The 57,671-nt window shown below is 71.3% G+C and carries 45 protein-coding genes (2 of these 45 only partly in view); 11 read left to right on the top strand and 34 right to left on the bottom strand.

The window, feature by feature from the left end:
- The 3 genes from BM430_RS07450 to BM430_RS07460 form a co-directional block, all read right to left on the bottom strand.
- Positions 1 to 690 carry the beginning of a CoA-binding protein gene (locus tag BM430_RS07450; protein ID WP_093566607.1) on the bottom strand. 2,016 nt of this gene lie to the left of the window's left edge, so only the first 690 of its 2,706 coding nucleotides appear in the window; the start codon lies at positions 688 to 690; its stop codon lies beyond the left edge, outside the window.
- 15 nt (positions 691 to 705) lie between these two features.
- Positions 706 to 2,016, bottom strand: a complete 1,311-nt coding sequence (locus tag BM430_RS07455) for an ATP citrate lyase citrate-binding domain-containing protein (protein ID WP_093566608.1) — start codon at positions 2,014 to 2,016, stop codon at positions 706 to 708.
- Positions 2,017 to 2,113: 97 nt separating this feature from the next.
- Complete coding sequence (locus BM430_RS07460; RefSeq protein ID WP_093566609.1) at positions 2,114 to 3,199, bottom strand: ABC transporter substrate-binding protein; 1,086 nt, start codon at positions 3,197 to 3,199, stop codon at positions 2,114 to 2,116.
- Between the two features lie 206 nt (positions 3,200 to 3,405).
- On the opposite strand from BM430_RS07460, the gene BM430_RS07465 reads away from it, so the two are divergent.
- Both BM430_RS07465 and BM430_RS07470 read left to right on the top strand, forming a co-directional pair.
- Positions 3,406 to 4,068 (top strand): response regulator, encoded by a 663-nt coding sequence (locus tag BM430_RS07465; RefSeq protein WP_093566610.1) that lies wholly within the window; start codon positions 3,406 to 3,408, stop codon positions 4,066 to 4,068.
- Positions 4,069 to 4,100: 32 nt separating this feature from the next.
- Positions 4,101 to 5,510: a sensor histidine kinase gene (locus tag BM430_RS07470; RefSeq protein WP_244539365.1), complete on the top strand. Its 1,410-nt coding sequence runs from the start codon at positions 4,101 to 4,103 to the stop codon at positions 5,508 to 5,510.
- Between the two features lie 242 nt (positions 5,511 to 5,752).
- Here the strand turns inward: BM430_RS07470 and BM430_RS07475 are convergent, their stop codons facing one another.
- The 10 genes from BM430_RS07475 to coxB form a co-directional block, all read right to left on the bottom strand.
- Positions 5,753 to 6,745, bottom strand: coding sequence for a hypothetical protein (locus tag BM430_RS07475; protein WP_244539371.1), 993 nt, complete (start codon positions 6,743 to 6,745; stop codon positions 5,753 to 5,755).
- A 65-nt stretch (positions 6,746 to 6,810) separates the two neighbouring features.
- The gene (locus tag BM430_RS07480) at positions 6,811 to 9,807 is read right to left on the bottom strand and encodes a penicillin-binding protein 1A (RefSeq protein WP_093566613.1); all 2,997 of its coding nucleotides are present in this window, start codon (positions 9,805 to 9,807) and stop codon (positions 6,811 to 6,813) included.
- 93 nt (positions 9,808 to 9,900) lie between these two features.
- Complete coding sequence (locus BM430_RS07485) at positions 9,901 to 10,704, bottom strand: SURF1 family protein (protein WP_093566614.1); 804 nt, start codon at positions 10,702 to 10,704, stop codon at positions 9,901 to 9,903.
- On the bottom strand, positions 10,701 to 11,069 hold the full coding sequence (locus BM430_RS07490) for a DUF983 domain-containing protein (RefSeq protein ID WP_093566615.1): 369 nt from the start codon (positions 11,067 to 11,069) through the stop codon (positions 10,701 to 10,703). The genes BM430_RS07485 and BM430_RS07490 overlap by 4 nt, the downstream gene beginning before the upstream one ends.
- Positions 11,070 to 11,269: 200 nt before the next feature.
- Complete coding sequence (locus tag BM430_RS07495) at positions 11,270 to 12,130, bottom strand: cytochrome c oxidase subunit 3 (RefSeq protein ID WP_093566616.1); 861 nt, start codon at positions 12,128 to 12,130, stop codon at positions 11,270 to 11,272.
- Between the two features lie 174 nt (positions 12,131 to 12,304).
- Complete coding sequence (locus tag BM430_RS07500) at positions 12,305 to 12,898, bottom strand: cytochrome c oxidase assembly protein (RefSeq protein WP_093566617.1); 594 nt, start codon at positions 12,896 to 12,898, stop codon at positions 12,305 to 12,307.
- A 20-nt stretch (positions 12,899 to 12,918) separates the two neighbouring features.
- On the bottom strand, positions 12,919 to 13,074 hold the full coding sequence (locus tag BM430_RS34605; RefSeq protein ID WP_177302967.1) for a hypothetical protein: 156 nt from the start codon (positions 13,072 to 13,074) through the stop codon (positions 12,919 to 12,921).
- A 27-nt stretch (positions 13,075 to 13,101) separates the two neighbouring features.
- The gene (locus BM430_RS07505) at positions 13,102 to 14,052 is read right to left on the bottom strand and encodes a heme o synthase (RefSeq protein WP_093566618.1); all 951 of its coding nucleotides are present in this window, start codon (positions 14,050 to 14,052) and stop codon (positions 13,102 to 13,104) included.
- Positions 14,053 to 14,254: 202 nt separating this feature from the next.
- A complete protein-coding gene (gene ctaD / locus BM430_RS07510; RefSeq protein ID WP_093566619.1) occupies positions 14,255 to 15,883 on the bottom strand; it encodes a cytochrome c oxidase subunit I in 1,629 nt (542 codons plus the stop codon).
- Between the two features lie 106 nt (positions 15,884 to 15,989).
- The gene (gene coxB / locus BM430_RS07515; RefSeq protein WP_093566673.1) at positions 15,990 to 16,856 is read right to left on the bottom strand and encodes a cytochrome c oxidase subunit II; all 867 of its coding nucleotides are present in this window, start codon (positions 16,854 to 16,856) and stop codon (positions 15,990 to 15,992) included.
- Positions 16,857 to 17,162: 306 nt separating this feature from the next.
- Between coxB and BM430_RS07520 the strand changes: the two genes are divergently transcribed.
- From BM430_RS07520 to BM430_RS07535, 4 genes are all read left to right on the top strand, one after another.
- Entirely contained in the window at positions 17,163 to 18,071 is a 909-nt protein-coding gene (locus BM430_RS07520; protein WP_093566620.1) for a LysR family transcriptional regulator, read from the top strand.
- Positions 18,072 to 18,555: 484 nt separating this feature from the next.
- Positions 18,556 to 19,470: an NAD(+) diphosphatase gene (gene nudC / locus BM430_RS07525; RefSeq protein WP_093566674.1), complete on the top strand. Its 915-nt coding sequence runs from the start codon at positions 18,556 to 18,558 to the stop codon at positions 19,468 to 19,470.
- 2 nt (positions 19,471 to 19,472) lie between these two features.
- A complete protein-coding gene (locus BM430_RS07530; RefSeq protein WP_093566621.1) occupies positions 19,473 to 20,372 on the top strand; it encodes a dihydrodipicolinate synthase family protein in 900 nt (299 codons plus the stop codon).
- 54 nt (positions 20,373 to 20,426) lie between these two features.
- Positions 20,427 to 21,233 (top strand): inositol monophosphatase family protein, encoded by an 807-nt coding sequence (locus tag BM430_RS07535; RefSeq protein ID WP_093566622.1) that lies wholly within the window; start codon positions 20,427 to 20,429, stop codon positions 21,231 to 21,233.
- 247 nt (positions 21,234 to 21,480) lie between these two features.
- Here BM430_RS07535 and BM430_RS07540 read toward each other — a convergent pair whose 3' ends face one another.
- The 7 genes from BM430_RS07540 to BM430_RS07570 form a co-directional block, all read right to left on the bottom strand.
- Positions 21,481 to 21,816 (bottom strand): DUF3325 domain-containing protein, encoded by a 336-nt coding sequence (locus tag BM430_RS07540; RefSeq protein WP_093566623.1) that lies wholly within the window; start codon positions 21,814 to 21,816, stop codon positions 21,481 to 21,483.
- Entirely contained in the window at positions 21,813 to 23,372 is a 1,560-nt protein-coding gene (locus tag BM430_RS07545) for a PepSY-associated TM helix domain-containing protein (protein WP_093566624.1), read from the bottom strand. Before BM430_RS07545 ends, BM430_RS07540 begins: the two co-directional genes overlap by 4 nt.
- On the bottom strand, positions 23,369 to 23,656 hold the full coding sequence (locus BM430_RS07550) for an iron transporter (RefSeq protein ID WP_093566625.1): 288 nt from the start codon (positions 23,654 to 23,656) through the stop codon (positions 23,369 to 23,371). Before BM430_RS07550 ends, BM430_RS07545 begins: the two co-directional genes overlap by 4 nt.
- 4 nt (positions 23,657 to 23,660) lie before the next feature.
- The gene (locus BM430_RS07555; protein WP_093566626.1) at positions 23,661 to 26,009 is read right to left on the bottom strand and encodes a TonB-dependent siderophore receptor; all 2,349 of its coding nucleotides are present in this window, start codon (positions 26,007 to 26,009) and stop codon (positions 23,661 to 23,663) included.
- Between the two features lie 851 nt (positions 26,010 to 26,860).
- Positions 26,861 to 28,594: a ubiquinone-dependent pyruvate dehydrogenase gene (poxB, locus tag BM430_RS07560; RefSeq protein ID WP_093566627.1), complete on the bottom strand. Its 1,734-nt coding sequence runs from the start codon at positions 28,592 to 28,594 to the stop codon at positions 26,861 to 26,863.
- Positions 28,595 to 29,012: 418 nt separating this feature from the next.
- A complete protein-coding gene (locus BM430_RS07565; RefSeq protein ID WP_093566628.1) occupies positions 29,013 to 29,288 on the bottom strand; it encodes an adenylosuccinate synthase in 276 nt (91 codons plus the stop codon).
- A gap of 14 nt (positions 29,289 to 29,302) precedes the next feature.
- Positions 29,303 to 29,557 carry a hypothetical protein gene (locus BM430_RS07570; protein ID WP_093566629.1) on the bottom strand — a complete coding sequence of 85 codons (255 nt, stop codon included), beginning with the start codon at positions 29,555 to 29,557 and terminating at the stop codon, positions 29,303 to 29,305.
- A gap of 457 nt (positions 29,558 to 30,014) precedes the next feature.
- Here BM430_RS07570 and BM430_RS07575 point away from each other — a divergent pair, with 457 nt between their 5' ends.
- The 4 genes from BM430_RS07575 to BM430_RS07590 all read left to right on the top strand — a co-directional run bounded on the left by BM430_RS07575 (position 30,015) and on the right by BM430_RS07590 (position 39,588).
- The gene (locus tag BM430_RS07575; RefSeq protein WP_093566630.1) at positions 30,015 to 36,077 is read left to right on the top strand and encodes a hypothetical protein; all 6,063 of its coding nucleotides are present in this window, start codon (positions 30,015 to 30,017) and stop codon (positions 36,075 to 36,077) included.
- A gap of 11 nt (positions 36,078 to 36,088) precedes the next feature.
- Positions 36,089 to 36,748: an invasion associated locus B family protein gene (locus BM430_RS07580; protein WP_177302969.1), complete on the top strand. Its 660-nt coding sequence runs from the start codon at positions 36,089 to 36,091 to the stop codon at positions 36,746 to 36,748.
- A 116-nt stretch (positions 36,749 to 36,864) separates the two neighbouring features.
- Complete coding sequence (locus BM430_RS07585; protein WP_093566632.1) at positions 36,865 to 37,794, top strand: AEC family transporter; 930 nt, start codon at positions 36,865 to 36,867, stop codon at positions 37,792 to 37,794.
- Between the two features lie 405 nt (positions 37,795 to 38,199).
- Complete coding sequence (locus BM430_RS07590) at positions 38,200 to 39,588, top strand: GGDEF domain-containing protein (protein ID WP_093566633.1); 1,389 nt, start codon at positions 38,200 to 38,202, stop codon at positions 39,586 to 39,588.
- 264 nt (positions 39,589 to 39,852) lie between these two features.
- On the opposite strand, the gene BM430_RS07595 is transcribed toward BM430_RS07590, so the two are convergent.
- The 11 genes from BM430_RS07595 to BM430_RS34610 all read right to left on the bottom strand — a co-directional run bounded on the left by BM430_RS07595 (position 39,853) and on the right by BM430_RS34610 (position 52,277).
- A complete protein-coding gene (locus BM430_RS07595; protein ID WP_093566634.1) occupies positions 39,853 to 40,431 on the bottom strand; it encodes an amino acid synthesis family protein in 579 nt (192 codons plus the stop codon).
- Positions 40,428 to 41,318 carry a UPF0280 family protein gene (locus tag BM430_RS07600; RefSeq protein ID WP_093566635.1) on the bottom strand — a complete coding sequence of 297 codons (891 nt, stop codon included), beginning with the start codon at positions 41,316 to 41,318 and terminating at the stop codon, positions 40,428 to 40,430. Before BM430_RS07600 ends, BM430_RS07595 begins: the two co-directional genes overlap by 4 nt.
- A 5-nt stretch (positions 41,319 to 41,323) precedes the next feature.
- Positions 41,324 to 41,791 (bottom strand): MarR family winged helix-turn-helix transcriptional regulator, encoded by a 468-nt coding sequence (locus tag BM430_RS07605; protein WP_093566636.1) that lies wholly within the window; start codon positions 41,789 to 41,791, stop codon positions 41,324 to 41,326.
- On the bottom strand, positions 41,788 to 43,290 hold the full coding sequence (locus BM430_RS07610; protein WP_093566637.1) for a 6-hydroxynicotinate reductase: 1,503 nt from the start codon (positions 43,288 to 43,290) through the stop codon (positions 41,788 to 41,790). Before BM430_RS07610 ends, BM430_RS07605 begins: the two co-directional genes overlap by 4 nt.
- Entirely contained in the window at positions 43,287 to 44,978 is a 1,692-nt protein-coding gene (locus tag BM430_RS07615; RefSeq protein ID WP_093566638.1) for a hydantoinase B/oxoprolinase family protein, read from the bottom strand. The genes BM430_RS07610 and BM430_RS07615 overlap by 4 nt, the downstream gene beginning before the upstream one ends.
- Complete coding sequence (locus BM430_RS07620; protein WP_093566639.1) at positions 44,975 to 47,026, bottom strand: hydantoinase/oxoprolinase family protein; 2,052 nt, start codon at positions 47,024 to 47,026, stop codon at positions 44,975 to 44,977. Before BM430_RS07620 ends, BM430_RS07615 begins: the two co-directional genes overlap by 4 nt.
- Before the next feature lie 282 nt (positions 47,027 to 47,308).
- Positions 47,309 to 48,019, bottom strand: coding sequence for an ABC transporter ATP-binding protein (locus BM430_RS07625; protein ID WP_093566640.1), 711 nt, complete (start codon positions 48,017 to 48,019; stop codon positions 47,309 to 47,311).
- Positions 48,016 to 48,798: an ABC transporter ATP-binding protein gene (locus tag BM430_RS07630; RefSeq protein ID WP_093566641.1), complete on the bottom strand. Its 783-nt coding sequence runs from the start codon at positions 48,796 to 48,798 to the stop codon at positions 48,016 to 48,018. The genes BM430_RS07625 and BM430_RS07630 overlap by 4 nt, the downstream gene beginning before the upstream one ends.
- A complete protein-coding gene (locus BM430_RS07635; protein WP_093566642.1) occupies positions 48,795 to 50,681 on the bottom strand; it encodes an ABC transporter permease in 1,887 nt (628 codons plus the stop codon). Before BM430_RS07635 ends, BM430_RS07630 begins: the two co-directional genes overlap by 4 nt.
- 28 nt (positions 50,682 to 50,709) lie before the next feature.
- Complete coding sequence (locus BM430_RS07640; protein ID WP_093566643.1) at positions 50,710 to 51,966, bottom strand: ABC transporter substrate-binding protein; 1,257 nt, start codon at positions 51,964 to 51,966, stop codon at positions 50,710 to 50,712.
- Between the two features lie 173 nt (positions 51,967 to 52,139).
- Positions 52,140 to 52,277, bottom strand: a complete 138-nt coding sequence (locus tag BM430_RS34610) for a hypothetical protein (RefSeq protein ID WP_177302970.1) — start codon at positions 52,275 to 52,277, stop codon at positions 52,140 to 52,142.
- 147 nt (positions 52,278 to 52,424) lie between these two features.
- Between BM430_RS34610 and BM430_RS07645 the strand changes: the two genes are divergently transcribed.
- On the top strand, positions 52,425 to 52,685 hold the full coding sequence (locus BM430_RS07645; RefSeq protein ID WP_093566644.1) for a hypothetical protein: 261 nt from the start codon (positions 52,425 to 52,427) through the stop codon (positions 52,683 to 52,685).
- Positions 52,686 to 52,789: 104 nt separating this feature from the next.
- Here BM430_RS07645 and BM430_RS07650 read toward each other — a convergent pair whose 3' ends face one another.
- From BM430_RS07650 to BM430_RS07660, 3 genes are all read right to left on the bottom strand, one after another.
- Positions 52,790 to 53,830 (bottom strand): PAS domain-containing protein, encoded by a 1,041-nt coding sequence (locus tag BM430_RS07650; RefSeq protein WP_093566645.1) that lies wholly within the window; start codon positions 53,828 to 53,830, stop codon positions 52,790 to 52,792.
- 95 nt (positions 53,831 to 53,925) lie between these two features.
- Positions 53,926 to 57,285 carry an ATP-binding protein gene (locus BM430_RS07655; RefSeq protein WP_093566646.1) on the bottom strand — a complete coding sequence of 1,120 codons (3,360 nt, stop codon included), beginning with the start codon at positions 57,283 to 57,285 and terminating at the stop codon, positions 53,926 to 53,928.
- Positions 57,282 to 57,671: the 3' portion of a hypothetical protein gene (locus BM430_RS07660; protein ID WP_093566647.1), read on the bottom strand. The gene runs 318 nt beyond the window's last position; 390 of the gene's 708 nt are visible here — the last part of the coding sequence; the start codon falls outside the window, past its right edge; its stop codon occupies positions 57,282 to 57,284. Before BM430_RS07660 ends, BM430_RS07655 begins: the two co-directional genes overlap by 4 nt.

Raw genomic sequence — 57,671 nt, forward strand, 5'->3', positions numbered from 1 at the left:
CGCGTCGTTGGCGAGCGCGAAGGCGAATTCCGGCGCCGCGTACTGGATGTAGACGTCCTTGCCGCAGGAGATCAGCGTGGTGGTGCCCCAGCCGCTCATCCGCAGGTAGGTGGCGATGGTGGTGGTGAAGTTGCCGGAATTCGAGAAGATCGCGATCGAGCCGGCCTTCAGCGCCTCGCCCGGGCCGTCGCCGCCGAGCGCCCCGCCGATGCGGACCTGATGGTGGGCATCGGCCACGCCGAGGCTGTTGCCGCCGAAGATGTCGATGCCGTTCTGCTGGCCGAGCGCCCGGATCTCGCGGCTGTCATGGACCGACAGCTTCTCGGTGACGATGAAGATCTTGCGCAGCTCCGGGTTGACCCGGATCAGCTCGGCGACGCCGTCGCGGGCCCCCGACGGCGGCAGGTAGACGACGCCGCAATTGAAGCGGTGCCCGGCCTCCAGCCCCTCGCGGACGTTGTTGTAGACCGGGATGTTCCCCAGCGGCGTCTCCAGCACCTGGCCGCGGCGGCCGGGCGAGGTGCCGAACACCACGTTGCCGCCCGAATAGGCGTGGCCGACCGGCGTCACGTCGCTCGATTCGCCGCCCAGGATGTTGAGCACGCAGACCCGGTCCTCGCGCGTGGCGACCTGATCGAGCGAGCTGATGCCGACATAGTACTTGAAGCTGCCGATTCCTGGCTTGTGCATGGTGTCCTCCCCTTCTTATTCGGCCGCCTGGAGCGACGCTTTTTCGAGCGCCGGCTTCGCCAGCCCGATGGCGCGGGCCACCTGCTCGCGGCCGCCCTGGCGCATCCACTGGTCGGCCTGCCGGGCGTAGGCGACGACCTCGCTCATGTCGGAGTCGAAGCCGAACAGCCGGTAGGGCAGGCCGAGCGCCTCGGCGGTGTCGCGGAGCGCCCCCATGCCGCGGATGAGGTTCGGCCCGCCGCGCCCGGCGACGATGTAGAGCGGCGTCGGCCCGTGCCGGCCGACATGCTCGCGCAGGGCATCGGCCATCGCCCGGAAGGTCTCGAAGATGTCGGTGTTGTTCGACTTGCCGCCGATGATGAACAGGACGTTCGACTGCTTGAGCCAGTGCTTGAAGCAGATGCGCGCCACCTCCTTCATCTTCTCGTAGGGCGGGTTGCCGCCGAAATCCGAGGAGATGATCGCGTCGTCGCCGAGCATCTCGGTGACCAGCGAGTTGGCGCCGCCGCCGAAGGTCGGCGCCAGGATGGTACCGCTGGAATTGATGATGCAGACGTCGCTCTGGCCCTGGTAGGTCCGGAGCTGGTTGATCTCGGCCTCGAAGTCCGAGTAATCGACCGAGAACAGGTGGCCGGGCAGGCCCAGGCGCTGCCAGCGCGGGTCGTCGCGGTCGAAGCCGCACTTGAAGTCGCAGGCCACGGGGGTGAGGCGGCCGTTGCGGTCGGGGCGCATCCGGATCGGGTTCAGCTCGACCGTGGTCATGCCGAAGCCGTGATAGAGCTCCCAGAGCTTCGGTAGCTGCTGCACCAGGGGCGAGATCAGCGCCTTCGGGGCGTTCAGCTCGGAGAGGGCGTTCGCCACCACGAAGGCCTTGAGGCCGGTCAGCGGATCGAACGGGACCTGGACGACCTCGCCCTTGTCGAGTTCCTCGATGTCGACGCCGCCCTTGTGGGTGAGGGTCATGGTCGGCGCACGGTAGCGGGTGCTGTCGGAGATCGAGAAATAGACCTCGTGCTCGGCCGGGACCGCGCCCTCGAAGGTGACGCCGTTGGCCTTGGCGACGACGTTGCCGTGGCGGTGCTCGACGAAGTAGAGCCGCTCCTTCTCGCGCAGGGCCGTCTTCAGGTCGTGGGCGCGGCCGAGGAGGCCCGCCTTGCCTTTCTTGCCGACGCCGCCCTTGAACACCGGCTTGATGAAGACCGAGCCGTGGCGATCGATCAGGCCCTTGATCTCTTCTTCGCTCGCGTCCGGCCCCAGCACCTCGGCCGTGGGAAATCCTGCGAATTGCAGGAGCTTTGCGCCGTGCAGCATGCCCGTGACTTGCATCGCTTCCTCCGTGCTTGTTGAGTTGCACGGTAGGGAGCGAAACTGTCAGTAACCTGTCGCGGGGTGGGAGAGCCTTCGGGAACGCGCCGGTCCCGTCTCACCGCCCCTCGATCGCCCGCCGCCACTGCCGCAGCGTGCGGCTGCGCTTGATCTGGTCGAGGGAGGTCAAAAGCTCCGGCCCGACCGGGATCGGCCGCAGGGCGGTCGCGTGTGTCACGGGATCGTCGGGCGCGCGGGCCTCCGCGCGGGCGGGCGTGACCGAGCGGGCGGCGAGCAGCGCCTGGCCCTCCCGGGAGAGCAGGTAATCGAGGAAGAGCCGGGCCGCCGCCTTGTGCCGGGCCTGCTTCGGGATGAGCGCGATGCGCGAGGTGACGAGCGTGTAGTCGCTCGGCAGCACCACGCCCACGGCCGGATCCTGCTTCGCCCGCTCGCGGGCGTAGGAGCCGAGCACGTCGTAGGCCAGCAGCGCCTCGCCGGACGAGACCCGGTCGAGCATCGTGGCGGTGGCGGTGTAGAGCTTCACCCCGACCTGGCCGAGCGCCCGGACCGTGTCCCAGGTCCGCGGCGTCACCTCCAGGTTCTGGGTCAGGAACAGGAAGCCGACGCCGCTGCGCTCGGGATCGTAGGTCGCGACCTTGCCCTGCCATTCCTCGGGATGCCGGGTCAGGCTCTGGACGAACTCGGCGTGGCTGCGCGACACCCGCGCCTCGGGCAGGAGCCTGCGATTATACGCAATGGCGACCGGCTCGGCGGTGATGCCGTAGGCCTCGTTGCGCCACACCGCCCAGGCCGGCCACCCGTCGGTCTCGCCCGAGACGTGGCGCTCGGCGTAGCCGTCGTTGACGAGCTTGATCTGGAGGTCCATCGCCGAGCTCCAGAGGATGTCGGCCGTGCCCCCGCCCGATCCGGCCTCGGCCAGGAACTCGTCGTAGAGGCGCGACGAGGTCATCTTGGCATAGGACACCGCGACGCCCGGAAAGCGCTGCCGGAAGCCGGCGAGGAGGGCCGAGGCCTCCGCCTCGTCAGTCGTCGCGCGCACCACGACCGTACCCTCCCGCACGGCCTCGGCGCGGCCTGCGGCCTGCGCGTCGACGGGCGGATCGACCTGGGCGCGAGCAACCGGGATCCAGGCGGGGCCGAGGAGGAGGGCGAGGCTCACCCATGCGGCCGTCAGGGTCCTCACTCTCAAAAACCTCTTCCTGCCCCAAGGTTTCCGGTTGCCCGCGGCGGTCGCCGCGGCGAGGATCGCACCGTACAGGCTCGCGCGGCGATCTCCTAACCTGGGCGGCGATCCCCCGTCGCCGGGGCGAGGGCGCGCGACGAGCCCAAGGGCACGAGCCTAAGGGCAGGAGCCCAAGGGAACGAGGCCAAGCGGGAGGGGACGGCGGGATGCGGGTGCTCGTCGTGGAGGATGACGCGGCCCTGGCGCGCGGCCTCGTGGCGGCGCTCCGGGCGGCCGGGCACGCGGCCGATCACGAGCCGGACGGCGCGGCGGCGGCGGGCATCGCCCTGTCGGAGCCCTACAGTCTGATCGTCCTCGATATCGGCCTGCCGGGCCTGTCCGGGTTCGAGGTGCTGCGGCGCATCCGGGCGGCGAGCGCCGTCCCGGTGCTGATCCTCACCGCCCGCGACGGCATGACCGACCGGGTGCGCGGGCTCGATCTCGGGGCCGACGACTACCTGGCGAAGCCCTTCGCACTGCCTGAGTTCGAGGCGCGGGTGCGCGCCCTGATCCGGCGCGGACAAGGGCAGCGCAGCCCGGTGCTGCAATGCGGGGGCCTCGTCCTCGACCGCTCGTCGGGAACCGTCACCCTCGCCGGCGAGGTCTTGGGCTTACGGCGCCGGGAGCTCGCGGTGCTGGAGGTGCTGATGGCGAAGGCCGGCCAAGTGGTGCCGAAGGAGCGGCTCGCCGGCGAGGTGTTCGGCTTCGATGACGAGGTGGCGCCCAACGCCCTCGAGCTCTACGTCGCGCGCCTGCGCAAGAAGCTGCAGCCGAACGGACCGGAGATCCGCACGATCCGCGGCCTCGGCTACCTCCTCGATGCCCGATGAGCCGGCGCCCGCCTTCCCTCCGGCGCGGGCTGATGCTCAGGATGCTCCTGCCGGCCTCGGCGCTGGCGGGGGTTCTGGGCTTGGGCGGCGCCCTCGTCATCCGGGACGTGGTCGAAACCACGCATGACCGCCTGCTCGACGGCTCGGTGCTGGCCATCGCCGAGCGCCTGGCCCTCGACGAGGACAACGAGGTGACGGTGGACCTGCCGCGGGTGGCCCTCGGCATGCTGGAGAGCCAGTCGCAGGACCGGGTCTATTACAGCGTCAGCTATCGCGGGCAGCTCGTCACCGGCTACCGCGACCTGCCCCGCCCCGACGAGGAGGTGGAGCCCGGCCCCACCCGGCACCGGGACGCGGTGATGCGCGGCGCCGCCGTCCGGATCGCCGCCCGGGCGCGGAGGGTCTACGGCAAGCCCGGCGCGGTGCTGGTGCAGGTGGCCGAGACGCGGGACGCGCGCAGCAGCCTCGAACTCCGGCTCCTCGGCGGCCTCGTCCTGCTCGAAGGCGTCCTCCTGGCGCTCGTCGGAGTCCTGACCTGGTACGGGATCGGCCGCGGCCTCGCGCCCCTCGACCGGCTGAGCGCCGAGATCGCCGGGCGCGCCGCCCCCGGCGCGGTGAGCCTCCAGCCCCTCGACGTCTCGGCGGTGCCGGTGGAGGCGAGGGCGCCGGTCCTCGCCTTCAACACCCTGCTGGGGCGGCTCGACGAGGTGATGGGGGCGGTGCGCCGCTTCACCGGCGACGCCTCGCACCAGATGCGTACGCCGCTTGCCGTCCTGCGCATGCATGTCGACCTCGCCCGCCGGCACGGGGCCGGCACGGCGCCGGAGGGCCGCGCCGCCCTCGACGACATCGAGGGCGCGGCACGCCGCCTGGAGCACCTGCTGGCGCAGCTCCTGGCGCTCGCCCGCGCCGACGAGGATCCGGGCGCGATCGCCCTGACGGAGATGGACCTCGCGACGGTCGCCGCGACGGTGCTCGCCGACCACGTGCCGCGGGCGCTGCGCGCCGGCATCGAGGTCGAGTACGAGAGGCCGGACGGGCCCGTGATGGTGACGGGCCACCCGACCCTGGTGGGCGAGATCCTCGGCAACGTCATCGACAACGCGGTCCGGTACGCCGGGGCCGGCGCCCGGGTGGTGGTGCGGGTGGCGGGCTCGGACGAGGGTGCCTTCGCCGAGATCGAGGATGACGGGCCGGGCATTCCGCCGGAGCACCGCGAGACGGTGTTTTCGCGGTTCTACCGCATCGCCCGGAGCGACGGGCCGGAGGGCAGCGGCCTCGGCCTCGCCGTGGTCAGGGCACTCGCCGACCGGATCGGCGCGGCGGTGACGCTGCATGACGGGGCGGGTGGCGGGCCGGGCCTGCGGGTGAGGATCGTGTTTCCGCCGGTTCCGGCGCGGTCGGTCGCTGCGAGCCTGCCGGAAGTCTCACGACAATCCTGACAGACACAGGGTCATTCCGGGGCCGCGAAAGCGGAGCCCGGAGTGCCGCAGGCACGCCCAGAACCGCTGATGGTTCAGGATAGGGCGGAGTGCTCCGCGCTTCTTTTCGGACGGCCTGCGCGTCTGGATTCCGGGCTCCGCTTTCGCGGCCCCGGAATGACGCGGAGGGTTCGACAGTGTCCAGAGAGATGCGAACAGGCCCTGATCGCTTCTCTCTCGCAAGAGTTCAGCGGCTTCGCCGCTCACTTCTTCGCCAGCGCATCCGCGAAGGCTGCGATGCGGTTGCGGGCGTAGGTCGGCAGGCCGGCGCTGATCGAGGTGCCGGTGTTGAACGAGGAATTGCCCATCAGCACCTGGGCCGGCAGCAGGTTGCGCAGAACCGGCACGCGCTCGTACTCCTTCTTGCGGTCGAGCACGTCGCCCTTGATGCCGAGCGTCATGTAGGCGGTCACCACCGTCTTGTTCGGGTCGGCCGCCACCGGCTGCATCACCGCCAGGAACTTGCCGAAGCGCAGGATCTGGTTCACCCAGAAGATGTTCTGCTCCATCGCGCCGGCCACCGGCGCCTCGATCTTCGTCAGCTGCACGAGCTTTCCCGCCTCGTCGGGCGGCAGCACCCGCAGCTCGCTCTGGAACGAGACGAACTCGGCGATCTTCTTAGCGCCGTCCTCGAGCTTGTTCGCCAGCTTGACCCCGAGCGGCAGCTTGCCCTCGAGGTCGTAGCGCGACTCGATGCAGGTGGTGTCGGGCGCCTCGCACCACGGCCGGTCGGGGCGGCGGGCGAAGGCCGCGGCCGGGTCCTTGGTCGGGGTGGCGTCCGCGGGGCTCAAGGGCTTGTGCTTGATCGCCGGGTCCATGCGCGACAGGAACGGGATCGTGGCGAAGCGCTTCAGGTCGATGCGGTCGGCGCTGCGGGGCACGATGAACCGCGCCTCGGCGACGTAGACCTTGAGCGCCTCGTGCCGGGGCTTGGCGACGCCATTGACCGTCTGGACGTAGTCCGGCTCGACGTAGGCCGGATGGGGGGCGAGCAGCGCCTTCTGGGCCGGGCTGCGCTTGCCCCACTCCGTGAAGGGCACGAGGCCGCTCTCCGGGCTCGCCGGGTTGTCGCGGTGATCGGTGAACGCGATCGTGTTGGGGGCGATGCCGGCCGGATCGAGGCCGGTCACCGCCGGCACGTCCTTGGTGCGGTACTCGGCGAGCGCGGGGGAAGCCGCGAGGAGGGCGGCGAGCACGAGCGGGAAGAGGCGCGGGCGCGCCGTCAGGCTGTCACGCACGGAAAATCGTCCTGTCTGGAGGTTCAGTAGGTCGGGTCGTCGCCGAAGAAGTAGTCGGGATCGCGCCGGCGCGGCCGGCGGACGCCCTCGTCCTCGTCGCCGAAGGGCGAGCGGTTTCGGGCGCCCGGCCAGTACGGCTCGGGCGCGGGCACCGGCTGGGCCCGGCGGGCATAGGGGCGCGGCTCGGGCCGGCCGAACAGGGCGCCGAACGGGTCGTAGCGGTCGGCGTCCGGCGCCTCGTCGGGCATCCGCCCCGGGTTCTCGCCCGGGAGGCCGCCCTCCAGCGCGTCGCCGTCCTGCTCGCTGTCCGGCCGCATCGCGTAGATCTGCTCCTGCGGCACCAGCTTGAAGCGGGTCTCGGCGAGGCGCCCGTCCACCGAGAGGCGGAAATGCTCCATGAAGCCGCCGCCGGCGACCCGGCTGCCGGAGCGCAGGTCAATCGGCTCGTCGGCGATCAGGCGCTTGGCCTCGGGGCTCGGGCCGGAGAGCGGGGACTTCGCCACCCCGTTGGCCCAGGCGGCCTGGAGCACCTGGGAGAAGATCGGCACCGAGAGGTGACCGCCGGTCTGGCCGCGACCGAGCGTGCGGCGCCTGCCGTCGGCGTTGTCGTAGCCGACCCAGGCCACGATGGTGATTTCGTTGGTGAAGCCGGAGAACCAGGCGTCGTTCTCGTCCTCCGAGGTGCCGGTCTTGCCCGCCACGTACGGCGAGAACCGGGCGAGCGCGGCGGCGGTGCCGCGCTGGGTCACGCCCTGGAGCAGGCTCTTCAACTGGTAGAACGCCACCCGGTCGGCCGAGCCGATGCGGGCGAGCGGCCGGTCGGGATGCTGGTAGAGCACCTTGTCGCCCTGCGACACGCTCTCCAGCCCGTAGGGCGAGGGCCGCTCGCCCTCGTTGGCGACCGCCGCGTAGAAGGTCGCGAGATCGATCATCCGCACCGGCTGGGCGCCGAGCACGAAGGGGTAGTAGCGCTCGCATTCGGCGTAGAGCTGCGCTTCGAGCGCGATGTCGCAGACCTTCGAGAGGCTCGCCGGCGCCTTCTCGGCGATGCCGCCGCGCAGGAGCTGCGCGGTGACGAGGTTCTTCGAGTGCTCCAGGCCGCGGCGCAGGGTGACTGGGCCGGAGCCGCCCCCGCCCTCGTAGTTCTTCGGCGACCAGGAATCACCCACCCCGCCGATCGGCGGCAGGGTCACGCGGGCATCCATCACCAGGGTGTTGGGCTGGAGACCCGCATTGAGAGCGGCGAGGTAGGTCAGGGGTTTGAGGGTCGAGCCGGGCTGGCGCACGCTCTGCGTCACCCGGTTGAGCTGGCTCAACGGATAGGAGAAGCCGCCCGCCATGGCGAGGATCCGCCCGGTGCGGTTCTCCAGCACCAGGACCGCGCCCTGGACCTGCGGGCGGATGCGCAGATCCGCCCGGGGGGCGCCCTTGCCCTCCCACACCTTCACCCGCACCACGTCGTAAGCGCTGAGCCGCCCGCGGGCCGCACCCGGGTTCAGGCTCGCGACCCGCCCGTCGGCGAGGCCCACCCGCACGCCGCCCTGGCCGCCGGTCGAGAGCACCACGGCCGCCGGCCAATGCACGTCGTAGAGCGGCAGGCGCGCGGTCTCGAGCGCCCGCTGCCAGGCGGGTTTCGGCCCGGTGGGTTTCACGGCCTTGGCCTGCTTCGATCCCTTCTTCCCCTTCGGCTCGGGGGTCGGGGCGGGAGAGGGCTCGGGAGCCGGCGGGGCTCCGGCAGCCTCGATGCGGCGCACGGCGTCGGCGAGGTTCGCCTCCGGTCCTTCGTACCGCGCGCGGCCGGTCGAAGCCTCGTAGCGCGACAGGCTCTCCTGCAGGATGCCCTCGGTCGCCTCCTGGAGGCCGGCATTGAGGGTCGAGCGCACCGTGTAGGCGCCGGCCGTCAGCGAATCGAGGCCGGCGAGCGTGCGCGCCTCGCGGGTGAGGTGGTCGACGAAGTGGAAGCCGGCATCCTGGCGCAGGCGCTCCAGCGGCGCGAGGCCGAGGGGGGCTGCGAGCGCCGCGTTCATCTCGGCTTCCGTGATCGCGCCCTCCTCCTTCATGCGGGTGAGCACGTAGGCGCGGCGCTCCCGCGCCCGGTCGGGGTAGCGGTCGGGATTGTAGAAGTTCGGGCCCTTCGGCATGCCGCCGAGCAAAGCCGCCTCGGCGACGGTCAGGTCCTTGACGGACTTCCCGAAATAGCTGCGCGACGCCATCTCGATGCCGTAGGCGCCGCGGCCGAGATAGATCCCGTTGAGGTAGAGGCCGAGGATCTCGGGCTTCGTCATCACCCGCTCGGCCCGGGCCGCGACGATCATCTCGCGGATCTTGCGCTCGTAGGTGACGTCGTCGCCGACGGACAGATTCTTCACCACCTGCTGGGTGATGGTCGAGCCGCCCTGCGGCCGGCCCGGCGAGGCGAGGTTGCCGATGAAGGCGCGGATCACCCCGCGCTCGTCGATGCCGCGATGGCTGAGGAAGCGCTTGTCCTCCGCCGCGATGAACGCCTTCTGGACGAGCGGCGGGACCTCGCCGATCGGCACCGCGACGCGCCGGCCGTTGGGCTCGAAGGTCTCGGAGAAGCGGTTGCCCCGCCCGTCGAGGATCGTGGTCGCGCCGGGCAGCCGCAGGGTCTTGAGGGCGTTGGCGTCCGGCAGGTCGGTGACCGCCTTGTTGTAGAACTCGATCACGTCCCGCGCCACGAAGGGCGAGTTCGCCGGGTTCTCGCCCTTGCAGAACTGCTTGTAGCTCGTGTTGAGCTCGGCGATGTCGAGGCCGTGCAGCAGCTTCGACTCGCCCGCGACCGCCTTCGGATCCTCCATCGCGGTCGAGATCAGGTCGTCGAGGTTGATGTCCTCGATGTCGAAGGCCTTGCGCATGTGGGCGCAGCCGTCGCGCAGGAGCTGCACTACCGCCGGGCCGTCCTTGCCCGGATCGAACTGGGTCCGGATCGCGTCGGGACGGGTGGTGACCTGGCTCAGCGTCAGGGCCGTGGCAAACAGCTTGATGAGGATCGCGTTCATCGATGACCAGGGGCCGGGACGAGGCCTGCGGCAGGAGGCGCCCGGCGGCCTGAACCGGACATGGACGGACCCGACATCGACAACGCGGCTGTTTTAAGGACGCGGCGGGGTGGCCGGTGACGGGGCGGCAGGGTCGACAGCCTCGCCCCTCAGGCGGCGCAGGGCGAAGGCCGTGAACACTCCGATCAGGCAGAGCGCGAGGCCGAACCACGTGAAGGCGTATTGCAGGTGGTTGTTCGGCAGATCGACCCGCAGCTGCCCGCCCCTCGGCCAGCCGCCGGGAACGGGCGTGGCGTCGGCCTCGATCAGGTAGGGGGCGACGGTGCCGAGGCCCTTCGCCGCCGCGATGCCGGGGACGTCGCGGTTGAACCACTCGCCGGTCTGCGGGTTCGGCGCCGGCACGAACATCGCCCGCGCCTCGCTCTGGCGCAGCATCCCGGTGACGGTGGTCTCCCCCTCGACCTGTCCGGCGGCGCGGCGGGCCGGATCCTTGAGCTCGGTCGGCACGAAGCCGCGATTGACGAGCACGGTCCGGCCGTCGTCGAGGCGCAGCGGCGTCACGACGTAGTAGCCCTGGAGCGCCCGGCCCGGCGTGTCGCCGGGCGCCAAGCCGTGGACCAGCGTCTCCTTGTCCTGGAGGAAGCGGCCGGTGGCGCGCACCCGCTCGAACTCGTCGCGGGCGGGATCGAAGCCGTCGAAGGCCGGCAGCGGCGCCGGCGGCTCGATGCGCGAGCGGGCGACGATCCGGTCGATCAGAGCCTCCTTCCAGGCCTTGCGCTCGAGCTGCCAGACCCCGAGGCCGACCAGGATCCCCAAGCAGACGAGGGTCGCGAGGGCCGGGGCGACGAGGTCGCGCAGGGCCGCGCGCCGCTCCGCGGGGCCGGCCGGCGCCGTCACCGGAAGCGCCCCTGCGCCGCCTTGTTGGAATATTGCAGCGCCGCCATCATGCCCTTGAGCGGCCGGACCAGGAGCAGGCTCAAGACGATCGAGAGCGGCGCCCAGAGCGCGGCATGCACCCACATCGGCGGCTCGTAGGCGAACTCGACCCACATCGCCAGCGCCACCACCACGATGCCGACGATCGACATCACGAAGAAGGCCGGGCCGTCGGCGGAATCGATGAAGCGGAAATCGAGCCCGCAGACCTCGCAGGAGGGGCGGAAGCTGAGATAGCCCTTGAACAGGTGCCCTTCGCCGCAGCGCGGGCAGCGGCCGCGCAGGCCGACGGTCGCCGGGGAGTCGACGGTGCGGTTCTCGTCCATGGGCTCAACTCCTGAACGCGGGGGTGCCAGCGCGATCTGGGGGGTTTCTTGGCATAAGAAAAGGGCGGCTTTCGCCGCCCTCTCATGATCCCTGCGCGTGAGGCGCTGGCTCAAGCAGAGCTGCATGGCGCACCTCTGCTTGATTCCTTGTCTCTGCATCATTTTATCGCCGAACCGGTGACCACTTCGGCGAATGATGCCTAATGCGCGGCGGCGTGGCCGACGCCCGAACCCCAGACGTAGATGGCGGCGAACAGGAACAGCCACACCACGTCGACGAAGTGCCAGTACCAGGCGGCGAACTCGAAGCCGAGGTGCTGCTTGGGGGTGAACTGGCCGAGATAGATCCGGTACAGGCAGACCGCCAGGAAGATCGTCCCGATCAGCACGTGGGCGCCGTGGAAGCCGGTCGCCATGAAGAAGGTGGCCGAGTAGATGCTGCCCGAGAAGCCGAAATGGGCGTGGCCGTACTCGTAGGCCTGGACGCAGGAGAACAGCGCGCCCAGCGCGATGGTCAGCCACAGGCCGTACTTCACGCCCTTGCGGTCGCCGTGCAGCAGGGCGTGGTGGGCCCAGGTGATCGTCGTGCCCGAGGTGAGCAGGATCAGGGTGTTGAGCAGCGGCAGGTGCCAGGGGTCGAACGCCTCGACGCCCTTCGGCGGCCACAGGCCCCCGGTGAAATCCACCCGCGAGGCCTGGATCGGGTCGGCGGTGTAGAGCGCGGCCTCGAAATAGGCCCAGAACCACGCGACGAAGAACATCACCTCGGAGGCGATGAACATGATCATGCCGTAGCGGTGCGACAGCTGCACCACGCGGGTGTGGTCGCCGGTATTGGCCTCGTGCGTGACGTCCCGCCACCAGCTCAGCATGGTGTAGAGCACGCCGATCAGGCCCGCGAAGAACACGTAGGGACCGACCGCGAGATTCGCGATGGTCAGGCTCTTCATCCACAGGACGGCGCCCGTCGTCATCGTGAAGCCGCTCATCGAGCCGACGAGCGGCCACGGGCTCGGATTGACGAGGTGGTAGTCGTGGTGCTTCCCGTGCGCCTCGGCCATCGTGTCGGGTCTCCTGCCTGCTCTTGCGACCGGTCGCGCCCCGCGCCGGCCGTGGATCTCGTTTGACGCGGGGCGGCTCGCTCCCGGCGCCCCGGCTGGTCCGCCGTCGGCGCTCACGGTCACGCTTTAATGCCGCCCCGGCGCGGTTGTCACCTCGTCAATTCGCCCATCCCGTCAATTGGCCTTGGTCCCGACCGGCGTCGCGAGGGCGGCCTGCGGCTGGCCGTTCTTCGACGCGAAGTAGGTGTAGGACAGGGTCATCTCGGTGAGGTCGCGGGTGTTCGCATCGGCCTTGATGCCGGGCTCGAGGTAGAACACCACGGGGAAGTCCATGGTCTCGCCGGGCTGCAGCGTCTGCTCGTTGAAGCAGAAGCACTGCACCTTGACGAAGTAGCCGCCGGTCAGCCCGGGCTGGACGTTGAACGTCGCGATCCCGGTGCTCGGCACGCTGCCGGTGTTGGTGACGCGGAAGAACACCGTCTTGGTGGCCCCGAGCTGCGCCTCGACCTGCGGGGTCTCCGCCGCGAAGCGCCAGGGGAGACCGGGCGCGACGTTGGTGTCGAAATGCACCAGCATGCTGTCCTGGCTCACCGGGCCTGCGGCGGCCGCGCCCCGCAGGGGCGTACCGTCGTAGCCGGTCGCCTTGCAGAACAGGTCGTAGAGCGGGACGAAGGCGAAGGCGAGCGCCGTCATCCCGACCACGATGCCGAGGCAGGCGAGCGCCGTGGTTCGGGCCCGCTTCTGCTGGTGGTTGCGCGCATCGGTCATGGCGGCATCGCCCCTTCGCGTCACAGCGGCCGGTTGAGGACCTGGGGCCCGAGCTTGGCGATCGTCAGCACGTAGAAGATCAGGACCAGGGCGGCGAGCACCATCGCGATCGCGATGGAGCGCTTGCGCCGGCGCTGGATCTCGTCGGGGGTCAGTTGCTGGGGCACCGCACTCATCGCTGCATCGGCCGAAAGGGGAGGGGTTCAGCCGAAGACCGGCCGGAACAGCCCGAGGCCCTGTTCCGCCAGCAGGGCGGAGAAGAGCAGGAACAGGTAGAGGATCGAGAAGCCGAACAGGCTCATCGCCGCCTTGTTGGCCGCCTCGCCCTCGCGCCGGCGCAGCACCTGGACGCTGAGCGCCACCATGGCGAGGCCGCCGATCAGGCCGACGACGCCGTAGATCATCCCGCCGAAGCCGAGGAAGACCGGGGCGAGGCCGAGCGGGGCCAGCAGCACCGAGTAGGCGAGGATCTGGCGGCGGGTCGAATCGGGACCGGCGGTGTTCGGCATCATCGGGATGCCGGCCCGGGCGTACTCGCCGGCCTTGACCAGCGCCAGCGCCCAGAAATGCGGCGGGGTCCAGATGAAGATGATCAGGAACAGGATCGTGCCCTCGATCCCGATCGAGCCGGTGACCACCGCCTGGCCGATCATCGGCGGCAGGGCGCCGGCGGCACCGCCGATCACGATGTTCTGCGCCGTCGAGCGCTTCAGCCACATCGAGTAAATCACGGCGTAGAATACGATGGTGAAGGCGAGGAGACCCGCCGACAGCCAGTTCGCCGCGAGCCCGAGCACCAGCACCGAGCCGACCGACAGGGTGAGCCCGAAGGACAGGGCCTCGCCCGGCTGGATCCGCCCCGCCGGGATCGGCCGGGTGCGGGTGCGGGTCATCACCGCGTCGACGTCGGCGTCCCACCACATGTTGAGGCAGCCCGAGGCGCCGGCCCCGACCGCGATCATCAGGAGCGAGATCGCCCCGATCACCGGGTTCACGTGCGACGGCGTCACCGTCATCCCGACGAGGGCGGTGAAGATCACCAGCGCCATCACCCGGGGCTTCAGGAGCGCGAAGTAATCCGCGACCTCGCCGCCGGAGCTGCTCGCCTCGGCGAAGGGACGGTCGGAGATCGCGCTGTTCGACAAGGTGGTCATGCTGGGTGTCGCGGCCATCGTGGGAAGGGATGTGAAGGTGTCGCGCTCCTCGCCGGAACGCCCCTTCGGGCGCTCGGGGGAAGAGCCGGGACCGCGTCGGTCCCAGGATCTTCCGCGGGAGACTTGCGCCGGCCGGGCCGGGAAGTCTCCGCGCTATGTTGGTCCGCCGCGGCTTTTCCGCGGCGGACCGTCGTCCTTCGTGTCAGTGGGCGTGGGACGGCTCGTCCACGATCACCGGCAGGGTCTCGTACTGGTGGAAGGGCGGGGGCGAGGACAGGGTCCACTCGAGGGTGGTGGCACCCTCGCCCCACGGGTTGTCCGCGGCGCGCTCCTTGGAGCGGAAGGCGAGCACCACGCCGATCACGAACACGACCATGCCCAGCGCGAAGATGTGTCCGCCCATCGTGGCCACCCAGTGCCAGCCCGCGAAGGCCTCCGGATAGTCGGCATAGCGACGCGGCATGCCGGCGAGGCCGAGGAAGTGCATCGGGAAGAACAGCACGTTGGCGCCGATGAAGGCGAGCCAGAAGTGCAGCTTGCCGGCCCATTCCGGGATGATGCGGCCGGTCATCTTCGGGAACCAGTAGTAGACGCCGGCGAAGATGATGAACACCGCGCCGAGCGATAGCACATAGTGGAAGTGCGCGACGACGTAGTAGGTGTCGTGCAGGTAGCGGTCGACGGCGGCGTTGGCCAGGATCACGCCGGTGACGCCGCCGACGGTGAACAGGAACACGAAGCCGACGGCCCAGTGCATGGCGGCGGTGAAGCGGATCGAGCCGCCCCACATCGTGGCGATCCAGGAGAAGATCTTCACGCCGGTGGGGACCGCGATCACCATGGTGGCGAACACGAAGTAGGACTGGGTCTGGAGCGTGAGACCCACGGTGTACATGTGGTGGGCCCACACCACGAAGCCGACGACGCCGATCGCCACCATCGCGTAGGCCATCGCCAGGTAGCCGAAGACCGGCTTGCGGGAGAAGGTCGCGATGATGTGCGAGACGATGCCGAAGGCCGGCAGGATCATGATGTAGACTTCGGGGTGGCCGAAGAACCAGAACAGGTGCTGGTACAGGATCGGGTCACCGCCGCCGGCCGGATCGAAGAAGGTCGTGCCGAAGTTGCGGTCGGTGAGCAGCATGGTGATCGCGCCGGCCAGCACCGGGAGCGACAGCAGCAGCAGGAACGCGGTCACCAGCATCGACCAGGCGAACAGCGGCATCTTGTGCAGGGTCATGCCCGGCGCGCGCATGTTCAGGATGGTGGTGATGAAGTTGATGGCGCCGAGGATCGAGCCCGCGCCCGACAGGTGCAGGGCGAAGATCGCGAAGTCGACGGCCGGGCCGGGATGGCCGGCGGTGGAGAGCGGCGGGTAGACGGTCCAGCCGGTGCCGGCGCCGACCGCGCCGGGGGCGCCCTCGACGAACAGCGAGCAGACGAGGCTCATGAAGCCCGCGACCGTCAGCCAGAACGAGATGTTGTTCATGCGCGGGAACGCCATGTCCGGCGCGCCGATCATCAGCGGCACGAACCAGTTGCCGAACCCGCCGATGAGGGCCGGCATCACCATGAAGAACACCATGATGAGGCCGTGCCCGGTCACGAACACGTTGTAGGTCTGCGGATTGGAGAAGTACTGCAGGCCGGGGGCCTCCATCTCCATCCGGATGCCGAAGGACAGGAAGGCGCCGACGATGCCCGCCGAGAAGGCGAACAGCAGGTAGAGGGTGCCGATGTCCTTGTGGTTGGTCGAGTTGAACCAGCGCGTGAAGAAAGGTGGGGTGTGGTCGTGGGCGTGGTCGTGCCCTGCCGTGACGGCTTGAGCCATGGGGTCAGCCTCTTCGAGGAATGTCTCGGTCGGTCTGTCGAAAGGGGCGGGGGGCGCCTGCCGCGCCGCCCCGCGTCATGAAATCAGTCGGCGTCCGCGAACGGCCTTATTGCGCTTCCGCGAACTTGGCGCCGCCGTCGATGCGGGCGAACTTGGTCTTGGCCTCGGCGGTCCAGGCCTGGAAGGCCTGCTCGCTCACCACCTTCACGGTGATCGGCATGTAGGCGTGGCGCTGGCCGCACAGCTCGGAGCACTGGCCGTGATAGGTGCCCTCGCGCTCGGCCTTGAACCAGAACTGGTTGAGGCGGCCCGGGATCGCGTCGATCTTGAAGCCGAAGGACGGCATCGCCCAGGAATGCATCACGTCGGCGGCGGTGACCTGGATCTTCACGATCTTGTTCACCGGCACGACCATCTCGTTGTCGGTGGCCAGCAGCTTGGGCTGGCCGGACTTCACCTGGTCGTCGCCCTCGAGCAGGTTGGCGTCGAACTTGAAGCCGCCGACATCCTGCGGGTACTCGTAGGACCAGTACCAGGCGTGGCCGATGACCTTGACCATCAGGTCGGCCTTCGGGTCCGACAGCTGCGTGCGCAGCACCCGGAACGACGGAATCGCGATCGCCACCAGGATCAGCACCGGAACGATCGTCCAGGCGACCTCCAGCATCGTGTTGTGGGTGGTGCGCGACGGGTTCGGGTTGGTCTTCTCGTTGAACTTGAAGATCACCGCGATCAGCAGGCCGAGCACGAACAGGACAACGGCCAGCATGATCCAGTTCAGGAGGTGGTGGAAATTGTAGATTTCCGTCGCCACCTCGGTCACCGGCCGCTGCAGGTCCATCTGCCACGGCACCGGCTGGCCCACGCCCGCCGCCGACACGGCCGTGGCGGTGCCGAGGATCCCGGTCGCTGCCAGCGCCGCGGCGCGTCCCCAGAATCCGCGGCCCCTCGGCCGTCCTTGCGCCCTCGCCATCCCCATGATGCCCTCGATGCTCCCCAACAGGCTGTCTGCCGGTAACGGCTGCCCGCGCGGCGGGAGCGCCGTCACTCTCGGCCTCACGGTGTCGGCCCGCCGCCCTGCGGCCGTGAAGCCGGCCGAGACCCGGTCGGCGTCTCTCACCACAATGGCGCCGCAAGCGCAACGGCGTTGGCGTCGCATCGGCGTTCCGAATTCGCCTGTGGGCACTGGACATTCGTCGTGAGGCTCGAATGATTCCGCAAAAGCGTGCGCGACCGCTCGGGGCTTTCGCGACGCGCCGGACCTGGCCTCCACCCTTCGATGATCGACCGTCTCGAGTTCATCCTGGCGCTCGCCCAGGAGCAGCATTTCGGCCGCGCCGCCCAGGCCTGCGGGGTGTCGCAGCAGACCCTCTCGGCCGGCGTCAAGCAGCTCGAGGAGCGCCTGGGTGTGCTCCTGGTGCAACGCGGCTCGCGTTTCCAGGGCTTCACCCCGGAGGGCGAGCGGGTGCTCGACTGGGCGCGGCGGATCGTCGGCGACGCCCGGGCCATGCGCCAGGAGGTGGCGGCCCTGCGCCGCGGCCTGTCGGGCATGCTCCGGATGGCGGCGGTGCCGACCGCGACCCCGATGGTCGCCGCACTCACCACCCCGTTCCGCGCCCGCCACCCGGCGGTGCGCTTCTCGGTGCATTCGGCGACCTCGCACGAGATCATCCGGCAGATCGCCAATCTCGAGCTCGATGCCGGGCTGACCTACATCGAGGACGAGCCTCTCGGCCGCGTGATCGCCCTGCCGCTCTACCGCGAGCATTACCGCCTGCTCACCGCCGCCGACGGGATCTACGGCGCACGCCAGAGCGTGACCTGGGCCGAGGTCGGCCGCATCCCGCTCTGCCTCCTGACCCCGGCGATGCAGAATCGCCGCATCATCGACCGGCACCTGCGCGCCGCCGGGGCCGAGCCGGCGCCGCTGCTCGAATCGAACTCGATGATCGTGCTGGTGACGCATGTGCGCACCGCCAAATGGGCGAGCATCATGCCGGCGGCGCTCGCCGAGACCTTCCGCCTCACCGAGCGGGTGCGGGCGGTGCCGATCACCGAGCCCGACGTCAGCCACACGATCGGCCTCGTGGTGCCCGAGCGCGATCCCATGACCCCCCTCGTCGCCGCCTTCCTGGCCGAGGCGCGGGCGATCGCGCCGGGCCTCGCGGCGGAAGTTGCGGCGCTGTGATACGATTTCCGGACGATCAGTTCGGACATCGGATCACCAGCCCGCGCGGTGGAGCCTCCGGCTCCACACACGTGAGCGAGGCCGATTTCCGCATCGCGAAAGCGATCCGACAGGATCGCCTGGAGCGATCAATCGGAAATCGGATGAGACGATTTCCGGAGCAAATCCTCCGTTGCCGGAGGACCGGCTTTTTCCGTCAGCGGAACGGATCGGCCGGTACTGGGAGACCGTCGTCGGATCCTCGCATCCGCGTGCGGGCATAGCCGGGCAGCCGGACGCTCCCGGACCGAGCCCATTTCCCACCCGGCTCCTCACGGCGCGATCGGGCCGGGCCCGCGGGATCCGGCTGCGCCGGGAGCATGGCGCCCGCCTCGCCCGGCGCCTTGCTTTTGCATCATTTTGCCTGCCCATGCTGGCGACGACGCGAGGGGCCGCGCCGGGCTCCGCACGATGATGCATGAGGTCGCGAGCCTTGACCGTCTCCTTGCCCTATTCCCTGGATCGCCTCGGCTATGCCCGGAGCCTGCTCGAGCGCCACTCGGCCGAGCGCAGCGGCCCGACCCCGACGCTCGCGGAGACGCCCGACGCGAGCCTGCTCCTGTTCTGCGGCGACGTGCCGGTGCTGCGGGTGACCGAGGGCGGCGCCACCTGCCTCCTGTCGCGCGAGGACGCGGCGCGCGCCGGTGCGCCCTCGCCCGAACTGTTTCTCGGCCGGGTCGGCGGCCGGCCGGCCTTCGCCGGTGCGCTGCCGGCGGATGCGGCGGCGCACTTCTCCGGCGATCCGGCCTACCGGGTGCTCGATGCCCGCGCCGTCGCGACCGAGGGGGCGGTGCCGGCGCCCGAGATGGGGGTGATGGCCACCGCGAAGTCCCTGCTCGGCTGGCACGCCCGGCACGGCTACTGCGCCAATTGCGGCACCGCCACCACGCTCTCCTGCGGCGGCTTCCGGCGCGACTGCGCGTCGTGCGGCACCGAGCACTTCCCGCGCACCGATCCGGTGGTGATCATGCTGGTGACGCACGGCGACCGCTGCCTGCTCGGGCGCCAGGCCCGGTTCGCGCCCGGCGTCTATTCCTGCCTCGCCGGCTTCCTCGAGCCCGGCGAGACCATCGAGGACGCCGTGCGGCGCGAGACCTTCGAGGAGGCCGGCGTGCGGGTCGGCGCGGTGCGCTACCACCTCTCGCAGCCCTGGCCGTTCCCGTCCTCGCTGATGATCGGCTGCGAGGGCGAGGCCCAAGGAGACGCCCTGGTGCTCGACCGGACCGAACTGGAGGATGCGCGCTGGTTCACCCGCGCCGAGGTGCGCCAGATGCTGGAGCGCCACCACCCCGACGGCCTGATGACCCCGCCGCCGATGGCGATCGCCCACGCCCTGGTGCGAACCTTCGCGGAACGCTGACGATGGCGCGGTTTACAGGCATCATCCCCTACCTCGTCACCCCGCTCGACGCCGAGGGGCGGATCGAGGCCGGGGTGATGGCGGCGCTCTGCGACGACCTGATCGTGGCCGGCGTGCACGGCCTGACGCCGCTCGGTTCCACCGGCGAGTTCGCCTATCTCGACGAGGCGCAGAAGCGCGAGACCGTGGCGGCGGTGGTCGCCGCCGCGGCGGGCCGGGTGCCGGTCCTGCCGGGCGTCGCCTCGACGGCGATCCGCGGCGCGGTCGCGCAGGCGAAGGCCTGCCGGGCGGCGGGGGCGGACGGGATCGTGCTGATCCTCGACGCCTACTTCCCGCTGACGGAAGGGGAGGTCGAGCGCTACTTCCTGTCCGTGGCGGATGCCACCGACCTGCCGATCATCCTCTACACCAACCCGAACTTCCAGCGCGCCGACCTCTCGGTCGCCTCGATCGCGCGGCTCGCCAAGCATCCCAACATCGTCGGGATCAAGGACGCCTCGACCAATACCGGGCGCCTGCTCTCGATCATCAACCGCGTCGGCGACGACCTCGACGTCTTCGCCGCCTCCTCGCACATCGCCGCGAGCGTGATGATGCTCGGCGGCAAGGGCTGGTTCGCGGGTCCGGCCTGCGTCATCCCGCGGGACTGCCTCGCGCTCTACCGGTTGTGCCGGGAGGAGCGCTGGCCCGAGGCGGTGGCGCTGCAGAAGCGGGTCTGGGCCTTCAACGAGGTTTTTGCCCGCTACAACCTCGCGGCCTGCGTCAAGGCGGCGCTCCAGATGCAGGGCTACGCCGTCGGCGATCCGGTGCCGCCCCAGAGCTCGGCCTCGCCGGAAGCCCGCGCGGCCATCGCGGCGGCGCTCGCCGCGGTCACCGGCCCAGCGGTCACGTCGCACACCTGAGACACCCGGCCGTGTAGGACGGCCGCACCCATCCGATCGAGGAAGCGTTTCGCCATGACCATCGAGACCACCCAGGCCGCCCGCGCGCGCCGCGACGCCGCCCTCGCGATCGCCCGCGCCGCCGGCGAGACCGCGCTCGGCTTCTTCAACGCCCGCGACGAGCTGGTGATCGAGCAGAAGAGCGGCGCCCAGGACCTCGTCTCGCAGGCCGACCGCGAGGTCGAGCTCCTGATCCGCGCCCGCATCAAGGAGGCGTTTCCGGAGGACGGGGTGATCGGCGAGGAGCACGCTCCGGTCCCGAGCCGTTCGGGCTACACCTGGGTGGTCGATCCGATCGACGGCACCAGCCCGTTCCTCAACGGCCAGCCGAACTGGTGCGTGTCGATCGGCGTGCGCGGTCCCGAGGGGCTGGTCGCCGGCGTGATCGAGGCGCCGGTCCTGCGCGAGACCTATGCGGGCCTGGTGGGCGAGGGCGCGACCGTGAACGGCCGCCCCCTGCGCGTCGACCCCGAGACGGTGCTCACCTCGGCCAATATCGGCTTCGGCGCGACCCAGAAGAACCCGGCCGCGGAAGCCGCCGCCTTCGTGCACGGCCTCTACCAGGAGGGCGGGGTGCTGTTTCGCAACGGCTCGGGCGCCCTGATGCTCGCCTACGTCGCCGCCGGGCGGCTCGCCGGCTACTACGATCCCGGCCTGAATTCCTGGGATTGCTATGCCGGCCTGGTGCTGGTCCGCGAGGCCGGCGGCGTCGCCGAGTATCTCGGCTCCGACGACATGCTCACCGGCGGGCCGCTCTATGCCGGCACGCCGGCGGTGGTGGCGGACCTGCGCCGGCTGGCCGAGGCGTCGCGGCGGGGGTGAGGAGCGGGTCCTGTCGGCGGGTGCAGGGTTTCCGTCAACGGGAATGCCATCCTCCATGTCATTCCGGGGCCGCGCAGCGGAGCCCGGAATCCATAACCGCGGACCGCATAGGATAAAGCGGATACCTATCCGCCTCGTTCTGTACGACCTGAGCGTCTGGATTCCGGGCTCCGCTTCGCGGCCCCGGAATGACAGGAGGGGGTGGAATCGAACGGAGCACACTCGTCGCGTGCCAAGGCACGGGGGGTCAGCCCACCCCGGCGATCACCCCCGCCACCGCGACCACCCCCGCGAGCGGAGCCAGCCACAGCAGCGCCCGCGGCCGGTAGGACTGCACGACGATCAGCACGAGGCCGGCCCCGATCAGCGATCCGAGCCAGTCGACCGGACCGAAATTCCAGCCGTCACTCCCAATCGCGGCGGCGAGCGACAGGGCGATCAGACCCCAGCCGGCGGCGCGGAGCGCGCGCGCGCGAGACCGGTCCGGCGGGCGCGACCAGACCGCCTGATGATGCCGGGCCATGGAGAGGCACAGGGCGGCGAGCCCGAGGAAGCTGAGCCCGGAGCCGACGAGGAGCGTCATGCCCGCCCCATCTGCGGCGCGGCCGCGGATTCCTCGACCATCCGGCGCGCCCGGCGCGGGGCGGCGAAGCGGTCGACCTTGTGGGCGACGAGGGCGAAGCCGGCCGCGACGGCCAGGAGCACGGCGTCGAAGCCGAGGAACCAGAGGGGATCGTCCCACGAGGCCCGGGCGGTCGCGAGATCGGCGAGCACCACCGCCACGAACAGGGCGGCCACGAGGCCGAGCGCCCCGCGCCAGGCCCGGCGCGGCGCCGGCCACGCGCCGGCGAGGGCCACGGCGATCCAGGCGCCAAAGAACACCCCGACCTCCCACTCCGCCCGGGCCGCGAGGCCGAGGGGCAGCAGCCGGTTCGCCAGGAAATAGGCGGCGATGCCCGCCGGCAGGCCCGTGATCGTGCCGAGATTGAGGGCGTGGACGAGGCGCCAGCCCCATCCCGGCGCGATTCCGGCCCGCGGCAGCCGCGCCACGGTCCAGAGCACCAGCCCGCTCGCCACCATGGCGCAGCCGAGCAGCCCGCACACGAAGAACAGCAGCCGCAGGGCGCCCCCGGCGAAATGCGCCTCGTGCAGGCCGACCATCGTGGTGAAGGTCTTGGCCGCCGGCCGCAATCCCCCCGACAGCACCTCGACGACCGCGCCGCTGGTGCCCGCGAAGGCGACCTGCGGGTGCTCGTGCGAGAGGCCGTGCGGCTCCTCGAACACCGCCACGACGGTCGAGTTCGCGTCGCGCGGGTTGGCGATGGTGAGCCGCTCCAGCGGCTCGGGGATCGTCGCAAGCGCCTTCGCCACCATCGGCCCCACCGGGGCGAGGGTGCCGGGCTGCCCGTGAGCCGGGCGGGTCTTCGTGATCTGCCCGGTCTCGGCGAAATAGGCGAACTGGTCGCCGTTGTAGGCCGCCGTGACGCCCCAGGGCATGTACATCAGCGCGAGCGTCACCACGCCCGTATAGGTGATCATCAGGTGGAACGGCAGCGCCAGCACGCCGCTGACGTTGTGGGCGTCGAGCCAGCCGCGCTGCGCCGCCTTGTCCCGCCGCAGGGTGAAGAAATCCGAGAAGATGCGCCGGTGGGTGACGATGCCGCTCACCAGCGCCACCAGCATCACCATGGCGCAGATGCCGACGATCCAGCGGCCCCAGAGCGGCGGCAGATTCAGCTCGAAGTGGAAGCGGTAGAAGAAGTCGCCGCCCCGCGTCGCCCGTAGCGCGGCGGGCGCGCCGGTCCCCGGATCGAGGAGGACGTGGCCTGGCGGCGTGCCGGGCCTGTTGCGCCAGAACAGCTCGACGAGGGGCCGCTCCGGGGTCGGCAGGCCGACGAACCAGGTCCGCGCGTGTCCCGCATGGGCCTCGAGATGGGCCACCGCGCGCTCGGCCGCCGCCGCCAGGGCCTCGGGGGCGATGGTGGCCTCGCGCCGCAGCTCCGGCTGCATCCAGCGCGAGATCTCGGCCCGGTAATAGGTCGCGGTGCCGGTGACGAAGACGGCGAACAGCACCCAGCCGACGACGAGGCCGGACCAGGTGTGCAGCCAGGCCATGGACTGGCGAAAGCCCTGCTTCATGACGATGATCCGGTGACGAGCCAGAGGGCGGCCCCGAGCACCAGGGCGAGGACCCCGACGATGACGGCGGCCCGCCCGAGCGAGCGGGCCGCGAAGACCGCGACCACGATTCCCACCACGACGGCGAAGCTGAGGAGCGTCGCCGTCGTGACGGCCTCCGCCCGGGGCATCGGCAGGACCAGCGACAGGAGGGCGGTGGCGAGGGCCGCGGTCGCGTAGCCCCCGCCCGCGGCGAGGACGACGCGGCCGGCCACCGCCGCGCGGGTCGAGAGGGGGAGGCTCACGGTCTCACCAGCGGTAGCGCAGGGTCGCGTAGACCGTGCGCGGCAGGCCGACATAGCAGCCGGCGTAGGACAGGCAACCGGTCACGACCCGCTCGTCGAGGAGGTTCTGGGCGTTGACCTGGAGGTCGAAGCCGGTGAGCTTCGGGTCGAGATGCTTGAGGTCGTAGCGCGCCACCGCGTCGACGAGCACGTTCTCGGGCACCCGCAGGCTGTTGGCCGCGTCGCCCCAGGAGCCGCCGAGGTAGCGGACCCCCCCGCCGAAGCTCAGGCCAAGCAGCGGGCCGGACTGGACCGTGTAGTCGACGAACAGCGAGGCGGTGCGGTCCGGGATCTGGACGGGGCGCAGGCCCACGATCGGCACGGTCTGGCCGGTGGCCTGGTTGAAGGTCGTGGTGGTGTCGCGGGTGTTGCGCACGTCGAGGAAGGAGACGCCGCCGACCAGGTTCAGCCCCTCGGCGAGCGTCGCGCGGGCCTCGAACTCGACGCCCTGCACGCCGATCTCGCCGGTCTGCAGGTTGAAGCCCGGATTGGCCGGGTCCGGCGTCAGGGTGTTCGAGCGCTTGATGTCGAAGGCCGCCGCGGTGAGCAGGATGTCGGTGCCGGGCGGCTGGTACTTGATGCCGGCCTCGTACTGGCGGCTCGAGATCGGGTCGGGGATGCGGCCGGTCGAGCCGAAGGCCTGATCGAAGATGCGCCCGCCGGTGATCGGCTCGAACGCCTCGCTGTAGGAGACGTAGGGCGCGATGCCCTCGTCGAAGCGGTAGAGCAGGCTCGCCCGGTAGGTCATCGCGTCGGAGGGCACGTCCTGGAACGCCACGGCGCCGGTGGCGAGCGTCCGGGTCGGCCCGCTCTGGCGCGCGACGTCGTAGCGTCCGCCGAGCGTCAGGACCAGGCGGTCGAACTTGATCTGGTCCTGGAGGTAGACGCCGGTCTGCTGCGCGGTGAGGCGCGCATTGGTGGTGTAGGGCGGCACCGGGATCGTCATGTCGTAGTTCGGCGCCAGCAGGTTCAGGTCCGGCGCGGCCGGGAAGGCCGAGGACAGCGTGCGGGTCTTGATCGTCTGGTGGTCGACGCCGAGGAGCGCGGTATGGGCGAAGGGGCCGGTGTCGAACTTCGCCTCGAAGTAGTTGTCGATCGTGTAGGCGTCGATCGCCACGTCGGTGGCGATGCGCGAGCGGTTGAGCAAGGGACCGGTGGTGAGCGGGCTCGGCGTGGCGATCCCGTTGGTGAGGAACGTCGAGTAGACGCTGCGGTACTGCCCTTCGGTGCGCAGGAAGCGGCCCGAGGAGTGGAAGCGGAAGGTGTCGTCGAAGCGGTGATCGAGGATGTAGGTCACCGCGGCTTGCGTGCGGTCCGACTTCTCGAAGTTGCGGTCGCCGTCGTAGAAATCGACCGGCAGGCGCCCGACGATGCCGTTGCCGAAATTGCGCGGAAACAGCGTGCCGTAGGCCGGGAAGCCGCCGTAGAAGCCGGAGAACGGGTCGCGCTGGTAGAGGCCGAGCACGGTGAGCGAGGTGTCGGCCGACGGCCGCCAGGTCACGCTCGGCTGGATGAAGGCGCGCTCGACCCGGGTCGTCACCGCCGGCCCGTCGCCGTTCCAGCCCGAGGCCGTCACCCGGTAGGCGAATTGCTCGGTGCCCGGCACGGTGGTCTCGGAGGTGATCGGCCCGCCGACGTCGACGCCGCCCCGGACCTCGCTGAAGCCGCCGCCCTGGAGGAAGACCTCGCCGTGGCGGACGAATTGCGGCATCTTCGACGTCAGGTTGACGATGCCGCCGGGGCCCGACTGGCCGTAGAGCACCGAGGCCGGGCCCTTGACGATGTCGATGCGCTCGATCCGGTAGGGATCGACTGACGGGAAGGCGTCGCGGGAGGTCGGCAGGCGCATCCCGTCGAGGAAGAGCGGCGCGGTGAAGCCGCGGATCAGGAATTGCTCCAGCCGGGTCTGGCCGGCGCCGCCGCGCTGCTCGGTCGTCACGCTCGGGCTGTAGCGCAGGGCCTGGTTGATGGTGAGCGCGTTCTGGTCCTCGATCTGCTCGCGGCCGATCACGGTGATCGATTGCGCGGTCTCGAGGACCGGCGTGTCGGTCTTGGTCGCCACCACGCTGCGCGACGCGACGTAGCCCGGCACCGCCCCGCGGGCGCCGCCCGGTTGCGTTCCGGCGGCGGTCGCGGCGATGGGGCGGGGCGCGCCCTCGATGTTGATCGTGTCGAGGGCGATCTCGGCCCCGTCCTGGGCCCGCGCCCCCGCGGCGAGGCCGGCCGACAGCACCACGCCCGACAGGAGCGACCGGGTCAGCCGACGCCCCGCGAGCGAGAGGGGACGGGCGGGACGCGACGACGGGACGGGCATGACGAAGATCCAGGGCGAGCGGGAACGCTGACCGCGGTCGACGACATCATGGATAGGACGTGGGCGGCCGGGGCTGGAAACCGAATGGCAAAATCGCGTTGCGCTAACAAGGACTATGTTTTTTAGCTATTACAATGAGAGTGTCGGGGGAATTCTATGACGGTACGATGCGTTGATCTATGGAGATCATGGCTCGGTCCGGTCGCGCTTGTGCGAAGCACTCGAGAGGAGAGATGGCGATTGTGGTGCCGGCCGGGTGGCAGAGGCGGATTGCCGACGCAGGGTCAGGCGTGGTCCGGGTCGGTAAGGCTAACCCGAAAGACATAGGCTTCGCCGTGGCGAAGCTCGGATGATCCTTCGTAGCGGCATAGGGCGTGCGATGTAGCGAGGGCTTGCGCGCGATCCGAGCCTGTGGAGAAGCGGGCTCAATGCGACGTGCCTCGCAGGATTTCCGTTCGATTCCTGTCGATGGCAGCGAAGCGCAGGCTTCCCTGCTGATATGGACAGGGTCGAGAAGGCGCGTGTCTTTCCTGTCCTCCTGCCCGCGGCAGGGCTATCCGGGGAAAGGAATGGCGCGAGGCTATCCCTCCCCCCTCTGCGGGGGAGGGTGGCGAGCGGAGCGAGCCGGGAGAGGGGACGCCGCTTCCGGAGAGGTCGCGAGCGTGGTGAAGGGCGCCATATCCTTCGGCGTCGCGCCGCCCCTCTCCCGCCCGGCCCCGCCGGGCACCCTCCCCCGCAGAGGGGGGAGGGAAGAAGCCCGCGCCTTACTTTCCCCAGACAGTCCTGCCGCCCGCAAGGAGAGGAGAGACCTTCGCCTCTTCCTGCGCCGAGCTGCCCTGCGATAAACTCGCTCACCGGATCAGGTTGCTCTTCGCCAGATCGATGATCTCGTCCCCGCGGCCATTCATCACCGCGCGCATCACGTAGAGGCTGAAGCCCTTCACCTGCTCGGCCTGGATCCGGGGCGGCATGGCGAGTTCCTGGCGGTTCGTCACCACGTCGAGGAGGGCGGGGCCGTCATGGGCCAGCATCTCGGCGAGCGCTCCCTCCAGGTCGCCCGGATCCTCGACCCGGCGTCCGTGCAGGCCGGCGGCGCGGGCGATGGCCGAGAAGTCGGGGTTCTGGAGCGCGACGCCGGTCTCGAGGTAGCCGGCGGCCTTCATCTCCATCTCGACGAAGCCGAGCGTGCCGTTGTTGAACACCACCACCTTCACCGGCAGCTTCTCCTGCACCAGGGTGAGGAGGTCGCCCATCAGCATGGTGAAGCCGCCGTCGCCCGCGAGCGCGATCACCTGCCGGCCCGGCAAGGCGGCCTGGAGCCCGATCGCGTGCGCCATGGCGTTCGCCATCGAGCCGTGCGCCCAGGAGCCGACGAGCCGCCGGCCCGGCGTCATCGTCAGGTAGCGCGCCGCCCAGATCGTCGGCGTGCCGACATCGGCGGTGAACACGGCGTCGGGCGCCGCCGCCTCGCTGACCCGCTTGGTCAGGTATTGCGGGTGGACCGGCTTGCGGCCGGGCTTCCCGGTGGCGAGGTCGTCGAGCCCCTCGCGGGCCTTGGCGTAGTGCTTCAGGCAGCTTTCCAGGTGCCTTGAATCCCGGCCGCCCTTCAGCCGCGGCAGCAGGCCGGCGATCGTCACCGCGACGTCGCCGACGAGGCCGAGATCGAGCCGGCAGCGGCGGCCGAGATTCTCCGGCCGGATGTCGACCTGCGCGATCTTCGCCTTCTCAGGATAGAACTGGCGGTAGGGAAAGTCGGTGCCGAGCATGAGCAGGGCGTCGCAGGCCTCCATCGCGGCGTAGCCGGAGGAGAAGCCGATCAGCCCGGTCATGCCGACGTCGTAGGGGTTGTCGCTCTCGACGTGCTCCTTGCCGCCGAGCGCGTGCACCACCGGCGCCTGCAGCGCCTCGGCGAGCTGGATCACCTGGTCGCGCGCGCCAGCGCAGCCGCGGCCGCAGAACAGCGTCACCTTCCGCGACCCGTTGAGGAGGTCGGCGAGCGCGTCGAGCTCACCTGCCGGCGGCAGGACGATCGGCGGCTTCGGGGCCAGCGTCGCGGGCGCGGCGAGCGCCCGCTCCGGCGCCTCCTTCAGGGCGACGTCGCCCGGGATCACCACCACCGACACGCCGCCCTTTCCGATCGCGGTGCGGATCGCGATCTCGAGGACGAACGGCAGCTGGGCCGGATCGGAGACCAGCTCGCAATAATGGCTGCACTCCCGGAACAAAGCCTCCGGATGGGTGGCCTGGAAGTAGTTGGTGCCGATCTCGGCCGAGGGGATGTGGGCGGCGATCGCCAGCACCGGCGTGCGCGAGCGGTGGGCGTCGTAGAGGCCGTTGATGAGGTGGAGGTGGCCGGGACCGCAGGAGCCGGCGCAGACCGCGAGCCCGCCCGTCCCCTGCGAATCGGCCGACGCCGCGAAGGCCGCCACCTCCTCGTGGCGCACATGCACCCAGCGGATGTTTCCCCGGGCCCGGATCGCCTCGGTGAGGCCGTTCAGGCTGTCGCCGACGACGCCGTAGACGCGCTCCACGCCGGCATGTTCCAGGGTCTCGATGCAGAGATCGGCGATGGTACGGCCCGTCATGACAAGCTCCTGCGCGCTGCGCCGCCGCGGCTCGGCCGCCGGCGGGCAAGAAAAAGTCTCTCGTCGAGGCGCCCCAACCCGAACCCGGATCTAGGGCGTGTTCGCCGAAAGGGGACGCGCGGCGATGGGAGCGGGTCCGGGGCGGGGCGGACTCTCGGCCGCTCGGCCTAAGCCATGTCACTGAGGCAAAGGCGGGCGCCTCGCCCGGCGCCGTCAAGAGACAACAAGAAACAATGCGCTGAAAAGAAAAAAGGCCACCCTTGCGAGTGGCCCGAAGTCTAGGGAGGAAACGCCCAAGAGGGCTGGCAAGTCCGCGACGCCATCGCGTCCTTGCGTGAGATGTGTATCCCATGCTTTTCCGCACTGCACAATCCGGTATCTCGCGCGGGGTGCCATGCATCTGGCGCATGAGGATCGGTCAGGCCGGGCCGATCTCGAACTCCATCCCGCGCCCGGGCCCCTGATCGGCGTAGTCGACGAGCGTATAGCCGCGCTCCGACAGGGCCGCCTCCAGGTCGTCGCGGTGGCGGCGGAACATCTGTCCGATCGCCAGCGGCGTCAGGCGCGGGCTCGCGCGCCGGAGTTCATCGACGCCGACCTGAACCGGCGCGCCCTCCCGGTCCGCGATCCGGATCAGGATCGCGGCCAGTTCTGCCGCCTTGGTCTCGGCCGCGGATTTCGCCTTGAAGGCCATGGTTCTCTCCCCGATTACCCGCCGCTGATCTGCTCGGCGAAATCCTCCGGGATCTCGCCGAACTGGCCCAGGATCGTCACGCTCTCGAGCTCGCCGGTCTCGTCGTCCGCCACGATGCGCAGGGCCGCCGCGCCCGGCATCCGGCCGGCGATCGCCTCGGCGCGCTTGAGCGCCCCGCTCTCCGTCGGCGCGACGTCCCGCGCGCCCGGCCGCAACCGCTTCCGGTGCACCTCGAACGTCTGCACCATGAAGGTCGTCCGCATCGCCATCCCATCTCTCCCGTCGCCGTCCCGCCCGTCGCCGTCCCGCGACCCCGGACCCGGCCTCAAGCGGGGCCGTAAACCGCCGGCCCGCCTGTTCTTTTTTCGTTCTAGACCATTGCCCGGCCCGGCTCCACCGCGCTCTCGTCGCGGGCCGACACGTCGTGGATCACGTCGCCCGAGCGTGGCGATCCCTGCCCGCCGACCCGGCCGTGCCCAATCCGATTGCCGACGAAAAGTTAGCCTTAACAGATTGTTCAACGCCTCTGCGCTAACTAGAGCCGTCGCGCGGCCGAGTGGATCCCGGACGCCAGCGGGGCCGGGGATCCAGGGTCGCAGACAAGCAGCGTTGATGTGCAAGTGCTCGTGGCGGCTCTGCTTCGCTCCTCTGAATGCGAAGTTTGATCACCGCACGTTCTGGAGGCTATCTGTCGCCATGTTCAGTGCGTATCGTCGTCCGAGCCCGTTGCTGCGCCGTGAACTTCTGGCGACGACGGCCCTGACTGTCGGACTCGGCGTCGCCTGCGCGACCGGAGCTCAGGCGCAATCCTATGCGGCCGGTACCAATGCGACGGCGGCCGGTACCAATGCGACGGCGGCCGGCACGAACGCCACGGCGGTCGGCCCGAACGCGTCGGGTGGCGGCGCCGAATCCTTCGCCGGCGGCTACAACGCCAATGCGCCCGGCGCCGGCGCGGTGGCGATCGGCTCGGGTGCCGGCGCGCAATCCGCGACCAACGCCCAGGGCATCATCAACTACCGGAACGGACTCGGCATCGCCGACCCCAGCACCGGGACCGACCCGAACAACATCCGGGCCGGGATGAACGGCAACTCGACGCCGGTCAACGAGAGTTCGAACCCCGCCAACGCCAATCCGAACGACGGCGCCTCCCCGTCCGGCACGGCGGTCGGCAAGGCATCGACGGTCGGTGGCGCCGGCGGCGTCGCGATCGGCTACCGGAACACGGCCGGAACCGGGACCTACAACTCGACCGCGATCGGCGCGAACAACGCCGCCAGCGGCAGCTACGGCATCGCGATCGGCTACAGCAACCTGGCGGACAACCGGTCGAGCATCTCGATCGGGACGAACAACTGGGCGAGCGGCGACATCGCCACCGCGATCGGCCGGCAATCCTACGCCATCGGCAACTATTCCTTCGCCCAGGGCTTCGTCGCCAGCGCCTACGGCACCGACGGGATCGCGATCGGTCGCCTCTCGATCGCGGGCGAGGCCGGGAGCGGCGGCACGGGCGCCGGGTCGTCCGCGGGCAACGTCGCGATCGGCGACACCTCCGCCGCCTCCGGCGGCGCGGCTTTGGCGCTCGGCAGCAAGGCGAAGGCGACGAGCGCCAGCGCCGTCGCGGTCGGCAGCGGCGCCTCGGCGGCCAATGCCCGCTCCGTCGCGATCGGCGCCGGCTCCTCGGCCCTGCGCGGGGCGATCTCGGCGAACGAGGTCTTCTCCGGCGTCGCGCTGGGCGCGGGCAACGCCGAGTTCTCGGTGGGCGCGACCGGCGCCGAGCGCCAGGTCACCAACGTCGCCGGCGCCACGCGGGCGACCGACGCGGTGAACCTGCGCCAGCTGCGCATGGTCGGCGACAGCCTCGCGGGCTCGCTCGGGGGCGGCTTCGACCCCGCGACCGGCGCCTACGCCGCGCCGAGCTTCAGCTATGGCGGCGTTCCCTACGCCAAGGCGACGGACGCCGTCCAGGCGATCGACACCTTCGCGCTCCGCTACGACCGGGACGGGAGCGGCACCCGGCTGCCCGGCGTCGACCTGACCCGCGGCGGCGCGGTCGGCTCCGCCGTGTCGATCACCGGGCTCGCCCCGGCTACCGTCGACAGCGGCGCCGTCGCCCTGTCGCAGATGCCGTTGCGCTATTCCACCGCCGCGAGCCCCACCACCGCCAACCCGGCCGTGCCCTCGAACGACGTCACCCTCGTCGGCGCGACGGGGGGCCGCCCGGTCGGACTGCACAACGTCGCGCCCGGCGACATCACCGCCGCGACCTCGACCGATGCGGTCAATGGCGGCCAGCTCTACGCGACGAACCAGCAGGTGGCGGGCAACACCGCCGGCCTGTCCGGCCTGAATACCGGCCTTGCCAACGGCACGATCGGCTTGGTGCAGCAGGACGCGACGAGCCGCACCCTCACGGTCGGAAAAACCACCGACGGCACGCTGGTCGATTTCACCGGTACGCAAGGCGACCGCCGCCTCACGGGGCTCGCCTCCGGCCTCCGCGACAACGATGCGGTGGCCTTCCGGCAACTGCGCGCCACCGGCAACGCCCTCGGCGGGGGGGCGTCCTACGATTCCGTCACCGGCGCCTTCACGGCCCCGAGCTACGGCGTCGGCGGGCGCAGCTACGGCGATGTGGGTTCGGCCCTCGCGGCGTCCAACAACCTCGCGGTGCAGTACGTGCCGGATGCCGCGGGCAGCCCGACCGGCACCGTCGATCTCGCCAAGGGCGGATCGAGCCCGGTGGCGCTCCGCGGCGTCGGCGCCGGGCGGCTCGCCGCGGGCTCGACCGACGCGGTCAACGGCGGCCAGCTCTATGCCACCGACCAGCAGGTGGCGGGCAACACCGCCGGCCTGTCCGGCCTGACGACCGGCCTGACCAACGGCACGGTCGGCCTCGTCCAGCAGGACGCGACGAGCCGCACCCTCACGGTCGGCAAGAGCACCGACGGCACGCTCGTCGACCTCGCCGGCACGCAAGGCACACGCCGCCTCGCCGGCCTCTCGGCGGGCCTCCTCGACAGCGACGCCGCGACGGTCGGGCAACTGCGCCTCTCGGGCAGCGCCTTCACCACGGGCCTCGGCGGCGGGGCCGCCTACGATCCGGTCACCGGCGCCTTCACGGCGCCGAGCTACAGCGTCGGCGGGCGCAGCTACGCCGATGTCGGCGGCGCCCTCGCGGCGACGAACACTCTGGCGGTGCAGTACGTGGCGGATGCGGCGGGCAACCCGACCGGCACGGTCGATCTCGCCAGGGGCGGATCGAGCCCGGTGGCGCTCCGCGGCGTCGGCGCCGGGCGGCTCGCCGCCGGCTCGACCGAGGCGGTCAACGGCGACCAGCTCTACCAGACCAACCAGCAGGTCGCCGGCAACGCGGCCGGCCTCGCGTCGACTGCCGGCGGCCTCGCCGACCTGCGCCAGGGCGTCTTGACCGGCAGCATCGGCCTCGTCCGGCAGGACCCGGCGAGCCGGGCGCTCACGGTCGGCGCCGGGACCGACGGCGTGCTCGTCGACGTCGCGAACGGCGCCGGCGCGGCCCGCACGCTCACCGGCGTCGCCCCCGGCCGGATCGTCTCCGGCTCCCGCGACGCCGTGAACGGCACCCAGCTCTACGACCTGAGCCAGCGCGTCGACGGCAACGGCGCGGCCGGCTCCGCCTTCCAGAATGCGGTGGCCGCCGGCACGATCGGCCTCGTCCGACAAGATCCGGCGAGCGGCGACATCACGGTCGGCGCGGCGACGCCGGGGACTCGCGTCTCCCTGCGCAACGGCGCCGGCGACGTGCGCCTCCTCACCGGGCTCGGGGCCGGCACCCTCGCGGCGACCTCGACCGACGCGGTGACCGGCGCCCAGCTCTACGACACCAACCAGCGCGTCGCCGGCAACACCGCCGCCCTCGCGGCGAACACGGCCGGCCTCGGCGACCTGCGCCAGGGCGTGCAGGCCGGCACGATCGGCCTCGTGCAGCAGGATGCAGCGAGCCGCACCCTCACGGTCGGCAAGACCGCCGACGGCACGCTGGTCGACCTCGCCGGCACGCAAGGCCCCCGCCGCCTCGCCGGCCTCTCGGCGGGCCTCCTCGACAGCGACGCCGCGACCCTCGGGCAGCTGCGCCTCTCCGGCAGCGCCTTCACCACGGGCCTCGGCGGCGGGGCCGCCTACGATCCGGTCACCGGCGCCTTCACCGCCCCAAGCTACAGCGTCGGCGGGCGCAGCTACAATAACGTCGGCGGCGCGCTCGCCGCGACGAACAACCTGGCGGTTCAATACGTGGCGGATGCGACGGGCAACCCGACCGGCGCGGTCGATCTCGCCAAGGGCGGGACCAGCCCGGTGGCTGTGCGCGGCGTCGCGGCGGGGCGGCTCGCCGCCGGCTCGACCGAGGCGGTCAACGGCGAACAACTCTACCAGACCAACCAGCAGGTCGCGGGCCTGGGTAGCGGGATCGCCGCCGGCACGATCGGGCTGCTGCGGCAGGACCAGGCGACCGGGGCGCTGAGCCTCGCCGGCGCGACCGGCGGCACCAGCCTCAGCCTCGTCAACGCCTCGGGCGATGCGCGGACCGTCACCGGCGTCGCCGCCGGGCGGCTGGCGGCGGGCTCGACCGAGGCCGTGAACGGCGGCCAGCTCTACGCCACCAACCAGCAGGTGGCGCGCAACGCGACCGATATCGCGGCCAGTGCCAGCGGCCTGTCCAGCCTGAGCACCGGCCTCGCCAATGGCGCGCTCGGCTTGGTGCAGCAGGATGCGGCGAGCCGCACCCTCACGGTGGGAAAAACCACCGACGGCACGCTCGTCGATCTCGCCGGCACGCAAGGCCCCCGCCGCCTCGCCGGCCTCTCGGCGGGCCTCCTCGACAACGACGCCGCCACGCTCGGGCAGCTGCGCCTCTCCGGCAGCGCCTTCACCACGGGCCTCGGCGGTGGTGCTGCCTACGATCCGGTCACCGGCGCCTTCACGGCCCCGAGCTACAGCGTCGGCGGGCGCAGCTACAATAATGTCGGCGGCGCGCTCGCGGCGACGAACACTCTGGCGGTACAGTACGTGGCGGATGCGGCGGGCAATCCGACCGGCGCGGTCGATCTCGCCAAGGGCGGGGCGAGCCCGGTGGTCGTGCGCGGCGTCGCGGCGGGGCGGCTCGGTGCCGGTTCGACCGAGGCGGTCAACGGCGACCAGCTGTTCTCGACCAACCAGCAGGTCGCGGGCCTGGGTAGCGGGATCGCCGCCGGCACGATCGGGCTGCTGCGGCAGGACCAGGCGACCGGTGCGCTCAGCATCGCCGCCACGACCGGCGGCACCAACCTCAGCCTCGTCAACGTCGCGGGCAACGCGCGGACCGTCAGCGGGGTCGCCGCCGGCCGCATTGCTGCCGGCTCGACCGAGGCCGTCAACGGCAATCAGCTCTACCAGACCAACCAGCAGGTCGCGACGCTCGACACGGCGATCCAGCAGGGCACGCTCGGCCTCGTCCGGCAGGACCCGGCCTCCCGCGGCCTCACGGTCGGCGCCGGCACCGACGGCACCACGGTCGCCTTCGCCGATCGCACCGGTGCGGCGCGCACGCTCACGGGGATCGGCGCCGGCCGGATCGTCGCCGGCAGCCAGGAGGGCGTCAATGGCGGGCAGATCTACGGCGTCACCGCCTCCCTCGCCACTGCCCTTGGGGGAGGGGCGGGGGTCGCCGCCGACGGGACGCTGACCCTTCCGCGCTTCACGGTGCAGGGCGGCACCTACGATTCGGTCGGCGGCGCGCTCGGCAGCCTCGACGCGGCGGTGACCAGCCTCAACACCAGCGGCAGCCGCTACGTCGCGGTCAACAGCACCGGGCCGGCCGCCCAGGCCAAGGGCGCCGACACGGTGGCGATCGGCCCGGGCGCCGTCGCGGGCGCCGGCCGCGGCGTGGCGCTCGGCGCCGGCGCAGTGGCGAGCCGGGCCGGCCTCGGCGGCGCCACCGAGGCATTCTCCGGCGTCGCGGTCGCCTCGAGCCAGGGCGCCGTCTCCGTCGGCGATGCCGGCGCCGAGCGGCAGATCACCAACGTCGCCGGCGGCACGCAGGACACCGACGCGGTCAACCTGCGGCAGCTGCGGGCGGTCGGACGCGGCCTCGCCGGGGCGCTGGGCGGCGGGGCGGGCTATTCCGCCGACGGCACCCTCACGGCGCCGTCCTACACGGTCGGCGGTCAGTCCTATGCCAGCGTCGGCGCGGCGTTCGGCGCCGTCGACACCTTCGGCGCGCGCTACGACGTCGATCCGGCGACCGGCGGGCGCGGCCAGTCGATGACCCTGGCGGGCGGCGACCCGAACCAGCCGGTGCTGATCCGCAACGTCGCCGGCGGCCTCCTGCCGACCGACGCGGCGAATCTCGGTCAGGTGACCCAGGCCGCCGCCCAGGCGCGGGCGGACGCCAACGCCTATACCGACCGCAGCGTCGCCGCCGCCTCGGCCGCGGCCAACGCCTATACCGACACCGCGGTGGCGCCGCTCCAGCGCCAGATGACCGCCTTCGGCGGCCAGCTCGCGGACCTGAACCGCCAGGTCGGCGAGGTGCGCGGCGAGGCCCGGCGCGCGGCGGCGATCGGCCTCGCGGCGGCGGCCCTGCGCTTCGACGACCGGCCCGGCAAGCTCAGCGTCGCGGCGGGCGGCGGCGTCTGGCGCGGCGAGGGTGCGGCCTCCTTCGGCCTCGGCTACACCCTGCCGGACGGCTGGGCGCGGGTGAACGCCACGGGCGTGGCCGCCGGCCGCGACTTCGGCGTCGGCGCCGGCGCGAGCTTCACGCTGAACTGAGGCGCGGGAGCTTGCGTCGCGCCGGCACCCGGATCGGACGGAAGCCGGGCCGCTCCTGCGGCCCGGCCGCCCTCGTCGCGGCTCTCCTGCTGCTCGCCCCGGGGCCGGCGGCGGCACAGCTGCGCGGCAGTCTCGGCGACACGCCGGAGGAGGTGCCGGCGGCGACCGGGTCCGTCGCGCCGACCGGGCGAGCCGTCGAGCAGCCTCCCGCCTTCGCGATCAAGCCGGTCGCCGGCGCGCCGGCCAGGCCCGGGGTGCGGCGGGTGATCGAGACCTTCGGCGGCTGGACGCTGATCTGCGACGAGGAGAAGCGGCGGCGCATCTGCAACGCCTCGCAATCGATCGTCACCGCCGCCGGCGGGCTCGCCTTCAGCTGGTCGCTCGCCGCGACGACGGGCGGCGAGCCGGTCTTCGTCCTGCGCGCCCCGGTCGCCGGCTTCCCGGCCCGCACCGTCACGCTGGACGTCGCCGGCCGGGAGACGGTGATCCGGCTGCCGAACTGCGACGCCGCCCTCTGCGTCGGCTTCCTGCCCCTCGACGCCGCGCTCGTGCGCCAGATCAAGGCCCGTGCCGGCGTGACCATCCGCTACCGCGTGCGGGAGGGGAGCGCCCCGGTGGCGATGGCCGCCTCCCTCGACGGGCTCGGGGCGGCCATCGGCAGCATCCGCTGACGGCCCCCCGGCGCGGCCCCGCCCCGCCGGTCGCGCGGGGCTCCCGCCCTTGCGCCCCGGCCCAGGCTGCACCAAAGCGGGTCCGCCGGCGCTCCGCCCGGTTCCGGCACTTCCCGATGCAGGCCGTCCTCAACGCCGCCCTCCCCATCTTCGCGCTGATCCTGGCGGGCTTCCTGTCCGGCCGCACCGCCCTGTTCGGGCCGGCCGCCGCCGACAGCCTGAACCGCTTCGCGATCTACCTCGCCCTGCCGGCGCTGATGTTCGGCGCGATGGCGAAGATCACGCCGGACCAGGTCGCCCAGGTCGGGTTCGCGGCGGCCTTCGCGGGCGGCATCGCGGCGGCCTTCGCGGTGGCCTATCTCCTCGGGCGCGGGCGCAGCCTTCGCAGCGCCCAGGCCTGCATCGAGGGGCTGGATGCCGGCTACAGCAATGTCGGCTTCATGGGCATCCCGCTCTGCCTCCTGGTGTTCGGGCCCGCGAGCCTGCCGGCGGCGGTGATCGCGACGCTGTTCACCGCCTGCGTGCTGTTCCTGTTCGCGATCGTGCTGATCGAGCTCGACCTCAAGAAGGGGGCGGGGTCCGGCACCGCCCGCAAGGTGGTGCTGGCGCTCTTGCGCAACCCGCTGCTGATCGCGCCGCTCGCCGGCCTCGCGGTCGGTCTCACCGGCCTCTCCGTGCCGGGCCCGATCGAGCGCTTCGCCGCGCTGCTGGGCGGTGCGGCCTCGCCCTGCGCCCTCGTCTGCATCGGGCTGTTCCTGGCGCAGGAGCGGGTGGTGCTCTCCGACATCCGGCCGATGGCGGCGCTCGTCGTGCTCAAGCTGGTGCTGCAGCCGGCGGTGACGGCCCTCCTCGTCTACAAGGTCTTCGCGGTGCCGGACCTGTGGGCGCGGGCGGCTTTGCTGCTCAGCGCCCTGCCGATCGGCTCCGGACCGTTCACGCTGGCCAAGCTCTACGGACTCGAGGCCGGCGTGACCTCGGGGGCGATCCTGCTCTCGCACGTCGCCTCGGTGGTCACCGTCTCGCTGCTCGTCGCCTGGCTCGCCTGACGCGGCGCGATCGACGACGGTCGTCAGGTCCGCGCCGGCAAGGCTGCGCCGTCGAACGGATCGGGGTCGCGAGAAACCGCTTGAGCCGGCCGCGCGTCCGCGGGATTGACGCGAGACGGATCGCGCGTTCGTCTCGGACGCGACGGCGCCCATGGTCCGGAATCCGCTCATGCCGCAGCGGAGGCGTCCCGTTCTGCGGTGATGGTTTAGGAATTTATGACGACGATGCTGCGCCGTCGGCGCTTAATCGAATCTTGAATGTTGACCCCGAGTCTAACACAATCGACCCGAGCAGGCAGGGCGGAGCGTACCATGAGAACGGGGGGCTGCCGACTTGGGCTGAGCACGGCCGCTTCGTCCGTATCCCCCGCCGGGACCCGGCTCGTCCGGAGCCGCGCGTAGGGCATGGCAGTTCCTCGTCTCCGCCGCTTCTTCGCCGCCGGGCCGCCGGCGCGCGACCGGGCGCTCGCCGGCCGGCTGATGCGGGTGATCTTCGGCTGCTACGTCGTGGTGGCGGTCGGCCTCACCGCCCTGCAGATGCTCGTCGCCTACCGGGCCGCCAGCCAGCGCCTGCAGGACGACGTGGCGGCGCTCCAGCGCACCTTCAGCCCCGGCATCGAGGATGCCATGTGGCGCTACAACGGCGAGGTGCTGCGCGGCATCCTGACCGGCATGCGTGAGATTCCGGCCGTCGTCGGGGTCGAGGTGCTGGACGAGGCGGGCGGGCGCGTCCAGGCGATCGGCACCGTCACCGACGCGTCCGGGCGGATCTGGCACATCGGCGGCCAGGAGGCGGCGCCCTCGGTCGCCCGCAGCTTCGGCACTCCGTTCAGCCGCACCTTCCCGATCGTCCACATCGACGGGAACGGCCGCCGCTACCCGATCGGCTCCTGGACCGTCCATTCCGACGACAGCATCGCGATCGAGCAGGTCAAGAACACGCTCTACGTGATCCTGATCAACTCGGCGATCAAGTCGGTGATGCTGTGGTTCATCTTCTACCTGGTGATCCGCACCATGGTCGGCCGGCCGCTGGGGCAGATCCGCGACTACCTCGCCCGGATCGATGCCGACACCCTGGCGGCACCGCCGCTCACGATCGAGGCCGGCGGCCGCAACGAGCTGCACGCGCTGGCCTCCGCCCTCAACACCATGCGCGACCGGCTGCGCTCCTCCTTCGAGGAGAACGCCGCGCTGATGCGCGACCTGCGCGAGATGAACGCGACGCTGCAGGACCGGATCGCCGAGCGCACCCGCGACCTCGAGACCCTGGCCCATACCGACCTGCTCACCGGCCTGTTCAACCGGCGCAAGCTCGACGAGGCCCTGGCCGAGGCCGCGGAGCAGGCGCGCGCGAGCGGCACCCCGCTGGCACTGATCCTCGGCGACGTCGACAACTTCAAGGCAGTCAACGACCGCTACGGCCACACGATCGGCGACCAGGTGCTGGTCGCCTTCGCGGCGCTCCTGCGCGACGCGGTGCGGCCCAGCGACATCCTCGGCCGCTGGGGCGGCGAGGAGTTCATGCTGCTCTGCCCGGCCACCGACCTCGCGGCGGCCACCGCCATCGCGGAGCGTCTGCGCCAGCGCGTCGAGGCCACCGCCCTGCCGGAGGTCGGTCCCCGCACCTGCTCCTTCGGCGTCGCCGTCCTGGCGCCGGCTGAGAGCACCGACAGCCTCGTCGCCCGCGCCGACGCCGCGCTCTACCGCTGCAAGCGCAGCGGGCGGAACCGCGTCGAGGCGAGTGCCGGGCTGCGGCCGGAGGTGGAGGTGCCGGAGCGGGGGGCGGCGTGAGCAGGGGCCTGTTACCGGCTGTTGCTCACCGTCCCGTTGGCTGACCCGACAGAAGACTCACCCTCCACGTCATCCCGGGGCTCGACGAAGTCGAGAACCCGGGATCCATAAGCGCTGACGCTCCAAGATGAGGCGGGATCTCTTCCGTTCTATTCTCGATCGTCGGCGGTTATGGATCCCGGGTTCCGCTGCGCGGCCCCGGGATGACGTCGCGTGATGGTGACGTGAGTGCCCGCCCGCCTGCCGTCGCGGCCGGACAGATCCTCACCGCTGCCCGTCCCACTTCGCGATCGCGTCCTTCGTCAGGCCCCCGACCCGGGCATGCGGCCGGCCGCCGGTGGTCATCGCCAGCGCGAACAGGATCTCGTCGGCCCGCGGCCCGTCCGCCACCGCCACCGTGACGCCGTCGAAATGCGAGCGGACATAGGCCGCGTCCTTGTGGTGGATCGGCACGTCGAGGGCGGCGCCCATCGGCCCGACCTTGGTCATCGACGGCACGATGGCGAGCGCCTGGCCGAGCAGCTCGCGCATGGCGTAGCCGCCGGGCACGTGCCACAACGCCCCGTGCTCCAGCTCGCCGGCCGCCCCCACCAGCGAGCCCTTGCCGTAGGCCTCGATCCGGCCGGGATCGCCGCCGAGCGCGTCGAGGAGCTTGCGGGCGCACTCGACGCCGAGCGGCTTCAGGGCGTCCATCATCGGGGTGATCTCGGGCTCGTAGCGCCCGGCGAAGGGGTTCTTCACCAGGCAGGCGACCGAGCCCTTGAGGATCGGGGTAGCGAGCGCGGGGCCGCAATCGTGGCGGACCTCCTCGACGGTGACGACGATCTTGCGGACCTCGATCATGGGCGGATCTCCCGGATGTCTTCGAGAAGGGTCGTGTCTTCGAGATGAAGGGTTTCATCGAGGACGACGGAGCGGCCCTGGAGCATCAGGGCGGCGGAGCGGATCAGGCCGGCATCGCGCATCGCCGCTGCCCGGCGCCGTCCGGCCTCAAGGGCGGCCTCGATCTCGGGCCCTGTGAGCGCCGGCACCGCGACGGTGACGAGGCGGGCGCCGAGGTCGGAATCCGGGTCGAGGTCGGTGGCGGGCGTGCGCGCGACGCCCGGATGCCCGGGCAGGTCGACCGCGTTGGCGATCAGCGTCGCGGCGGCGTCGGCCGCGGCGGCGTTCCGGGCGAGCACGGTCACCGAATCGGCCAGCCCGAGGGAGAAGGAGCGGCCCTGCCGCCCCGAGGTGGCGATGCCACCGATGCCGTCCCGGTGGCGCAGGGTCACCCGGCCGTTCACGGCCGGCACCGGGCCGCGGGAGAAATCCGCCGCGACGCCGACCGACAGGGTCTCGCCCTCGGTCAGGTACAGGGCGATGTCGCCGCCGTCGTTGACGAAGGCCTTGTCGAGGGGGGCGGCCTCGCCCATCGCCTCGAGGATCTCGTCGGCCACCGCGCCCGCCACCGCGGCCATCGGGGTGATGAAGGCGCGATGCGGCCGGCACGCCGCCACCATCCGGCGGGCGACCGCACCCTCCACCCGGGGGCGTTCGCTGATCGGCTTGCGCAATTCGGGCAGCTCGGCGACGAGTTCCCCGAGAATCGTCGCGAAGCGCGCGACCGCCGCCCGGTGCGCCTCGTCCACGGCGGCCTCGGCCCCGTAGGCGCGCAACACGAGGTCGATCGGCCCGTGCTGCAGGTGCAGCCGGCCGTCCGACAGGATCTGGTGCGCCGGGCCGTCCATCCGCGTCAGCCGAGCCGGGCGAGGAGGCGGACGAGCGTGGCCGCCTCCTCGGGGGAGAGGGGGTCGAGGGTGCGGGCGGTCACCTCGGCGCCGTGGCTCTTCATCGCCTCGATCACCGCGATTCCCTCGGCGGTCAGGGTGAGCAGCACCAGCCGGGCATCCGCCTCGTCGGCGGTCGGCCGCACCAGGCCGCGGGTGGTGAGGCGCCGGGCGACCCCGAACATCGTCGCCGGATCGACCCCGACGAGGCGCCCGACCTGGTTCTGCGAGGTCGCGCCGAGGTCGTGCAGCTTCGTCATCACGGCGAACTGCACCGGCGTGACGGAGAAGTCCCGCATCACCGTCTCGAAGATCGCGGAGGCCCGCTGGTGCGCCCGCCGGATCAGGTAGCCGATCTGCTCCTCGACCCGGTAGGCGCGCACCGCCTCGGCGTCGATCTCGGGGCGCGCCGGGCGCGGCTGGAGCGCGGTCATGCGACCTCCCCCGCCGGCCAGGGATGGCCGGGATGCCACGGGTCGATCCGGGCGGCGGGCCCGACCTCGCGCAGGACGTCCGTCATCGCCACCACGTCGCCGTCATGCCCGCCGAGCCGCGCGTAGAGGTCCCGCGGCAGGGTGAACTCGATCGGCGCCACGATCGCCGGCGTCGGCACCGAGCCGAAGGCGTTCTTCGGCAGGCGCGTCACGTCGGCCATCACCGTGATGCCGCCGCCCGGCCAGACCGTGACCGGCGCCCCGCCCATCGTGACCTTCGTCTCGCCGGCGGCGACCGAGCGGGTCAGCAGCACCGGGTTCTCGGTGACCCCGGCCCGCAAGGAGCCGCCGGCGCCGGCCATGAACAGCACGGTGCAGAGCGAGGGCTCGCAATTCTCGCCGATCCGGTCGACCACCCCTCGCACGGCAGCCGGCATCTCGGCCGGCACCGGCTTCAGATCGTCGTCGAGGACGAGCCAGAGGGCGTGCTCGCCGGTGGTCGAGGTCATGAGGAGGCGAAGCCCCGGCCAAGCGGTGGCGGGGTCGATCGCCTGGATGATGCCGAGGGGGTCGGCGATGTCGGTGCCGCCCCAGCCCACCCCCGGATTGGCGACCTGGAAGTAGCGCCCCGGCGTCGAGCGCCGCCCCTTCACCCGGACCCCGGCGGGGCGCATCCCCAGCACCTTTCCGGCCTGATGCTCGGTGAGCACGCCGGTGATGTGGTCGTCGACCACGATCACCTCGTCGGCGTGGCCGAGCCATTGCCGGGCGAAGATGCCGACCGTCGCCGAGCCGCAGCCGACGCGCATGCGCTGCTCAGGGGTTCCGTCGACGATCGGTGCGTGGCCGGCCTGGACCACGACCTCGTGGCCGCCGTCGATCGTCATCGTGACGGGCTCGCCCGAGCAGAGGCGGAGCAGCGTGTCGCAGGTGACGGTGCCCTCCTTCTTCGAGCCGCCGGTGAGGTGGCGCACGCCCCCGACCGACAGCATCTGCGAGCCGTACTCGGCGGTGGTGACGTGGCCGACCTCCTCGCCGTTCACCCGCACGGCGGCGCGCTCGGGGCCGAGATGGCGGTCGGTGTCGATCTTCACCTTCACGCCGCAATAGCTGAAGATGCCCTCGGTCACGACCGTGACGGTCTCGACGCCTTCGTGCTCGCTCGCCACGATGAAGGGGGCGGGCTTGTAGTCCGGATAGGTGGTGCCGGCGCCGATGCCGGTGACGAAGGTGCGCGAGGGATCGAGGATTCGCCCGTCCCATTCCGCCGCCCCGAACGGGACCAGTTTCTGGCCCGCCTCCGCCGCATCGTGCAGCAGCACGACCGGGTCGGTGCGCACCAGGTGGCCATTGTCGTTGGCGTAGCGCGAGCAGGCGCCGGAGCGGCCGGGCCGGATCCGGCACAGGACCGGGCAGGCATCGCAGCGCACGATGCCGTCGGCCTCCGCCGCCCCGAATTTCTTGGATCTGGCTTCCGTGGAGAGGCTGTCGGCGCTCATGACTGGCTGCTCCCCCACAGGTCTTTCGTCTCGTCGGCCCGATAGTAGCCCCGGCGCAGGTCGCGGGCGACGAGCGCGGGGTCGCGGGTCTCGGGCGCGCCGTAGCCGCCGCCGCCGGGCGTCATCACCTCGACCCGGTCGCCGGCCTGGATCGCGATGTTCTGGTCCTTCGAGAGGTGGAGCGGCGTGATCGTCTCACCGTTGCGGTGGATGCGCACCACGTTCGGCGCGCCGTCGCCCCCACCCAGAACTCCCGGCGGCCCGAAGCGGCCGTGATCCATCACGAAGGAGGCCCGGGCCTCGCCGCGCAGCAATTCCACCTCGTAATGGACGCCGAACCCGCCGCGATGGGCGCCGGCGCCGCCCGATCCCTCACGGAGCGCGAAGCGGCGGAAGAGCACGGGATAGTACTGCTCCATCACCTCGACCGGCGCGGTCTTCGAGATGCCGATGGTCGAGCAGCCGTTGGAGAGCCCGTCATGGGCCATGTTCCCGCCGTAGCCGCCGCCGGTGATCTGGTACATCACGTAAGGCGCGTTCTTCGCCGGATCGAAGCCGCCGAGCGCGAAGTTGCCCGAGGTGCCGGCGGGCGCCGCCGTCACCTTGTCGGGGATCGCCTGGACGAGGGCGAGGAACACCGCTTCGGCGATGCGCTGGCTCACCTCCGCGGCGCAGCCCGAGACGGGGCGCGGATAGCGCGCATCGAGGAACGTGCCCTCGGGCCGGTGGATCGTCAGCGGCTCGAAGGTGCCGGCATTGATCGGCACGTCCGGGAAGACGTGCTTCACCGCGAGGTAGACCGAGGAATAGGTCGTCGCCACCACCGAGTTCATCGGGCCGCGGCAGGGCGGGGACGAGCCCGAGAAGTCGAAGGTCAGGCCGTCGCCGGCCTTGGTCATCGTGAGGGCGATGCGCAGGGGCTCGTTCACCACGCCGTCGGAATCGACGAAGGCTTCCGAGGTGTAGGTGCCGTCCGGGATCCGGCGGATCTCGGCCCGCATCCGCTCGGCCGAGCGGGCGCGGATCTCCTTGATCGCGGCATCCAGGGTGTCGCGGCCGTATTTTTGCAGCAGGTCGGTCAGCCGGCTCTCGCCGACCATCAGGGCCGCGGCTTGCGCCTTGATGTCGCCGATGCGCTGGTCGGCGACGCGGATGTTCGAGGCGATGATGGAAAAGATTTCGGGATCCATCGTGCCGCGCTTGAACAGCTTGACCGGCGGCAGGCGCAGGCCCTCCTGCTCGACCTCCGTCGCGTGGGCCGAGAAGCCGCCCGGCACCATGCCGCCGATATCCGGCCAGTGGCCGGTATTCTGCAGCCAGCAGAACAGCTCGCCCTCGACGAAGACCGGCTTGACGAACCGCACGTCCATCAGGTGCGTGCCGCCGAGATACGGATCGTTGACGATGTAGATGTCGCCCGGCTCAGGGGCCCCGACCCGACCCTCGCGGATCAGCCGGATCAGCTCGCCCGTGGAATACTGCATCGTGCCGACGAAGACCGGCAGGCCGTACTCGCCCTGCGAGATCAGTGCGCCGGTATCACGGTCGTAGATCCCGTCCGAGCGGTCGTCGGCCTCGGCGATCACCGGGGAGAAGGCGGAGCGCGAGAAGGCGATGTCCATCTCGTTGCAGACCTGCTGCAAGCCGGCCTGGATCACCGCGAGGGTGAGGGCGTCGAGCTGGCTCATGCCGAGTGTCCTTCTGCGCGAATCCTCAGGTTGCCGATAGCGTCGACCCGCGCCACGGCGCCGGGCTCGATCACCGTGGTGGCGTCGATCTGCTGGATGACGGCGGGCCCGACGATCTCGGCGCCGAGCGGCAGCGTCTCGCGGGAATAGATCGCCGCCTCGTGCCAGGCGCCGCCGGCATAGACGGGCCGCGTGCCGAGGCGGGCGCCGGCGAGATCGGTGCGGCCGGCCTCGTCGATCAGCGCCGCGAGCGGGAAGGGCTTGCGCCGCCCGATCACCGAGGTGACGAGGTTGACCACCACCGCCCGGATCTCCGGCAGCCGGACCTGGAAGCGGCGGAAGTAAGCCGCCTCGAACAGCTCCTGCAGCGTCGCGCGGTCGATCCCGGGGGAGGGCAGGGCGACGCGGATCAGGTGGGTCTGGCCGCGGAACTGCATGTCGGCACTGTGCCTGACCGTCGTCTCCTCGATCTCGGCCTGCTCCTCGGCCACCATGGCGAGCGCATCCGCCGCCTGCTCCTCGAGGACGGTGCGCAGGTCCGCCATGTCGAGCCCGTCGAGGGGGCGGTTGAGGGTGCGCACCCGGTCCTGGCGGAGATCCGCGACGAGGCAGCCGAGCGCGTTGGTGAGGCCGGGCCGGGCCGGCACCAGCACCTCCGGGATGCCGAGCTCGCGGGCGAGCGCCACGGCGTGGAGCGGGCCGGCGCCGCCGAAGGCGAACAGCACGAAGTCGCGCGGATCGTAGCCGCGCGACAGCGACACCATGCGGATGGCCCCCGTCATGTGGACGTTGCCGAGCCGGATCACCGCCTCGGCGGCCTCCTCGACGCTCATGCCGAGCGGCTCGGCGAGGTCGCGGGCGAAGGCCGCCCGGATCGTGTCGAGGGAGACGCCGGCCTTCACGGCGGTGAGCCGCGCCGGGTCGAGGCGTCCGAGCACCAGGTTGGCGTCGGTGATGGTGGGGCGCGTGCCGCCGCGGCCGTAGCCGATCGGGCCGGGCTCGGAGCCGGCGCTCTCGGGTCCGACCTGGAGCATCCCGGCGCGGTTGACGGAGGCGATCGAGCCGCCGCCGGCGCCGACCGTGTGCACGTCGACCATCGGCAGGTGGATCGGCAGCCCGTAATCGATGGTCAGTTCCGCGGAGACCTCCGGCACGCCGCCGGCGATCAAAGCCACGTCGGTCGACGTCCCTCCCATGTCGTACGTGATGGCGTTGGTGAGCCCCGACTGGGCGAGGGTGGCGGCGGCAGCCATCACCCCGGAGGCCGGGCCCGACATCACGGTCTTCGCCGCCGCTTCCACCACCAGCCCCGCCGGCACGGTGCCGCCGTTGCCGTTCATCACCAGGAGATCGCGGGCGAAGCCCTTGGCGCGCAGGTCGTCCTGGAGGCGGCGGATATAGCGGTCGAGGATCGGCTGCACCGCGGCGTTCACCGAGGCGGTGGTGCCGCGCTCGTACTCGCGGAACTCGGACAGGAGAGCGTGGCCGAGGGTGACGTAGGCGTTCGGCCAGATCTCGCGGGCGATGGCGCCGGCGCGCAGCTCGTGCTCCGGGTTGGCGTAGGCGTGGAGGAAGTGGATCACCAGGGCCTCGCAGCCCTCCGCCAGCAGGGAGTGCACCGCCTCGGCGACGGCAACCTCGTCGAGGGGCGTGCGCACCGCGCCGTCGGCCATGACGCGCTCAGGGACCTCGCGGCGCCACTCGCGCGGGATCAGCGGCTCGAAGGTGCCGAACAGGCCGTAGGGCTTCGGTCTCGTGCGGCGCCCGAGTTCGAGGACGTCGCGGAAGCCTTCCGTGGTGATGAGGCCGACCTTGGCGGTCTTGCGCTCCAGCACCGCGTTGGTGGTGGCGGTGGTGCCGTGGATGACGAGGTCGAGGTCGGCCGGCGCCACCTCGGCGGCGGATATCGCCGCCAGCACGCCCTCGGCCTGGTTGCGGATCGTGGTCGGCACCTTGGCGAGGCGCACGCGCACGCCCGATTGATCCGCCTCCGTCAGGAGAAGGTCGGTGAAGGTGCCGCCGACATCGATGCCTGCCACGCGTCTCACGTCACACCTCGATCATTCGCCTACGAACGGCTGGATGGGACCAGGGTCCCATGGTCGGCTTGTCTTGGCTCCCCCCTTTCCCGGACGACTGAAGCGTCAGCGGAAGGAGATCCGGGATCCAGCGCAAAAAGTCGCGAAGCGTCCTTGTGCCTGCAACGTTGCAGAATCAGAGCCGCTTCGCGGCACTCTTCCCCTGGATCCCGGATCTCCTTCCGCTTCGCTTCAGTCGTGCAGGCCCGTTCCGGGCCCGGAAAGGGGTGGGTGTTATGAAGGCTTTTCCCCTCACACCGTCAGGTACGCCTCCCGCACCGCCTCGTCCGCCTCGAGCGCCGCCATCGTGCCCTCGAAGTGGATCGCGCCCTTCTCGATCACGTAGGCCCGGTCCGAGACCGCGCCGGCGAAGCTCAAATTCTGCTCGGAGAGCAGAACCGCGATGCCCTCGCGCTTCATCCTGAGCACCGCGTCGGCCATCTGCTCGACGATGACGGGAGCGAGGCCCTCCGACGGCTCGTCGAGCAGCACCGCGTGGGGATTGCCCATCAGCGTGCGGGCGATGGTCAGCATCTGCTGCTCGCCGCCCGACATCGCGGCGGCGCGGCGGGTGCGCATCTCGGCGAGGTTGGGGAAGATCGAGAACAGCTTCTCCGGCGTCCAGGCGGCGCGCCCGTCGGCCGGGACCTTCCGGCCGACCTCCAGGTTCTCCATCACGGTCAGGTCGGTGAAGATGCGCCGCTCCTCCGGCACGTAGCCGAGGCCGCGGCGGGCGACGCGAAACGGCTCCCAGCCGGTGACCGCCTGGCCCTCGAACCAGACCGTGCCGCCGGTCGGCGGCAGCACGCCCATGATGGCCTTGAGCGTCGTCGACTTGCCGGCGCCGTTGCGGCCCATCAGCGCCACCACCTCGCCGGGGCGCAACCGGAGGGTGACGCCGAACAGGACCTGCGCCCGGCCGTAGGAGGCCGTGAGACCGGAAACGTCGAGAAGCGCGTTCATGCCACCGCCTTCCGGCGCGCGCGCATCGCCGCCTCGGTGCCGGCCTCGCCGAGATAGACCTGCTTCACCCGCGGGTTGGCCCGGATCTCCTCCGGCGTGCCGGCGGCGATGATCTCGCCCCGCACCAGCACCAGCACCCGGTCGGCATGGGCGAAGACCGCCTCCATGTCGTGCTCGGTGTAGAGAACCCCGATGCTGCGTGTCCGCGCCACCTCGGCGGTGAGCGCCATCAGGCCCGAGCGCTCCCGCGGCGCCATGCCGGCGGTGGGCTCGTCCATCAGCAGGAGCTTCGGCTGCGAGGCCAGCGCCACGGCGAGCTCCACCCGCTTCACGTCGCCGTAGGCGAGTTCCGAGACCGGCCGGTCGGCGTCCTTGCGCATCCCGACCCCGGCGAGCAGGGAGAGCGCTTCGTCGCGGTAGAGGGCGCGGGCATCCCGGAACAGGCCGCGCGAACGGCCGTGATGCGAGAGCAAAGCCATCTGGACGTTCTCGGCGACCGTCATCGACACGAAGGTCTGGGCGACCTGGAAGGTGCGCCCGACGCCGGCCTTCCAGATCGCCCGGGCCGGCAGGCCGGCGATCGAGCGGCCGTCGAGCATGATGGTGCCGGAGTCGGGGCGAAGCTGCCCGCCGACCATGTTGAAGGTGGTGGACTTGCCCGCACCGTTCGGCCCGATGATCGCCAGCATCTCGCCGGCGCTGAGCGTGAACGACACGTCCTTCGCGGCGGCGACGCCGCCGAAGCGCTTGGTCAGGCCCTCGACGAGGAGCAGGGTCATGCCTGGGCCTCCACCGGCGTCCGAGCGACCTTGCGGCCGCGCAGGGCCTCGGCGGCGCCGGCGAGGCCGCGCGGGAAGGCCAGCACCGTGGCGATGATCGCGAGGCCGAGCAGCAGGCGCCAGAACTCGGTCAGCGGCATCACCGCGTCCTTCAGGGCGTGGAAGAAGGCGGCGCCCACGAGCGGTCCCATCACGGTCTGGATGCCGCCGACCAGCACCATCACCAGGAAGTCGATCGAGAGCGGGATGCCGGTCAGCGTCGGGTCGATCGAACCCTTCATGAAGGCGTAGAGCCCGCCGGCGAGCCCGGCCGCGGCGCCGGCGAGCGTGAAGGCGAGCCAACGATGGGTGCGCACGTCGAGCCCGATCGCCTCGGCGCGGGTGGCGGAATCGCGCGCCGCCCGCAACGTGTAGCCGAAGGGGGCGTAGATCACCCGGCGCAAACAGACGATCGCGACGAGCGACAGGGCGGCGACGAGATAGAAGTAGGTATTGCGGCCGGACGCCCAGGACGAGGGCCAGACCCCGACGACGCCGTTGTCGCCCCCCGTCACCTCGACCCACTGGAAGCAGACCGCGTAGACGATCTGCCCGAAGGCGAGCGTCAGCATCGCGAGATAGATGCCCGACAGCCGCACGATGAAGAAGCCGAACAGGGCCGCACCGAGGCCGGCGGCGAGCGGCGCGGCGACGAGCGCCAGCTCCATCGGCGCCTTGAACGGCCCGGTGACGAGGAGGCCGGCGGCGTAGGCGCCGAGGCCGAAATACGCCGCGTGACCGAACGAGACGAGCCCACCGACCCCGACCAGGAATTGCAGCGAGAAGGCGGCGAGCGCGAAGATCAGGATCTCGGTCGCGACCTTGACCTTGTAGGCGTCGCCGACGAGCGGCACCGCCAAGAGGGCGACGATGGCGAGCCCCGCGAGCGCGGTCTCCGCCGGGCGGAAGCGGCGCAATCCCGGGATGCCCTCCGGCGGCATCACCCGGCCGGACGCGGCCTCCGGCCGGCCGAACAGGCCCCAGGGCTTGACCACCAGCACCACCGCCATCAGGGCGAAGACCAGGACCAGGGTCACCTTCGGGAAGATCAGGATGCCGAAGGCCTGGAGCTGGCCGATGATCAGCGCCGCCACGAAGGCGCCCGGCACCGAGCCCATGCCGCCGATCACCGTGACCACGAAGGCGTCGGTGATGACCGAAAGGTCCATATGGGCGTTCGCCGGGATGCGCGGGATCTGCAGCGCGCCGCCGAGCCCCGCGAGGCTCGCGCCGAGGAACAGCGTCAGGGTGAAGAGCCGCGCCTGGTTGACGCCGAGCGCGCCCACCATCTCGCGGTCCTGGGTCGCGGCCCGGATCAGCACGCCGAAGCGGGTGCGGTGCATGAGGAGCCAGAGCAGCCCCAGAACCAGCGGCCCGACCGCGATCAGCACCAGTTCGTAGGCCGGGAAGCGCTGGCCTAAGATCTCGACGCCGTGGCGCAGCGAGGGCGCGCGGGGGCCCGCGATGTCGACCGGCCCCCAGATCTTCAGCACCAGGTCTTCGACGATCAGCACCACGCCGAAGGTGGCGAGCAGCTGGAAGAGTTCGGGCACCCGGTAGATGCGGCGGAGCAGCAGCACCTCGACCGCGACGCCGATCAGCCCGACGAGGAGGGCGGAGAGCAGCACGCCGAGGAAGAACGCGGCGGGGGAATAGGAGAAATCGATGAGCCGCGGCACGATCGTGACCGCGATGTAGGCCCCCAGCATGTAGAACGAGCCGTGGGCGAAGTTCACGATCCGGGTGACGCCGAACACGATCGTCAGCCCGGAGGCGATGATAAACAGCGACGAGGCGCTGGCGAGCCCCGAGAGCGCCTGGAGGACGAGGAAGGACGGGTCCATGGGGCCTCCGCTCCGGATCGTCGAGGGGTCAGGCCTTGCGGGCCGCCTTCACCTCGGCCTCGGGGAACATGTAGTCGGCCCCGTCGGCGTAGCGAACCTTCTTCATGGTGCCCTGGCGCCCGTTGAGCGCGGTCTCGCCGATCCAGGCCCCGAGGGTCGATTGGTGGTCGAGCGCCCGCATCGTCACCGGGCCGGCGATGGTCTGGGAGGTCAGGCCCTCGAGGGCGGAGATCATCGCCTCGGTCTCGGTGGACTTCGCCTTCTCCAGCATGTCGCGGATCATGCCGACGACGACGTAGCCGAGGAGCGAGCCGAGGCGTGGCGTGTCGTTGAACCGGGCCCGGTAGGCGGCTACGAACTCCTTGTGGCCGTTGGTGTCGATCGTCTCCCAGGGGTAGCCGGTGGTGACCCAGCCCTCCGGCGTCTCGTCGCCCAGCGGGATCATGTATTCCGGCTCGCCGGTGAGCAGGCTCGCGACCTTGCGCTTCTCGAACAGGCCGCGGGTGTTGCCCTCGCGCACGAAGGCGGTGAGGTCGGCGCCGAACAGCACGTTGAACAGGCCGTCGGCCTTCATCTGCGACAGGGCGCCGACGGTGGCGCCGGCATCGACCTTGCCCAGAGCCGGGAACTGCTCGCCCACCACCTCGAAGCCCGGCACGGCGGCGGCCATCAGCTTCTTGAAGTTGGCGGCGGCCGACTGGCCGTACTCGTAGTTCGGCGCCACGATCGCCCAGCGCTTGACGCCGCTGTCCTTGACCGCGTCGACCAGCATCCGGGTCTGCATGTAGGTGTTGGGCCGCACCCGGAAGGTGTAGCGGTTGCCGCTGCCCATCGTCAGCGCGTCGGTGAGCGGCTCGGTGGCGAGGAACAGCGCCTTGCGCTGGTTGGCGAAATCCGCCACCGCGAGGCCGACGTTCGACAGGAAGGTGCCGCACAGGAACGCGACGTTCTCGCGCGTCAGCAGCTCCTCGGCGACCCGCGTGGCGTCGCCCGGCGTCGAGCCGTCGTCGCGGAACACGATCTCGATCGGCCGGCCGCCGAGCGCCTTGATGCCGCCAGCCTTGTTGACGGCGTCCTGCGCGAGCTGCATGGCATTGCGGTAGGGCACCGCGAAGGCCGCCATGCGGCCGTAGGAGTTCAGCTCGCCGATCCGGATCGGCCCAGTCCCGTGTCCCTGGCCCTGCGCCATCGCCCGGGAGGCTGAGAGGCCCAACGGGGCCGCGGCGAGTCCGCCGAGGAGCGTACGGCGGGACAGGGGACGAATCGTCTCGTCGCGGGTCGACATGGCGCGAACCTCCGGCCCATCCCGGAGCGACTTGTCGTCACCAGGATGCAAACTCGTTCGTAGGCGAACGATACTTGGCTTGGGCCGGGACGCAAGAGCCTGATCTGCGGAAAATCAGGGCGGCCTCCGCCGCGCAAACGCGCAGGGACGTCCGTTTCAAAGACTCGTCGTCGTCAGAGGCCCGCCTCGCGCGCGAGCCAGGCGTCGAGGGCGCGCTCGCGCTCGGCCTCGATCATCGCGGCGGTCCAGGCCGCCTGCTCGATGCGCGCGGTCTCGCCCGGATCCTCGTCGCGCTCCGGTACCTGCTGCATCGCATTCTCCCGTGTTCCATCCAGCGATGAGAACAAAATAGGAACATAGGTCGGCAGCGGCAAGTCTTTGGTGCAGTGGATTCCGGGGGAGCTTGGCCGGGCCGTCGCGCGTTGCCGCCGCACGATCCCTCGGAGAAGGAACACCCCATGCGTACGACCCTGCTCGCGCTCGCCGCCACGCTCGCCCTCACCGGCGCCGCCGCGGCGCAGACCGGCATGCCCGGCTCGGCCGAGGGCAACATGAACAATCCCGGCAGCGTGAAGAGCAACGCCGAGAAGCGCATGCCGGAGCGCGACCTGACCACCGGCACCGTGACGGCGCCGGGCGCCGCCGCCCGCACCGACGACCTGCCGAGCCACAGCGGCGGCAACGCCGCGGCGACGAGCCCGGCCAACCGCGCCCGCTGACGAAGACGGGGATGGGCGGCGCGGCGCCGCCCGTCCTTGGGAGAGAGACCATGACCCTCGAGCCGCGCGGCATCGTCCGCGCGGCTCGTCCGACCGAGCATCCGTCAGAACTTCGCCACCGCGAGCGTGCCGTCGTCGAGGGTGACGAAGCGGACCCCGCCCGCCCGCAGGGCCGCCACGGCCTTGTGGCGGGAGCGGGCGCCCGGGGCCTCGGCATTGGCCTCGAGGCGCCGCACGGTCGAGAGCGACAGCCCGCTCGCCTCGGCGAGCCGCATCATCGACCAGTCGAGCAACCCGCGCGCCGCCCGCAGGTGATGGCCCCGCACCGCCTGCTCGAGAGCCTGCGTGAGCCGGGGATCGCGCGGTGCGCCCGCTTCGCGGACCGGCGCGCCGGACTCGTGGATCGGGTACTTCACCCCGGCCCGGCCGAGATAGCGCCCGGCCTCGTCCCAGAGCGGGACCCCGACGATGCGGAACTGCCACAGCTCGCCGTTGGCCAGGCGCTCATGCGACCTGCCCTGGAAGTGCAGCCGGCGGTCGTGCTGGTCCCAGGCCCGATCGCGAAAAGCCTCGCGCTCCTCGGGCACGATCATGACGAACGGATCGACATTGATCTCGTGCAGGGACGGCCCGTGCACCCGCGCCATCTCGGCGGGGAACTGGTGCAGGAGGTCGATCCCCATGGAATAGGTCGTGGCGTAGGAGGTCAGGTAGAGCGCCTGGCGCCGGCGCTGCTCGGCGGCGTGGAGCCGCTTCAGCCGCTCGCGGTCGGTGACGTCGAGGGCGACCCCGCTCAGCGCGAGCGGCCGTCCCTCCGGCGAGACCCGGATCTCCGACAGGATGGACAGGACGCGCAGCTCGCCGCTCGGCCGGATCAGCCGCAGGAGCGCCGTCGGGGCGACATGGCCCTGCAGGGCATCGCCCGGGGTGGCGAGCCGCGACCGGTCCTCGGGATGCACGAGGTCGAGGAAGAGGTCGTAGCTCGCGGCGATGGCGGCGGGATCGAGCCCGAGCAGCCGGAAGAAGCCCGGCGACCAGCGTTGCTCGCCCGTGGCGAAGACCCAGTGCCAGCCCCCCGCGAAGCCGGATTCCTCGATGATGTGCAGGAAGACGTCGGACGAGGACCTGAGATCGGCGGCATCCATGCGGGGTGCGGTCGAGACGATGAACCGCAGACATAGAAGACCCGGCGGCGGACCTGAAGCCGGTCCGCCGCGATGTCACGGTTAAGCAGGCCGGCTCAGCGCTCCGGGCCGGCCGAGCGCCGGGCCCGGGCGACGACCTCGTGGGGCGCCGGCGGGTTGGCCGGGTGGTGGCTGAGGCAGAGCGGCGTGCGCAGCTTGGCCGGTTTCCCCGAGCCCTCGGTGGCGAAGTAGAACTCGCCCGCGCCGAGCCGGCCGAGATCGGACGCCGCCCCGCCGCTCGCCGCCATGATCTCCTGGGCGGCCGCGATGGTCGCCGGCGCGCTCTGGCGGCCGAAGAACTGCGTCGTGCAGTTCGACACGACCTGGTTGTGGATGCCCTTGGGCACCTGCGTCGCCACGATCATCCCGAGGCCGTATTTGCGCCCCTGCGCCACCAGCTTGATGCCGCTGCCGAGGCTCGGCGGCGTGCGGCCCGAGGGCAGGAAGGTCTGCGCCTCGTCCACGACGTAGAGCAGGCCTCGCGGCGACGGGTTCTGCTTGATCCAGCCGAACAGCGCCATCTGCAGCCGGTTGACGAAATCCTCCCGCGCCGCGTCCGAGGCGAGACCCGACAGGTTGACGACCGAGATCCGGGTGCGACGGCGGTCCGGACCGAAGAACAGCCGGGCGGGGTCGAGCACCGCGCCTTCGACCCGCAGCAGCGGGTTGGTGGCGACGGCGGCCAGCAGCTGGTCCGCCATGGCGGCGGCGAGGGTCTGCGCCCTGCCGATCTGGCTGGTGCCGTCCGGCAGGTCGGCGAGCAGGCCGGTGAAGGCGGCGAGGGTGCCGCCGCCGCGGGCGGCGAAGGCCCGGAGCGCGTCGGCGAGCACGCCGCGCTGGAGAGTCCTGGTGGCGCCGGCGAGCGGTCCCAGGGTCTCGGTCGCCATCTCGATCGCCTGGGCGCGCTCGTCGCGGTCGTCGCTCGCGGCCAGATCCGGCATCACCGAGAGGAAGAGTGGATTGCCGGCATGGACGCCGGGCGTCCACACCACCACCTCGACCCGCTCGGCGTAAGCGGCCGCCTTGCGGTCGTCCTCTGGCGTGAATTTTTCCGGCCGCTCCGGCCACGGATCGCCGAGGCGCGACAGGTCGTTGTTGGGATCGACCACGATCGCCGGGATGCCGGCGAGCGCCGCCTCCTCGACCAGGCGCCGCAGCAGCACGGTCTTGCCCGAGCCGGACCCCGCGATGATCGCGGTGTGGCGCGGCAGGAGCCGCAGCGGCAGCGCGACGGGCGGCGCGTCGGGGGTGAGGCGGTGGCCGACCGGGATGGCGTCGGGCACGGGTTCGGCTCGCGGCTCGGGGGCCGGGCGCTCGGGGGCTTGGGCCTGCGGGGGAGCGGTGGGCCCGGCGGGCAGCGTATCGGCGATCCGCGTCACCGTCTCGATGGCGTGGGCGGGCACGGCGCGGCGCGCCCGCGCGGCCTCGACGCTCATGGCTTCGACGTGCATGGCCTCGACCCGCATGGCCGGCTCCGCGCCGGCCGGCCGGTACGGAGGATTCGCGGGCTCGACCTGGACTGACGCCAGTTCCGGATCCCCGGTCGGCGGATCGATCTCCCTCCGGGGCTGGCGGGGCGGCAGCGGCGGCAGGGGGGCACGACCGCGCCTCCCCGGCTCCGCGCCGTCGCCCGACAGGCCGATCTGGCGGAAGAACCCGGTCCCGCGCACCGGCAGCGTCGTGCGCATCCAGCTCTCGAACCGGTCGGACTGCCCGTCCCGCACCGCCGCGTCGCGCAAGGTGCGCAGGGCCACGAAGGTCCGCAGGTCGTCGTCCGACGGATCGATCAGCTTGCCGCCCGCGGCGACGAAGCGGCTGACCAGGGTGCCGGTCTTGGTACCCGCCGGCACCGGGCCGCGGCGCACCACCAGCAATTCGCGGCCCGGGATCCTCGACGAGATGCCCGAGGCGGTGAGGGCTGCGCGCAACCGCGCCTGGAACGCGATCGGGTGCGGCTGCAGCAGGGCGCGGTAGCAGACGTGGCGCTCGCGGTCGTTCTCGTCGCGGTGGAGGAAGGTGAGGCGGCCGTGCAGCGGCGGCAGCTTCTGCTCCGGCTCGCCCTTGCTCACCACGTCGATCGCGTCGTGGGGATCGTCCTCCAGGGCGTAGAGGTCGAAGGCCGTGCGCAAGAGTTCACCGAGCCCGGCATCCTCGTCGTCGAGGATGCCGGTGATGTCGGCGGTGCGGCGGGCGGCGTCGAGGTCGAAATCAGAAAATGGATTGTCGGCTAGGGGCTTGGGCAGCGCATCGGTGAGATCGTTGCAGATCGTAACGGCCCCGCCCGTCAGGCAGTCGCGGCGGAAAGCGTCGCATCGCATGAGCAGCGTGCGCGGTCGCATCGCAGCATGGGCCGCGGCCGTGATCGCCGCCTCGCTGAAGGGCCAGATCGGGGAGGGCGGCGTGAAGCCGGCCTCCGCATAAGCCGGCGCCAGCCTGTCGCGGATGAGCGCGGCTGCGGCGGCCGGCTTGTTCATGCCTTTCAGGCCCACCGGTTGCTCGAATCGGTCCATCGCGGATTTCAACCCGCGCTCCTGCAAACTCCGCCAGGAATCCGATAGGCAAGTGATCAGTGTCATACCGCGGCCGGCACCGTCGTGCAGCTGCATCAGCCCCGACACCAGTACCTCCGCGAGGGTGGGAGCGGGACCGGCCTCGAAATCGTCGTCGAGCGTCAGGCGGCCTGCATCGACCACGCCGTCGATCTGGTCGAGGGCGACGAGGGTCGGGCCGCTGAGACCCATGATCCAGGCCATGCCGCGCACCAGATCGATGGGCGGAGGTGGCGGCATGGTGAAGCCGAGGGCGGCGCGGGCGGCCGGGTCGGCGTCGTAGCCCTGTAGCCAGGCATGGGCGAGGCCGACGGCGTTAAGGTCCTGCGAACGCAGAAGGCAGAGCGCCCTGAAGACGTCACGGTGATTGAGCGCCCGCGTGCTGTCGACGTGCATCAAGGCCTTGACGAGGAGGTCAACGATCTTGCGGGTGTCGATGTTGGGCGTGTTGAACGCCTGCTCGACCTGCTCCTCGACCTTGAAACGGCGGGCGACGCCGGCCAGCACCGCGTCGGACTGGCGCCGCCCGTCCGGCATCGGCTGCATCAGGGCGGTGAGGTAGCTCAATGCCGCGCTGCGCCAGAAATCGCTGAGGCCGAGCACGTCGAGGAGCACGAACCAGCCCTGCGAACGCCAGACCTCGCGCCGGATCTGGCCGACGAGGTGGGTCTTGCCGATGCCTGGGTCGCCGACGAGCACCCGGCCGCGCGGGCGGCTGCCGGCCGTCTGCGCGTGGAGCGCCTCGATGATCCCCGGGATCAGGGCCTCGTTGGGCGCGCCGGTCGGCTCGGCGTCGAGCCAGACGCTGTCGAGGGTGCGCACCCAGTCGAAGTTGACGCGGCGCAGGGCGTCGAGGGCGTCGCTCATACGTTGATCCAGATCTCGTGGAAGGGCTCGCCGGCCGGTGCGAAGGCCGCCGCGCGTTCGGCCGCGTCGAGGGCCTTTGGGTCGCTGATCCGGGTGAGCCGGATGCTCGGGTCGTCGCGCAGGATCGCCGCCAGCCCGGCATCGACGGCGGCGCGGTCGAGGTCGGCGAGCGCCGCCCGAAGGGCGCTGAGGCGTACCGGCGCGGCCCTCCGGCCGCCGGTGCAGGCGAGGTAGGCTTCTTCGATGCGGGCGCGGAGCCGGTTCGAATCCGGCGGGGCGGCGGAGACTTCCGGCCGCGGAGCGGCTTTGGTCTTCGGGGCGGCCTTGGGTTTCGGATCAGCCGTCTTCCGAACTCTCGGAGGCTTCGGCTCCGGCGCCACCCGCTC

It is taken from the genome of Methylobacterium sp. 174MFSha1.1, assembly GCF_900116815.1.
Lineage (GTDB): Bacteria > Pseudomonadota > Alphaproteobacteria > Rhizobiales > Beijerinckiaceae > Methylobacterium.

Excerpts from the sequence above, each read along its gene's own strand:
- BM430_RS07455 (WP_093566608.1), bottom strand. The coding sequence starts at position 2,016 with ATGCAAGTCACGGGCATGCTGCACGGCGCAAAGCTCCTGCAATTCGCA.
- BM430_RS07465 (WP_093566610.1), top strand. The coding sequence starts at position 3,406 with ATGCGGGTGCTCGTCGTGGAGGATGACGCGGCCCTGGCGCGCGGCCTC.
- BM430_RS07470 (WP_244539365.1), top strand. The coding sequence starts at position 4,101 with ATGCTCAGGATGCTCCTGCCGGCCTCGGCGCTGGCGGGGGTTCTGGGC.
- BM430_RS07480 (WP_093566613.1), bottom strand. The coding sequence starts at position 9,807 with ATGAACGCGATCCTCATCAAGCTGTTTGCCACGGCCCTGACGCTGAGC.
- BM430_RS07490 (WP_093566615.1), bottom strand. The coding sequence starts at position 11,069 with ATGGACGAGAACCGCACCGTCGACTCCCCGGCGACCGTCGGCCTGCGC.
- BM430_RS07495 (WP_093566616.1), bottom strand. The coding sequence starts at position 12,130 with ATGGCCGAGGCGCACGGGAAGCACCACGACTACCACCTCGTCAATCCG.
- BM430_RS07500 (WP_093566617.1), bottom strand. The coding sequence starts at position 12,898 with ATGACCGATGCGCGCAACCACCAGCAGAAGCGGGCCCGAACCACGGCG.
- BM430_RS34605 (WP_177302967.1), bottom strand. The coding sequence starts at position 13,074 with ATGAGTGCGGTGCCCCAGCAACTGACCCCCGACGAGATCCAGCGCCGG.
- BM430_RS07505 (WP_093566618.1), bottom strand. The coding sequence starts at position 14,052 with ATGACCACCTTGTCGAACAGCGCGATCTCCGACCGTCCCTTCGCCGAG.
- ctaD (WP_093566619.1), bottom strand. The coding sequence starts at position 15,883 with ATGGCTCAAGCCGTCACGGCAGGGCACGACCACGCCCACGACCACACC.
- coxB (WP_093566673.1), bottom strand. The coding sequence starts at position 16,856 with ATGGCGAGGGCGCAAGGACGGCCGAGGGGCCGCGGATTCTGGGGACGC.
- BM430_RS07520 (WP_093566620.1), top strand. The coding sequence starts at position 17,163 with ATGATCGACCGTCTCGAGTTCATCCTGGCGCTCGCCCAGGAGCAGCAT.
- BM430_RS07530 (WP_093566621.1), top strand. The coding sequence starts at position 19,473 with ATGGCGCGGTTTACAGGCATCATCCCCTACCTCGTCACCCCGCTCGAC.
- BM430_RS07535 (WP_093566622.1), top strand. The coding sequence starts at position 20,427 with ATGACCATCGAGACCACCCAGGCCGCCCGCGCGCGCCGCGACGCCGCC.
- BM430_RS07540 (WP_093566623.1), bottom strand. The coding sequence starts at position 21,816 with ATGACGCTCCTCGTCGGCTCCGGGCTCAGCTTCCTCGGGCTCGCCGCC.
- BM430_RS07545 (WP_093566624.1), bottom strand. The coding sequence starts at position 23,372 with ATGAAGCAGGGCTTTCGCCAGTCCATGGCCTGGCTGCACACCTGGTCC.
- BM430_RS07555 (WP_093566626.1), bottom strand. The coding sequence starts at position 26,009 with ATGCCCGTCCCGTCGTCGCGTCCCGCCCGTCCCCTCTCGCTCGCGGGG.
- poxB (WP_093566627.1), bottom strand. The coding sequence starts at position 28,594 with ATGACGGGCCGTACCATCGCCGATCTCTGCATCGAGACCCTGGAACAT.
- BM430_RS07565 (WP_093566628.1), bottom strand. The coding sequence starts at position 29,288 with ATGGCCTTCAAGGCGAAATCCGCGGCCGAGACCAAGGCGGCAGAACTG.
- BM430_RS07570 (WP_093566629.1), bottom strand. The coding sequence starts at position 29,557 with ATGGCGATGCGGACGACCTTCATGGTGCAGACGTTCGAGGTGCACCGG.
- BM430_RS07585 (WP_093566632.1), top strand. The coding sequence starts at position 36,865 with ATGCAGGCCGTCCTCAACGCCGCCCTCCCCATCTTCGCGCTGATCCTG.
- BM430_RS07590 (WP_093566633.1), top strand. The coding sequence starts at position 38,200 with ATGGCAGTTCCTCGTCTCCGCCGCTTCTTCGCCGCCGGGCCGCCGGCG.
- BM430_RS07595 (WP_093566634.1), bottom strand. The coding sequence starts at position 40,431 with ATGATCGAGGTCCGCAAGATCGTCGTCACCGTCGAGGAGGTCCGCCAC.
- BM430_RS07600 (WP_093566635.1), bottom strand. The coding sequence starts at position 41,318 with ATGGACGGCCCGGCGCACCAGATCCTGTCGGACGGCCGGCTGCACCTG.
- BM430_RS07605 (WP_093566636.1), bottom strand. The coding sequence starts at position 41,791 with ATGACCGCGCTCCAGCCGCGCCCGGCGCGCCCCGAGATCGACGCCGAG.
- BM430_RS07610 (WP_093566637.1), bottom strand. The coding sequence starts at position 43,290 with ATGAGCGCCGACAGCCTCTCCACGGAAGCCAGATCCAAGAAATTCGGG.
- BM430_RS07615 (WP_093566638.1), bottom strand. The coding sequence starts at position 44,978 with ATGAGCCAGCTCGACGCCCTCACCCTCGCGGTGATCCAGGCCGGCTTG.
- BM430_RS07625 (WP_093566640.1), bottom strand. The coding sequence starts at position 48,019 with ATGAACGCGCTTCTCGACGTTTCCGGTCTCACGGCCTCCTACGGCCGG.
- BM430_RS07630 (WP_093566641.1), bottom strand. The coding sequence starts at position 48,798 with ATGACCCTGCTCCTCGTCGAGGGCCTGACCAAGCGCTTCGGCGGCGTC.
- BM430_RS07635 (WP_093566642.1), bottom strand. The coding sequence starts at position 50,681 with ATGGACCCGTCCTTCCTCGTCCTCCAGGCGCTCTCGGGGCTCGCCAGC.
- BM430_RS07640 (WP_093566643.1), bottom strand. The coding sequence starts at position 51,966 with ATGTCGACCCGCGACGAGACGATTCGTCCCCTGTCCCGCCGTACGCTC.
- BM430_RS34610 (WP_177302970.1), bottom strand. The coding sequence starts at position 52,277 with ATGCAGCAGGTACCGGAGCGCGACGAGGATCCGGGCGAGACCGCGCGC.
- BM430_RS07645 (WP_093566644.1), top strand. The coding sequence starts at position 52,425 with ATGCGTACGACCCTGCTCGCGCTCGCCGCCACGCTCGCCCTCACCGGC.
- BM430_RS07650 (WP_093566645.1), bottom strand. The coding sequence starts at position 53,830 with ATGGATGCCGCCGATCTCAGGTCCTCGTCCGACGTCTTCCTGCACATC.
- BM430_RS07655 (WP_093566646.1), bottom strand. The coding sequence starts at position 57,285 with ATGAGCGACGCCCTCGACGCCCTGCGCCGCGTCAACTTCGACTGGGTG.